Origin of the sequence: Arthrobacter globiformis (genome assembly GCF_046536215.2) — a bacterium.
GTDB lineage: Bacteria > Actinomycetota > Actinomycetes > Actinomycetales > Micrococcaceae > Arthrobacter > Arthrobacter globiformis_E.
In genome coordinates this window covers 745666-801133 of the sequence record NZ_CM143421.1, presented here as the reverse complement: position 1 = coordinate 801133, position 55468 = coordinate 745666, and the positions used below count along the sequence as shown (strand labels likewise).

General features: G+C 63.6%; 56 protein-coding genes and 2 pseudogenes (2 of these 58 running past the window's edge). 29 read left to right on the top strand and 29 right to left on the bottom strand.

Annotated elements, in window-relative coordinates:
* Positions 1-1495, top strand: the 3' portion of a protein-coding gene (locus R5O87_RS03730) for a DUF6531 domain-containing protein (protein ID WP_462836383.1). It extends 4151 nt beyond the left edge of the window; the window shows 1495 of its 5646 coding nt (coding positions 4152-5646); its start codon lies off the left edge, out of view; it ends in the stop codon at positions 1493-1495.
* 1157 nt (positions 1496-2652) lie between these two features.
* Here R5O87_RS03730 and R5O87_RS03725 read toward each other — a convergent pair.
* The 3 genes from R5O87_RS03725 to R5O87_RS03715 form a co-directional block, all read right to left on the bottom strand.
* Positions 2653-2871, bottom strand: a complete 219-nt coding sequence (locus R5O87_RS03725) for a hypothetical protein (RefSeq protein ID WP_410558216.1) — start codon at positions 2869-2871, stop codon at positions 2653-2655.
* Positions 2872-3119: 248 nt separating this feature from the next.
* Positions 3120-4532 (bottom strand): MFS transporter, encoded by a 1413-nt coding sequence (locus R5O87_RS03720; protein WP_410558217.1) that lies wholly within the window; start codon positions 4530-4532, stop codon positions 3120-3122.
* 678 nt (positions 4533-5210) lie between these two features.
* Positions 5211-5417, bottom strand: coding sequence for a cupredoxin domain-containing protein (locus tag R5O87_RS03715; RefSeq protein ID WP_462836382.1), 207 nt, complete (start codon positions 5415-5417; stop codon positions 5211-5213).
* A 1329-nt stretch (positions 5418-6746) separates the two neighbouring features.
* Between R5O87_RS03715 and R5O87_RS03710 the strand changes: the two genes are divergently transcribed.
* Positions 6747-7499: a polysaccharide deacetylase family protein gene (locus tag R5O87_RS03710; RefSeq protein WP_410558218.1), complete on the top strand. Its 753-nt coding sequence runs from the start codon at positions 6747-6749 to the stop codon at positions 7497-7499.
* A gap of 289 nt (positions 7500-7788) precedes the next feature.
* Here the strand turns inward: R5O87_RS03710 and R5O87_RS03705 are convergent, their stop codons facing one another.
* Positions 7789-8238 carry an MFS transporter gene (locus R5O87_RS03705; RefSeq protein ID WP_410558219.1) on the bottom strand — a complete coding sequence of 150 codons (450 nt, stop codon included), beginning with the start codon at positions 8236-8238 and terminating at the stop codon, positions 7789-7791.
* Positions 8163-8360, bottom strand: a complete 198-nt coding sequence (locus tag R5O87_RS03700; protein ID WP_410558220.1) for an MFS transporter — start codon at positions 8358-8360, stop codon at positions 8163-8165. The genes R5O87_RS03705 and R5O87_RS03700 overlap by 76 nt, the downstream gene beginning before the upstream one ends.
* Before the next feature lie 370 nt (positions 8361-8730).
* Between R5O87_RS03700 and R5O87_RS03695 the strand changes: the two genes are divergently transcribed.
* The 3 genes and pseudogenes from R5O87_RS03695 (at position 8731) to R5O87_RS03685 (ending at position 11641) form a co-directional block, all read left to right on the top strand.
* A complete protein-coding gene (locus R5O87_RS03695; protein WP_410558221.1) occupies positions 8731-10128 on the top strand; it encodes an MFS transporter in 1398 nt (465 codons plus the stop codon).
* 190 nt (positions 10129-10318) lie between these two features.
* Positions 10319-11006, top strand: a pseudogene (locus tag R5O87_RS03690) (SDR family oxidoreductase).
* Between the two features lie 476 nt (positions 11007-11482).
* A complete protein-coding gene (locus tag R5O87_RS03685) occupies positions 11483-11641 on the top strand; it encodes a hypothetical protein (RefSeq protein WP_410558222.1) in 159 nt (52 codons plus the stop codon).
* A gap of 402 nt (positions 11642-12043) precedes the next feature.
* Here the strand turns inward: R5O87_RS03685 and R5O87_RS03680 are convergent, their stop codons facing one another.
* The 7 genes from R5O87_RS03680 to R5O87_RS03650 all read right to left on the bottom strand — a co-directional run bounded on the left by R5O87_RS03680 (position 12044) and on the right by R5O87_RS03650 (position 18365).
* On the bottom strand, positions 12044-12442 hold the full coding sequence (locus R5O87_RS03680) for a DUF1622 domain-containing protein (RefSeq protein ID WP_410558223.1): 399 nt from the start codon (positions 12440-12442) through the stop codon (positions 12044-12046).
* Between the two features lie 465 nt (positions 12443-12907).
* The gene (locus tag R5O87_RS03675) at positions 12908-14833 is read right to left on the bottom strand and encodes a transketolase (protein ID WP_410558224.1); all 1926 of its coding nucleotides are present in this window, start codon (positions 14831-14833) and stop codon (positions 12908-12910) included.
* A 477-nt stretch (positions 14834-15310) separates the two neighbouring features.
* Complete coding sequence (locus tag R5O87_RS03670) at positions 15311-15736, bottom strand: DUF7793 family protein (RefSeq protein ID WP_410558225.1); 426 nt, start codon at positions 15734-15736, stop codon at positions 15311-15313.
* Between the two features lie 15 nt (positions 15737-15751).
* Positions 15752-16207 (bottom strand): DUF7793 family protein, encoded by a 456-nt coding sequence (locus tag R5O87_RS03665; RefSeq protein WP_410558226.1) that lies wholly within the window; start codon positions 16205-16207, stop codon positions 15752-15754.
* Positions 16208-16433: 226 nt separating this feature from the next.
* Positions 16434-16706, bottom strand: a complete 273-nt coding sequence (locus R5O87_RS03660; RefSeq protein ID WP_410558227.1) for a hypothetical protein — start codon at positions 16704-16706, stop codon at positions 16434-16436.
* A 208-nt stretch (positions 16707-16914) separates the two neighbouring features.
* Entirely contained in the window at positions 16915-17490 is a 576-nt protein-coding gene (locus tag R5O87_RS03655; protein WP_410558228.1) for a GAF and ANTAR domain-containing protein, read from the bottom strand.
* 350 nt (positions 17491-17840) lie between these two features.
* Complete coding sequence (locus R5O87_RS03650; protein ID WP_410558229.1) at positions 17841-18365, bottom strand: COG4315 family predicted lipoprotein; 525 nt, start codon at positions 18363-18365, stop codon at positions 17841-17843.
* A gap of 600 nt (positions 18366-18965) precedes the next feature.
* Here R5O87_RS03650 and R5O87_RS03645 point away from each other — a divergent pair.
* A pseudogene (locus R5O87_RS03645) lies at positions 18966-19364 on the top strand (right-handed parallel beta-helix repeat-containing protein); the annotation flags it as partial.
* Between the two features lie 63 nt (positions 19365-19427).
* Here the strand turns inward: R5O87_RS03645 and R5O87_RS03640 are convergent.
* The 4 genes from R5O87_RS03640 to R5O87_RS03625 form a co-directional block, all read right to left on the bottom strand.
* Complete coding sequence (locus R5O87_RS03640) at positions 19428-21191, bottom strand: thiamine pyrophosphate-dependent enzyme (protein WP_410558230.1); 1764 nt, start codon at positions 21189-21191, stop codon at positions 19428-19430.
* A 50-nt stretch (positions 21192-21241) separates the two neighbouring features.
* Positions 21242-22759 (bottom strand): amino acid permease, encoded by a 1518-nt coding sequence (locus R5O87_RS03635; protein ID WP_462836381.1) that lies wholly within the window; start codon positions 22757-22759, stop codon positions 21242-21244.
* 85 nt (positions 22760-22844) lie between these two features.
* A complete protein-coding gene (locus tag R5O87_RS03630; protein WP_410557634.1) occupies positions 22845-23777 on the bottom strand; it encodes a glutaminase in 933 nt (310 codons plus the stop codon).
* Positions 23774-25372: a PucR family transcriptional regulator gene (locus tag R5O87_RS03625; RefSeq protein WP_410557633.1), complete on the bottom strand. Its 1599-nt coding sequence runs from the start codon at positions 25370-25372 to the stop codon at positions 23774-23776. The genes R5O87_RS03630 and R5O87_RS03625 overlap by 4 nt, the downstream gene beginning before the upstream one ends.
* Positions 25373-25871: 499 nt before the next feature.
* Here R5O87_RS03625 and R5O87_RS03620 point away from each other — a divergent pair, with 499 nt between their 5' ends.
* The 5 genes from R5O87_RS03620 (at position 25872) to R5O87_RS03600 (ending at position 29721) form a co-directional block, all read left to right on the top strand.
* Positions 25872-27068: a hypothetical protein gene (locus tag R5O87_RS03620; RefSeq protein ID WP_462836380.1), complete on the top strand. Its 1197-nt coding sequence runs from the start codon at positions 25872-25874 to the stop codon at positions 27066-27068.
* Positions 27069-27227: 159 nt separating this feature from the next.
* Positions 27228-27620: a nuclear transport factor 2 family protein gene (locus R5O87_RS03615; RefSeq protein ID WP_410557631.1), complete on the top strand. Its 393-nt coding sequence runs from the start codon at positions 27228-27230 to the stop codon at positions 27618-27620.
* 163 nt (positions 27621-27783) lie between these two features.
* Positions 27784-28209, top strand: a complete 426-nt coding sequence (locus tag R5O87_RS03610) for a YncE family protein (RefSeq protein WP_410557630.1) — start codon at positions 27784-27786, stop codon at positions 28207-28209.
* Positions 28210-28601: 392 nt separating this feature from the next.
* Positions 28602-28988 carry a hypothetical protein gene (locus R5O87_RS03605; protein WP_410557629.1) on the top strand — a complete coding sequence of 129 codons (387 nt, stop codon included), beginning with the start codon at positions 28602-28604 and terminating at the stop codon, positions 28986-28988.
* Positions 28966-29721: a hypothetical protein gene (locus R5O87_RS03600; protein WP_410557628.1), complete on the top strand. Its 756-nt coding sequence runs from the start codon at positions 28966-28968 to the stop codon at positions 29719-29721. The genes R5O87_RS03605 and R5O87_RS03600 overlap by 23 nt, the downstream gene beginning before the upstream one ends.
* Positions 29722-30068: 347 nt before the next feature.
* Here the strand turns inward: R5O87_RS03600 and R5O87_RS03595 are convergent, their stop codons facing one another.
* On the bottom strand, positions 30069-30338 hold the full coding sequence (locus tag R5O87_RS03595; protein ID WP_410557627.1) for a hypothetical protein: 270 nt from the start codon (positions 30336-30338) through the stop codon (positions 30069-30071).
* 166 nt (positions 30339-30504) lie between these two features.
* Here R5O87_RS03595 and R5O87_RS03590 point away from each other — a divergent pair, with 166 nt between their 5' ends.
* The 5 genes from R5O87_RS03590 to R5O87_RS03570 all read left to right on the top strand — a co-directional run bounded on the left by R5O87_RS03590 (position 30505) and on the right by R5O87_RS03570 (position 33093).
* The gene (locus R5O87_RS03590; protein ID WP_462836379.1) at positions 30505-31341 is read left to right on the top strand and encodes a hypothetical protein; all 837 of its coding nucleotides are present in this window, start codon (positions 30505-30507) and stop codon (positions 31339-31341) included.
* Positions 31341-31472, top strand: a complete 132-nt coding sequence (locus R5O87_RS03585; RefSeq protein ID WP_462836378.1) for a hypothetical protein — start codon at positions 31341-31343, stop codon at positions 31470-31472. Before R5O87_RS03590 ends, R5O87_RS03585 begins: the two co-directional genes overlap by 1 nt.
* A 324-nt stretch (positions 31473-31796) precedes the next feature.
* Complete coding sequence (locus R5O87_RS03580) at positions 31797-32270, top strand: hypothetical protein (RefSeq protein WP_410557624.1); 474 nt, start codon at positions 31797-31799, stop codon at positions 32268-32270.
* Positions 32271-32367: 97 nt separating this feature from the next.
* Positions 32368-32535, top strand: a complete 168-nt coding sequence (locus R5O87_RS03575) for a hypothetical protein (protein ID WP_410557623.1) — start codon at positions 32368-32370, stop codon at positions 32533-32535.
* 171 nt (positions 32536-32706) lie between these two features.
* Positions 32707-33093, top strand: a complete 387-nt coding sequence (locus R5O87_RS03570; protein ID WP_410557622.1) for a hypothetical protein — start codon at positions 32707-32709, stop codon at positions 33091-33093.
* 115 nt (positions 33094-33208) lie between these two features.
* On the opposite strand, the gene R5O87_RS03565 is transcribed toward R5O87_RS03570, so the two are convergent.
* The gene (locus R5O87_RS03565; protein ID WP_410557621.1) at positions 33209-33631 is read right to left on the bottom strand and encodes a MarR family winged helix-turn-helix transcriptional regulator; all 423 of its coding nucleotides are present in this window, start codon (positions 33629-33631) and stop codon (positions 33209-33211) included.
* A gap of 989 nt (positions 33632-34620) precedes the next feature.
* Here R5O87_RS03565 and R5O87_RS03560 point away from each other — a divergent pair.
* A complete protein-coding gene (locus R5O87_RS03560) occupies positions 34621-35691 on the top strand; it encodes a hypothetical protein (protein ID WP_410557620.1) in 1071 nt (356 codons plus the stop codon).
* 89 nt (positions 35692-35780) lie between these two features.
* Here R5O87_RS03560 and R5O87_RS03555 read toward each other — a convergent pair whose 3' ends face one another.
* The 3 genes from R5O87_RS03555 to R5O87_RS03545 all read right to left on the bottom strand — a co-directional run bounded on the left by R5O87_RS03555 (position 35781) and on the right by R5O87_RS03545 (position 38102).
* Positions 35781-36200: a hypothetical protein gene (locus R5O87_RS03555; protein ID WP_410557619.1), complete on the bottom strand. Its 420-nt coding sequence runs from the start codon at positions 36198-36200 to the stop codon at positions 35781-35783.
* 397 nt (positions 36201-36597) lie between these two features.
* Positions 36598-37848, bottom strand: a complete 1251-nt coding sequence (locus R5O87_RS03550; RefSeq protein WP_410557618.1) for a type II toxin-antitoxin system HipA family toxin — start codon at positions 37846-37848, stop codon at positions 36598-36600.
* Positions 37845-38102: a helix-turn-helix transcriptional regulator gene (locus tag R5O87_RS03545; protein ID WP_410557617.1), complete on the bottom strand. Its 258-nt coding sequence runs from the start codon at positions 38100-38102 to the stop codon at positions 37845-37847. Before R5O87_RS03545 ends, R5O87_RS03550 begins: the two co-directional genes overlap by 4 nt.
* 476 nt (positions 38103-38578) lie before the next feature.
* Here R5O87_RS03545 and R5O87_RS03540 point away from each other — a divergent pair, with 476 nt between their 5' ends.
* The 4 genes from R5O87_RS03540 (at position 38579) to R5O87_RS03525 (ending at position 41135) form a co-directional block, all read left to right on the top strand.
* Positions 38579-39082 (top strand): FBP domain-containing protein, encoded by a 504-nt coding sequence (locus tag R5O87_RS03540; protein ID WP_410557616.1) that lies wholly within the window; start codon positions 38579-38581, stop codon positions 39080-39082.
* 138 nt (positions 39083-39220) lie between these two features.
* Positions 39221-40255, top strand: coding sequence for an AAA family ATPase (locus tag R5O87_RS03535; RefSeq protein ID WP_410557615.1), 1035 nt, complete (start codon positions 39221-39223; stop codon positions 40253-40255).
* Positions 40256-40553: 298 nt separating this feature from the next.
* Positions 40554-40697, top strand: coding sequence for a hypothetical protein (locus R5O87_RS03530; RefSeq protein WP_410557637.1), 144 nt, complete (start codon positions 40554-40556; stop codon positions 40695-40697).
* A 90-nt stretch (positions 40698-40787) separates the two neighbouring features.
* The gene (locus tag R5O87_RS03525; protein ID WP_410557614.1) at positions 40788-41135 is read left to right on the top strand and encodes a hypothetical protein; all 348 of its coding nucleotides are present in this window, start codon (positions 40788-40790) and stop codon (positions 41133-41135) included.
* Between the two features lie 197 nt (positions 41136-41332).
* Here R5O87_RS03525 and R5O87_RS03520 read toward each other — a convergent pair whose 3' ends face one another.
* Together R5O87_RS03520 and R5O87_RS03515 are read right to left on the bottom strand one after the other, a co-directional pair.
* Positions 41333-42082 carry a dienelactone hydrolase family protein gene (locus tag R5O87_RS03520; protein ID WP_410557613.1) on the bottom strand — a complete coding sequence of 250 codons (750 nt, stop codon included), beginning with the start codon at positions 42080-42082 and terminating at the stop codon, positions 41333-41335.
* Between the two features lie 663 nt (positions 42083-42745).
* A complete protein-coding gene (locus R5O87_RS03515) occupies positions 42746-43468 on the bottom strand; it encodes a hypothetical protein (RefSeq protein WP_410557612.1) in 723 nt (240 codons plus the stop codon).
* A 1017-nt stretch (positions 43469-44485) separates the two neighbouring features.
* Here R5O87_RS03515 and R5O87_RS03510 point away from each other — a divergent pair.
* Positions 44486-44770: a hypothetical protein gene (locus tag R5O87_RS03510; protein WP_410557611.1), complete on the top strand. Its 285-nt coding sequence runs from the start codon at positions 44486-44488 to the stop codon at positions 44768-44770.
* Positions 44771-45097: 327 nt separating this feature from the next.
* Positions 45098-45910 carry an SDR family NAD(P)-dependent oxidoreductase gene (locus tag R5O87_RS03505; RefSeq protein WP_410557610.1) on the top strand — a complete coding sequence of 271 codons (813 nt, stop codon included), beginning with the start codon at positions 45098-45100 and terminating at the stop codon, positions 45908-45910.
* Positions 45911-45986: 76 nt separating this feature from the next.
* On the opposite strand, the gene R5O87_RS03500 is transcribed toward R5O87_RS03505, so the two are convergent.
* Both R5O87_RS03500 and R5O87_RS03495 read right to left on the bottom strand, forming a co-directional pair.
* A complete protein-coding gene (locus R5O87_RS03500) occupies positions 45987-46574 on the bottom strand; it encodes a TMEM175 family protein (protein WP_410557609.1) in 588 nt (195 codons plus the stop codon).
* Positions 46575-46604: 30 nt separating this feature from the next.
* Positions 46605-48218, bottom strand: a complete 1614-nt coding sequence (locus R5O87_RS03495) for an ATP-dependent DNA ligase (protein WP_410557608.1) — start codon at positions 48216-48218, stop codon at positions 46605-46607.
* 63 nt (positions 48219-48281) lie between these two features.
* On the opposite strand from R5O87_RS03495, the gene R5O87_RS03490 reads away from it, so the two are divergent.
* Complete coding sequence (locus R5O87_RS03490; RefSeq protein WP_410557607.1) at positions 48282-48884, top strand: dihydrofolate reductase family protein; 603 nt, start codon at positions 48282-48284, stop codon at positions 48882-48884.
* A gap of 47 nt (positions 48885-48931) precedes the next feature.
* Positions 48932-49915 carry a pseudouridine-5'-phosphate glycosidase gene (locus R5O87_RS03485; RefSeq protein ID WP_410557606.1) on the top strand — a complete coding sequence of 328 codons (984 nt, stop codon included), beginning with the start codon at positions 48932-48934 and terminating at the stop codon, positions 49913-49915.
* Between the two features lie 400 nt (positions 49916-50315).
* Here R5O87_RS03485 and R5O87_RS03480 read toward each other — a convergent pair whose 3' ends face one another.
* Positions 50316-50495 carry a hypothetical protein gene (locus tag R5O87_RS03480; RefSeq protein ID WP_410557605.1) on the bottom strand — a complete coding sequence of 60 codons (180 nt, stop codon included), beginning with the start codon at positions 50493-50495 and terminating at the stop codon, positions 50316-50318.
* 327 nt (positions 50496-50822) lie between these two features.
* Between R5O87_RS03480 and R5O87_RS03475 the strand changes: the two genes are divergently transcribed.
* The 3 genes from R5O87_RS03475 to R5O87_RS03465 all read left to right on the top strand — a co-directional run bounded on the left by R5O87_RS03475 (position 50823) and on the right by R5O87_RS03465 (position 53435).
* On the top strand, positions 50823-51221 hold the full coding sequence (locus R5O87_RS03475) for a hypothetical protein (protein ID WP_410557604.1): 399 nt from the start codon (positions 50823-50825) through the stop codon (positions 51219-51221).
* A 206-nt stretch (positions 51222-51427) separates the two neighbouring features.
* Positions 51428-52555 (top strand): NAD(P)/FAD-dependent oxidoreductase, encoded by a 1128-nt coding sequence (locus R5O87_RS03470; protein ID WP_462836377.1) that lies wholly within the window; start codon positions 51428-51430, stop codon positions 52553-52555.
* A gap of 4 nt (positions 52556-52559) precedes the next feature.
* The gene (locus R5O87_RS03465) at positions 52560-53435 is read left to right on the top strand and encodes an RNA polymerase sigma-70 factor (protein WP_410557601.1); all 876 of its coding nucleotides are present in this window, start codon (positions 52560-52562) and stop codon (positions 53433-53435) included.
* 286 nt (positions 53436-53721) lie between these two features.
* On the opposite strand, the gene R5O87_RS03460 is transcribed toward R5O87_RS03465, so the two are convergent.
* Positions 53722-53916 carry a hypothetical protein gene (locus R5O87_RS03460; protein ID WP_410557599.1) on the bottom strand — a complete coding sequence of 65 codons (195 nt, stop codon included), beginning with the start codon at positions 53914-53916 and terminating at the stop codon, positions 53722-53724.
* A gap of 169 nt (positions 53917-54085) precedes the next feature.
* On the opposite strand from R5O87_RS03460, the gene R5O87_RS03455 reads away from it, so the two are divergent.
* Positions 54086-54562, top strand: coding sequence for a DUF4304 domain-containing protein (locus tag R5O87_RS03455; RefSeq protein WP_410557597.1), 477 nt, complete (start codon positions 54086-54088; stop codon positions 54560-54562).
* Between the two features lie 17 nt (positions 54563-54579).
* Here the strand turns inward: R5O87_RS03455 and R5O87_RS03450 are convergent, their stop codons facing one another.
* The gene (locus R5O87_RS03450; protein ID WP_410557595.1) at positions 54580-54975 is read right to left on the bottom strand and encodes a VOC family protein; all 396 of its coding nucleotides are present in this window, start codon (positions 54973-54975) and stop codon (positions 54580-54582) included.
* Between the two features lie 115 nt (positions 54976-55090).
* Positions 55091-55468: the 3' portion of a DUF429 domain-containing protein gene (locus R5O87_RS03445; RefSeq protein WP_410557594.1), read on the bottom strand. It continues 375 nt past the right edge of the window; only the last 378 of its 753 coding nucleotides appear in the window; the start codon falls outside the window, past its right edge; the stop codon is at positions 55091-55093.

Below are 55468 nucleotides of genomic sequence, written 5' to 3'. Positions count from 1 at the left end.
GCTGATCCACCCCGACGGGTCCTGGACCGAATACGCCTGGGGCCCGACCGGGCACCTCAGCGGCACCACCGAACGCACCGCCGACGGCGCCATCACGTCCCGGCACGGGCTGTGGGTGGACGCCCTGGACGAGCTCGCCGGCATCGACGGCGCGGAGCTCTGGTGGGACACCGCCAACCCCATCCCCACCCTGGCCGGCATCAGCGGCGGCCAGGTCCTCTCCCTGCCCGGTGGCGTCACCGGCATCGGCGACGCGTGGACGGCACCGGGCTGGCGCGCAGCCCGCCCCACCGACCAGACCGACCCCTGGGCCGTTCTCGGCACCCCCGCCGTCCCCGAACCGGGCCCCGGCGGCACGGCCGGTGCTGCCTCCGGGCTGGCCGGGATGCTGCCCGCCGGGATCACCCTGACGGGCAACGGCGGCGTCGACATCGCGGGCCTGGAATGGCTTGGGGCCAGGGCATACGACCCCGCTGCCCGCGGCTTCCTCTCCACCGACCCCCTCGCCCCCGTCCTCGGCGCCGGCTGGAACGGCAACCCCTACGCCTACGCCGGCAACAACCCCCTCAACACCACAGACCCCACCGGCCTGCGACCCCTCACCGACGGCGAGCTGAAAGCCTATGACGGCTCCACACGGGGAGCATTCGCGGCCGCGGGAGACTGGCTGGGAGACAACTGGGAATACCTCGCCGGCGGTGCGATGGTGATCGCAGGCGGCGTCCTCGTGGCTACCGGCGTCGGGGGACCAGTCGGGATGGTGCTCATCGGGGCTGGCGCTGACACCATCATTCAGAAGGCCACTACCGGCGAGGTCAACTGGGGTCAGGTCGCCCTTAGTGGGGCTCTCGGCGCCTTTGGCGGTGCGAGTATCGCTGCTCGTGCCGGGTTCACCGGAATGAAGGCAACCCTTGTGGCTGGGGCCAGTTCAGGCGGCATCTCGGGAGGCGTTCAGAGCACCTACGGCTACTACACGGGACCTGGCCCCCACACTATTTCGGGGGCCTTGGGAGCAACTGCGCAGGGTACGCTTTTCGGTGCGGCTACAGGTGGTCTCGGCGGCGCCGTTGGTCAGAAGATCGGTCAGAGAATGCTGGCGACGGTCACCGTCCGACCGGACGCGGGAACTGTGGCGATCGGCAGGTGGATGGACGGACGGGTCATTCCCTATGCAGATGCGCATGGGTACGCGTACTACACGGGTACACCCAGCTGGATCCGCGATCCAATGGAAAACATAAGGCTACGGGCAGATCCAGAGTCCCTGGTGCGGCGAGTGCTTACTCGCGCAGAGACATCCGTTGATGAGAATTTTAACAGGGCATGGATCAACACTCAGGTCAATTCTGGGAAGAAAATTGTGGACATCGGAGTAGACCTCGATTCACCCTTCTACCAACTCGAACGCAACGCGGTCGACGGATATCCTAGATATTCGCAAGACTTCCAACCTAATAGCGATTTGCGCGTCCTCGACCCTCTCGGTCGACCATGATGGGCAGATCTACAAAGGACAGCAGATGACAAAGCCCCTACCGATTCATGTAAGAGCGACGAGGGTAACCAGGAAGCGTCGTTCCCTGCTATTTGGCAGAACATATTTCACTTACGACGTCCGATTTCGGGATGGGGAAATTCAAAACAACGTAGATCCGAATGCAGTGCTGGAGGGCGCCCGTTATCCAGCTGATTATCATTCAGTCATGCGCGGTGCGGAGGCGGTGGCCGGCGACGGTGTCCCGGGTCAATGGGTGGACTATCCGTATGGAAGGCTGCTTGGTGACTGAGTCCCCGCAGACAGGAATCAGTGGCTTCGCGACGACGGGTGGCTACGTCTGAAGGCCAGTGGCCATAAACCGGTGAGCACGGTCCATCGCAGTGCGGAACAGAGGCTGTTCGAGGCGGTGGGAAGCCCTGTGACGGGCGCTGCCCTCGGACCGTGCGCACGTGCCCGGCCGGCTGGACTGCACGAGCCGGCTCTGAACTATGAGAAAGTCTGATGAAACTTCAGGCTGATTCGTCAATGAGCTCCGTGAATGAAGTTCGAGCGTGGGTATCGAGGCCCGCCCTCGAATACGGCCCCGGCAATGTACATGACCGATACGTTCCGACGCACGATGGGTCCGTTGATCGTGTACTAAATCCTGAATATAAAGACTGTTTCAAAACTGTGCGCCTTTGCTAATGGCAACTAAAAATGACTGCGGTAGAGGATTCCCAGTAAACCTTGGGGCCTGGAGGGGGCGACGCAGAAAGCAGGGGACAATAGGGGAGGGACTGAGCCCTCATGGGTTCAGTCCCTCGATGCAGTAGGGGCCCTCGGCGGGTATTCCCTGGTGGCAGGGGTAGCAGTCGCTAGCCCTTTGGGTCAGGTCTGTGACAGAGTTGCCGAGCCCTGGTCAGACTTGATGAGCGGGTTCTGCTCGGCGACGGCATGGACGCCGAGGAGTACACCGGGATCCATTCCTGACCCGATATGCCGTAGTCCACTCCCGCACGGTGGCGGTGCTGTTCGTGGACACCAGGCCGGTGGACGCGATGGTGTTCCATCATGACTTGCTCGTGCTGACGACCCGAAGAACGTGATCTGGCTGGCCCGGTAGCGTTTCGTCAGGTCGAAGAGGACCTGGACCTGGACCGCGACCTGGATGACTATGACGATTGACCGGGGCGCCTCAGCTGGGTCAGCAGAGCCAGTTCGGTCAGGTTTTCGCTCACGTCATCTCCGGCGCGGAACGCGCCCTCCAAGTCCAGGCCCTCCTGTTGCAAGCGCTCGGGCGCGGCTTTCGTTTCTGCAGGTTCCTGCTCGAGAGCCGCGACCTTCTTCTGATGCGCAGCTATGCTCTCCGGCACGTGCGCGATTTCGTTCAAAAGAAAGCACCAAGCCGGGGTCAGCTCCAACCAGGGTCTCAACCGTGGTTCCCAGTACTACGGCAAGATCTGGCCCCTTCGCGCAGCTTCAAAGGGCGTTCGCCTTTTTCAACGCTTCAGACGGTGGCCTGCGACCACTTCCAACCGAGCCGTCGCATCGCGGCGGCCACGGACTGCTGGGTCCCCTCCCCGCGCAGATCCGCCCGAGGGCCTTAGCTCTGACTCGAAGTCACTGTGTAGTCCCGGTGTCAGTGGGAGAAGTCTGCTGAGATCTCGGCGAGGGTGCGCCCCTTCGTTTCAGGTGCAAGCCATTGCGAGAGGCCTGCGCCGAGTAATGCGACGGCGGCGGCTACGACCATGCTTGGGCCCATGCCGATGTTGCTGATCGCCCATGGCAGTGCGAAGGTGCCGAGTGCGGCTCCGATGCGGCTGAAGGCCGCGGCGAAGCCCGTGCCGATGCCGCGCAGATGGCCGGGGAATACCTCGGACGGATAGACCTGGGTCATCGTGGTGTAGCCGGCATTGAAGAAGGAGAAGGCGAGGAACAGGACGAGCACGAGGATCGCTGGTGCGTTCGTCCAGAGCCCGATGATCAGCAGGATGCCTGCGCAGAGCCACTGCCCGGGCACGGTGAGGATTCGGCGGCCGAGCTTGTCAATCAGAAGCACGCTGATGACGACACCCGCGGTAGCAAGTGCGGACAGGCCGACTCCACCGGCCCAGCCGCCGCCGAAGCCGAAGTGGTTGAGCACGTCGTCGGCGAAGGTCGCGATCGCGAAGTACGGAGTGACCGCGCAGAACCAAAAACCTGCGGTAAAGAGGGTGGTGCGCCAGTACTGCCTCGAGAACAGCATCCCAAAGGAGGCGCCCTTGATTTTGGTCCTGCTCTGCGCGGCCTGAGCCTCCTGGATCATCCTCAGATCGATCTCTTCGGTGATGCTGTTGTGCATCTCGGGTGATTCGATGTATCTGCGTGCGATCGCGAGTGCTTCCTCACGCCGTCCCTTCGAAATGAGCCAGCTCGGCGATTCGGGGAGGCCGATGCGGGCGAGGAACAGGACAAATGCGAGTATCGTGCTCGTGCCGATTACGAGGCGCCATGGGGTGCCGGCGTCGTGCAGGAGCGTGCCGATGATGAATGCCATCATGAAACCGACGTACCAGGCGATCAGCGTCAGCCCGAGCAAACGCCCGCGGAGCTTCGGAGGAGAGAACTCGGATAGCAATGGCCCGCCGATTGAGTACTCGCCGCCGATCGCGACGCCCATGAAGAACCGGATGATGGCCAGCTGGATCACGGCCCCGTCTCCGGAGGTTACGAAGAACTGGGCTGCCGAGGCGATCAGGAACAGGCCCATGTCCACGAGGAACATGGGCTTGCGTCCGAACTTGTCAGTAGCCCAGCCGGCCAGCGGGGAGCCGACGAAGATACCAGCCAGGGGGCCGGCAGCGATCATGCCCAGAGATAGTGCGTCGAGCTGGAGATCTGACCGCATGAGCCCGGTGACGGGACCGATGATTCCGAGGATATAACCGTCGAGGAACATCCCGCCGATGAAGACAGCGACAAGCCGCACCATGAAGCGGCGTTTGAACTTGGAGCTGGTCTCTTCTGATATGGAGGTGTCGACGGAGGCCGTCGTCCTGGTCGGATGGGTCATTGAGATTTGTTCCCTTCTAGCTTCAGTGCAACGGCACCAGTGCGCCGTTTCCTGGACGCACGGACAGCCGCCGCCTTTGGCGACTGTTGGACGAGGCCGGCTGGCTCGATGCCAGCCGATACGGCCGCGCTGGACTCACGAGATGATTTCGGCGTGGTCATATATCACTGCTCTTCGAGGTGGAGTGGGCAAGGCCTTGGACTCCGGCACCCTCGTGCCGGCCCATCGAGATCAAAACCTCGAGTCCAGGGCCGGTCAAGATGTGACATATATTACTCATATATCAGGACTCTAAAGGTGGGGTCCGCTCCCGGTCAAGAGCTTGACAGGTTAATTGGTTGTATCCATGGCCTCTCACCGGGGTATGTCTGAACCGGCGCAGGTTGCGTGCCGCAGTCAAACGAGGTGCGGGGGCGAGTAGTGGACGGCCTCGAATCCGGTCGGCGTGGCCACTTGCGATGGCTGCCGTGGGGCCCGCAGGGGCGAAGCCCCCGCAACCCGCTGGCCAGGGCGGTGTTCCTTTAAGAAAGTGGACCCCTCCGCCGCTTTCAGGCATCCCGAGCACGAGCGGCTGCTTGTGGCTCTACGCAACGTGTAGGTCGTGCACCCACATGTAACTGGGGCGTGAACCTGAAGACGGTTGGCGCAGCTATCGATGTGCGCTCCCTAGCGCTTGGACTACTTGACCGTCAGCGTGCCGTGCATATTCGCATGGAAGGTGCAGTGGAAGGGGTAGCTTCCGGCCTTGGAGGGTGCGGTGAACGTGCCAGTTCCGCCGCTGCCCTGAACATGGACATCGAAGGCAGAGCCCTCGTCCGCCGTCACCGTATGGGCGGCAGAGTCCATGTTGGTCACCGTCACCTTCGCGCCCGGGGGAACGGACATGGGAGTTTGATACGAGAAATCCTGAATAGTGATCCCGGTCGCCGAAGCTGCCGGCCCGGAGACTGCTGGGCTGCCCGTTGCCGTCATGGACGACGACGGATGGACGAAGCAGACGCGGTCACCGTTCCCGTGGGTGTGCCGCCACCGGAACCACACGCTGACATTGCGGAAAGCATTCCCACCAGTAGAAGAACGCTGGCCGTCTTTGCTGTTTTCATGCCGCACGGTCCTCTACCGGAAATGTAATCTGTGTAGTCCATTGTGCCTCCGGCGAGGTTCAAAACACCATGCGGCATGGCCATGGTCTGGGTCCTTTGCACCCCAAACCAAACCGGCAGACCTGGCCCCGAACACCGGAAATTCAGGTTTCGGAGTGTGGACATACAGCCCGGGTTCGCCGCGCCCGAGCAGGGGGGAGGCGATTTTTCGTGCCTTGTCCATGGATGCCCGAGGGCCGCATTTGCCCCTATAACAAAGGAGCCTGTTCGCAATTAGGCTACGAAAACCGAGGCCACTCAGCGAGATGATTCCACTCGCCTAGGTCGTCTGTTGTCCGTCCGAAGGGCATTCACGCAGTAGCGCGGCCAGAAGACGGACAGCTGCCGAGTCCTGGCCCCACGGCACCCCCGAACGGGTGCATGCGGGGAAGTTCAAAACCTTGGAGCCTTGGGCGGCTGCGGTGAGTTCTGCCCAGGCCTCCTCCAGGTCCTCGGTTTGGGCCAGCGGGGGCATTCGCCTCGTACCCGCTGGTGGCTATTCCACATTTGAGCGCGAGTTCGTGAACGTCTGGGCGAGGCCAGAGACGCTGAGGACCACGTCGGCCTCGTTGCCGGTGCTGGGTGACGGTGCCCGAGGCAGAGCTGCCGTTCAGCTGGCCACGTTGCCTGGTGGGTCTGGTCGCCGTCGGCGGCCGTTGCCGTGGAGGGGGCAAAGACAGTTCGGAGCAGCGCCGGGCGGATAGGTAGAAGAATGGCCCGGCACTCTCCCTTCCTTCTCGGCGTCGGATCCGGCACCAGCGTGGGTCCAGACCTAACGACCAGCTCGAGCGGTCCCATCGGTGCGGTGGCACCAAATGTTTCCCTGAAAATCGGGCCGTTCCGGCTTTGCGCTTAAAGTTCTTGTGTGACCCCGACGCTGCGCTCCGACTCCACTCTGCGGGACGTCCCGTCATCGGGCCCCGAACCCGCGTTCTTGTCCTCCGTGCCCGGCCGGCGAGCCTTCCTCCTGACAGGCATGGCGTCCGTCCTTTCCGCCTGCGGAACCGCAGCTCCACCCAGAGCCACGGAGTCCGCACGGCCCTCGGACCCCCGGCCGGGGCCAGACGACCGCGTGCAGACCCGAACCGCCAAAGTCGCTTTGCTGGCCGAGCGCGCCCAGACCGTCAAAAAATACGGCACTGCGACGCCACGCTACTGGGGCTTGGAGGCGCCGGGGGTCCAGCTCCGAACGGCCGCCCGCAACGCCATCGCCCTGACGTTCGACTGCTGCGGCGGCCCTGGAGGAAGCCGCGTGGACAGGGACCTGCTGGATTTCCTGGAGCGCCATGACGTCGCGGCCACCTTCTTCCTCAACTACCGCTGGTTGCACGCGAACAAGAGGACCGCCCGGCGCCTCATCACCAATCCGCTGTTCGAAATCGCCAACCACGGGTCAGCCCACCGGCCGATGTCCGTGAACGGAAAGAGTGCCTACGGAATTGCCGGCACCCGCGACGTCGGCGCCTGCTTCGACGAAGTGAGCATCAACCAGGAATATCTGGCCGGCCTGCTGCCCAAGCCTCCACGGTATTTCCGCCCGGGCACGGCCTTCTTCGACGACGTCGCTGTGGAGGTCACCAGGTCGATGGGGTTGCTTGCGGCCGGCTTCAGCGTCAATGGCGACGGCGGTGCGACCTTTCCGGCGCCCACGGTCGCGGCCCAGGTATCCAAGGCAGTAGCGGGGGACATTGTTATCGCACACGCCAACCATCCCTCAGCTGGCACTGCCGACGGAATCAAAACCGCCGTTCCCGTGCTGCGCCGGCGCGGACTGGGCTTTATACGCCTGTCCGACGCGGCCCCGGCCCCGCCAAGCAATCTATAGAGGAATATGAGCTTATATAAAGAACTCCCTATGTCGCCAAATGACTTTTTATGGATACGGTTCGAACCGGTACTCAGGGGGACACGTTCCACCAGGGTCCGAACGCTACCTACATTTCCTCGTCCGCAGCCACCGTCAGGTGACCGAATCTCTCATTTAATGACAGCCTCGATGAACGCCGATAGTCGACCTTTCGTAAGGTTCAAAAGCAAAACGGTCCACGGCAGATAAAAGGGAAAATCCCCAGAGGGTGCACCTGTTTGAGGTGCACCCTCTATGGTTCATTTATTTACGGTCGGGCTCGAGAGTCCGGAGGCCCGGATTTCGGTGGGAACAGCCCAGGTGGATCGATGAATTCCAGGTTCGCGGCGGCCGCCAGGACGAGAGCGAAGGCAGCGAAGAGGATGATGGCAAGCAGTGTGCTCGAGGGGGAGAGGACCACGAGTGCTGTCAGGAGGGCGGCTCCGATGAAGAAGCTTCCGATGAGGAAGAGCCTCCGGGAGAGCCGGTCGACGATGATCATGCCGACGATGGCGCCGGTGAGCAGGAATACGTTGTAGGTGGCCCCGGCCGCGAGGCTGTTGGTGACGCCGAGGGCTGCCATGATTTGTGGCGAGAAGGTACCCAGGGCGAAGTACGGGATGACCTGGCAGACGTAGAAGACTACTCCGGTATGCCAACGCGGACGGCTAAGACGATGAGTTCGGGGATTGCGCTGGCGATCAGCATGAACCGCCAAGATTCCTTACCAAGACCGGATAGGAGGAATCCGGCGAGGTAGGCGAAAGCGGATCCTGCAGCCCATGCGACGGCCATCAGGCTGAGGAGCTTGCCCCGGAAGTGTCGCGGGGCGATAACCATCGGGGGGGTCGGTCCCCTTTTTGCCGTTGGTGGTGGGGCAGGCTAAGGTGCAGCCCTGCGGCGACCCTCGTGATGCAGCCCGAGTCCAGGATGCTCACGAAGTCATCGAGATTCCGGTTGTCCAAACGTGTCCTGCCTTTCGAAACCTTGCCATAACGAATCGCTATGTAGGAACACAAAAGCTGTCTTTGTGTGACCCACTCCTCAAACGCTAACTTGATCTCAGAGGCCAGTCCGCAAAGCCGTACGAGCTCGCGATAGTCATTCGAGAGTGCTCACACCACGAGCAACCGGACGTTCCCTTCGAGATCTCTCTCCGCAACCCACGTGTGCCGGAAGGCCGCTGTACCCCTTCGCCAATGGAGACGAAATGACTGAAACCATACTTCCCAGGAAGACTCCGGTCAGGGCCGCAGTCGCGGCCTGGATCGGCACGACCCTCGAGTACTACGACTTCGCGGTGTACGGCACCTCGTCGGCGTTGATTCTGAACGTCCTCTTCTTCTCGCCCGAACTACCCCAGGGCATCAGCGTGCTGCTCGCCATGATCACCTTCGCGGTCGGCTACGCGGTACGCCCCCTCGGCTCTCTCATCCTGGGACCGATGGGCGACCGCCGCGGCCGCAAGTTCGTCATGATGATCACGCTGTTCGGTATCGGCGGCTGTACCTTCCTGATCGGGTGCCTGCCGACATACGCTCAGATCGGTCCTCTTGGCCCGATCCTGCTCGTGCTGATCCGCGTCATCCAAGGACTGTGCCTTTCCGGCGAGCAGCCCAGCGCGATCACCATGAGCCTGGAGCATGCTTCCGAGGGCCGTCGCGGGTTCCTCGCGAGCTTCACGACGTTGGGCTCCTCCTCCGGCACCCTGCTCACGCTGCTGGTCTTCATCCCGATCGCCGCCATGCCCTCGGAGCAGCTGCTGAGCTGGGGTTGGCGGCTTCCGTTCTGGGCCTCCGCCGTCGTAGTCGTCGCCGCCTACCTGATCCGGCGCCACATCGAGGAGCCGCCCGAGTTCGTAAAGGTCCAGGCCGCCAAGGCGAACGTCGCCCCCCTCATGCATCTCCTGCGCTTCCACTGGCGCGCGGTGCTGCGGATCGTCTTCTGTGCGCTCATCGCGGGCACGAGCTACATGATGCAGACCTTCTCGGTGGCATTCGGAACCGCCGGATACAAGCTGGACAAGCCGACCATGCTCCTGACGACGACGGTCTCGGCAGTGATCGCCCTCGGAATCACGCCTCTGGCCGGCTTCCTTGTGGACAAGATCGGACGCAAGACAATGTTCCTCCTCGGAACGGTCGGCGTAGGCATCACGATGGTGCCTTACCTCTGGTCGATCACGACCGGCAACTGGGGGCTGATCTTTACATTCGGCATCATCAACTACTCCCTCTTCTACTCGATGGTGAACGCGTCCTGGCCGTCGTTCTTCGCAGAGATGTTCCCCGGCCGGTTGCGCGTCTCCGGGCTCGCCCTTGGCACCCAGATCGGCTTCGCCATCTCGGGTGTCGTCGGCCCCGTTCTCGCGACAGCACTCGCTGGCTCCGACCTCAAGGGATGGTTCGGCCCGTCCTTGGTCGCGCTCGGGTTCATGGCCTTCGCAGGGATCTCGGCGCTCACTGCCAAGGAGACCGGCAAGTACACGCTGAAGGAGCTCGACGAGGTGCAGCAGAGCGGGCGAGAGAAGGCCGCTGTCACCGCCGTGACCGCATTCCCAGGCAGGGCCACGCGCCATCTTGCCGCTAAGCCTGGCGCCGAAAAGTGACGGGTTGTCGTCCGCCTGAGCTGATCGGGCAGTAGCTCGACCGCGAGTGGAGCGGCCGCTGGTCAATGGGCCAGCCGGCCGCCCCACAGGGTGGATGCGGTGGCCAACACAATCCAGTCCACCACTGACCACACTAAACAACCCGGCCGTGCCGTTAGCGCACAGCCTCGTCCTTTCCCGGGAGAACTGAATGCCCTTCGCTGACTACAAGACCGCCCTCGTGACCGGAGCCTCGACCGGAATGGGGGCCGTGATCGCCGAACGCCTCGCCAAGCGGGGGCTCGCCGTCCACGCCGTAGCCCGCAACGAAGAGCGGCTCAAGGAGCTCGCGGATCGCCGCAGAGCTCGACGGCATTGAGGTCGACGTCCTCGTCAACTGCGCCGGGGTCTCCCGGCCGGGGAACATTCTCAGTTCCTCAGAGGAGGATCTCGACGAGATCATCGACGTCAACCTCCGGGGTCTCCTTCAACTGACACGCCTGATCCTGCCGGGAATGGTGGAGCGCGACCTCGGCCACATCGTGAACGTGAGCTCAATCGCGGGCCTCTACAACTTCTACGGGCACACCGCCTACCACGCCACGAAGGCGGCCGTCCACCAGATCTCCCGCCAGTTGCGGAACGACACCGTCGGAAAGCGCATCCGCGTCACCGAAATCTGCCCCGGCCGGGTCGAAACGGAAATCTTTGGCCGGAACATGGGCGGAAGCCCCGAGGCCATGGAAGAGGCGTGGAAGACCTACTATGAAGGCTACGAATCCCTCACCACCGACGACATCGTCAACGCCGTCGAAACCCCGCGACACGTCAACATCGGCATGATCGAGATCATGCCCACCTTCCAGGTCCCTGGCGGCCTCACCTTCGACCGCCGCTGAACATCGCGGATGACCGAGGGCGCCTTTCCCTACGGAGGCAGCCTGGGCCTCGCCCGCCGAAGACGTCGAGAACAGAAGGTCGGCAACATGCGCGAGAATAAGGCCAGGACTCCTTTTCCGCGTCGTTGGTCTTCACCGGGCTCCTGCGAATTGATTGACATGGCTGACGTGCGACCAGATGGGGCGCTTAGGCCCAGCCGGTGTAGCCCAAAGAGCACCACCCGCCGACCTCGAACTGGGGGCGGGCAAATGGGGCTATCGAGAGGGCAGTATTTGCATGAATTGCTTCCACGGGGGAGTAGCTGCGGTATTGCGCTGGAAGACCTTAAAACGCGACCGAAGCGGGACCCAGCGGCTAGAAAGTCCCTTGACAAGTTTGGTCTTGCGGGCTTATAAGCGGCAGCGAAAAACCGTATACTGACGCCGGTACGTGCACACGTATCACATCAGCACCACCACAAGGGGGGAACATCGCGATGAAAAAACTTGCCGCCACACTTCTCATGACCGGCATTCTCGCCGTAGCAGGGATTGCCGCTCCGGCTAACGCCGCGCCGAAGGACCAGGACAGCACCACGTCCTCCACTTCGAAGCCCTCGACCAACCATGCAACCATCGGGTGGTGGCCGAACTAAATCGACCGTAGCCAGCGTCAGCCGAAGGGCCGTCCCTGCCCCTTTTGGTTCGGGGCGGCTTTTTGGTGGCGCGGCGTCGCTCGGGGAGCCTCGCCACTTACGCCGATGAACAGAGGTTTGGGCTCATTGCCGGTCTGCCGGATGGGTGCATGACGGAAGACCGAAACACGCGAGGCACCCGCACCTCACCACGCCAGCAGGGCTGACAAGGGTCCTGCGCCGTTGATGGCCATTTAACGTAGACGTGCAGAAGGCCTTTTCATACTCAATCCCCCAGGCTTGAAACGTGCTGACAGATCTGTCGTACAGCACGGGCGTGGCCAACCGCCGAACAAAACTGGAGCCTGCATGCCAAGATTTGTCATGCCTGGACGCCTGAGCGGCCAAGCCAGTTCGCCGGATTTAGATGGACTTTGTTCCTGATGCTTCTGCCGAGGACGGATCGTCAGCCTTCTGCCACGGCCACCTTCCGGTGATCTCCAGTTCGAGTGAAAAGCTCAAGAAGGTCCTGATAACGACGATGACGGCCAATACGCCCACACTGGTAAATGTCGGCGTCACTGCCACGGTGCGGATGATGTCCGCAGCGACCAGAAGTTCCAGGCCAAGGAGTATGGAGCGGCCCAGGAGCTGCCGGTACTGCCGGTACGGGGACGACCCCTTCCGCCCCTCGCTGGTTCCGGGCAACCTCCGTCCCCGCACAGCCAGAGGCACCGAGATCACTGCACCGATGACCATGACGGCGACTCCCGCGAAGTCCAGATACTGCCCAGCAGATTCAATGATTTGCCTGAAGTCCATTCGGTTTCCGCTACTCCCATGCCGCGCGCCCAGTACGCAATTGACAGTACCCTTATCTTTCCGTCCGTCGACGCTGACGTGCAACCTGATCCACGCGCGTTCCTAAAGTTGGCAATCGCTGTGAACCATGCGCCGGGCCGCCAATGCAGGCATGGAAGTCGGCGGACGCGATTGGGAAGCCATGTCCCGGAGATTCGACCACCGGTCCACCGTTGCCGACCAGTTCCAGTGCCCACGGCCTCTGGGGAAGAACTGTGGACTCCCTTGGAATGACCGGACGTAGCCGGACCCGACGCGTGTTGGGGGAGTGGCGTCAGGCCCGGCTACGTGGGTCCGAGACGGACGTTGCAAGGACCCTTCGGGGGGCTTCAACGCTGTTGTCCGCCCCACTGAGAGTTAGCACCCGACTGGCACGGGCGGCATCGGTGGTGGGTACCCGGCAGTGGCTGGTTTGGTGCCGGTGGCCTAAGGCTTTTGGCCGGGAGGAACCGAACCATCGGGACCGACGAAAGTTCCTCCCGCGACCAGGTACCGGGCTGCTTCGGCGATATGTTGGGCGTCAATACCCGCCCAGGCGAGGAGTTCCTGCCCGGTTCCGGAGCCGGGCATGCCACGGACGGCCAGGTGGGCAATGGACAAATCACTTGGTGGTGCCATGAGGAGGGCGTCCTTGGCTGCTGATCCCAGGCCGCCTTCCGGGTGGTGGTCTTCGGTGATGACGACCCGGCCTTGTGTTTCGCCTGCGGCGGTGAGGAGTGTTTCTGTGTCTATGGGCTTGACGGAGTAGCAGTCGATGACGCGGGACTGGATTCCTTCAGCGGCCAGGATTTCTGCGGCCGTGAGTGCTTCATGAAGGGTGACCCCGGACGCGATGAGGGTGACGTCGTCGTTGTCGGAGGACCGGAGGAGTTTTGAACCGCCGACCGGGAACTGTTCTGCGGGACTGTACAGGACGGGGTAGGCGCCGCGGGTGGTGCGGAGGTAGCTGATGCCCGGGGTTTCAGCCATAGTTTGCACCAGGGCGGCGGTGCTTGTGGCGTCGGCAGGGTAGAGGACGGTGGAACCGTGCACGGCGCGCATCATTGCGAGGTCTTCCAGGGCCATCTGGGAGGGGCCGTCGGCGCCGATCTCGACGCCGGAGTGCGAGCCGGACAGGCGAAGATCGACGCCGGAGATGGAGCCCATGCGGATGAAGTCGTAGGCGCGGGTGAGGAATGCGGCGAAGGTGGAGGCGAAGGCTTTGTATCCCCGGGTGCTCAGGCCTGCTGCGGCGGCGATGAGCTGCTGCTCGGCGATATACATCTCGAAGAACCGGCCAGGGAAGGCCTTGGCGAATTCATCCGAATGGGTGGAATTGCCGACCTCACCGTCCAAGGCAACAACGGCGGGGTCGTTGGCGCCGAGTGCCGCCAGGGCGTCGCCGTAGGCTTTTCGGGTAGCGACTTTCTCGCCCACTGTGTAGCTGGGAAGGGCTGCGCCTGGCGCGTCGATGCCCGCCTTTTTCCCGCCTTCCGGGCGGGGTCCGCGCACGGTCAGACTTCTTTCGCCGCCGAGTTCGGCAATCGCCCTGTCAGCCATCTCGGGCGGGAAGGGTTTTCCATGCCAATCCGGGCTGTCTTCGACGTCGGCGAAGCCCTTTCCCTTGATGGTTTTAGCGAGGATGACAACGGGCTTGTTTTCGGGCGTTGCTGCCGCTGTCGAAAAGGCCTCGTCAATCATGGCGAGTTCGTGACCATCAATGACGATCGCCTGGGCTCCGAACGCCCGGACCCGACGGGCATAGGCTTCCATGTCCCAGCCGAGTTCGGTCTCGCCCCGCTGTCCCAGCCGGTTGACGTCGACGATGGTGATCAGGTTGGTGAGGCCGTAATGGGAGGCCTTGTCCAAGGCTTCCCAGATGGAGCCCTCCGCCATTTCGCTGTCGCCGCACAGGACCCAGACCCGGTAGGGGAGCCGGTCAAGGTATTTCCCCGCCAAGGCGACGCCGACGCCGTCGGGCAATCCCTGCCCGAGCGAGCCCGTCGCGACATCCACCCACGGGAGTTCCGGCGTCGGATGTCCCTGCAGGCGCTGGCCGAAGCGGCGGTAGCTTGTCATGAGCTCCTCGTCAGAGATGACGCCGACGGCTTTGAAGACTGAGTACAGCAGGGGAGAAGCGTGGCCTTTGGAGAAGATCAGGTGGTCATTGCCGTCCAGGTGCGGGGTATCCCAGTCGTAGCGCAGATGACGGCCCACGAGGACAGCCAGCAGGTCTGCGGCAGACATGCTCGACGTCGGATGGCCGGACCCCGCGGACGTGCTCGACCGGATGGAGTCCACCCGAAGCTGCGCCGCGAGTTCGGCGACCGTTGAAAGGTCATGACGGATGTTTTCCTGGCGTGCCGTGGTCATGGCGATGTCCTTCGTTGACGAAACTTGCCGGACCCCTGCAGCGTGCGCCCGTGACCGGGAGCGAGTCAAGGCTCTGTCGTCTCGGCCGCCGTCAGTCTTCTCCGTATTTGTTCTCGGCGGTGTCGATGGAGTCCTGGTCTTCTATTGGGCGGCGATTTGCATCACAAATGCCTCGCGGTGTCTGTGGCGTGGCTGGTGAGTCCGTCCAGCGCTCTAGTCTGATCCAGATGGCGTGGCCCAGGACGAAGGCAGCCGCGTTGCGCGAACTCCTGAGTTGTTTCGGAGAGTGTTAGACGCGATCCGTTACCGGACCTCCCGGTAGGACTTCTTGGCATACATGCCTGGTCGAGGAGGTTGACGCTTGGATCAAGCGGGGGCCACGTCGGCTCTCTCCGCTGGAGCAAGAGTCTCACGGCGTTGCCCGCCCGTCCCGACCGCGGACAACGCATCCTGCAAGTCGCTGTGGACATTGCAAACCTAGGCAGAGACGACGCTGCCGTTGGCGGGGTCAGCGGCCGCGGCCCAGGCCATGGCTTTACCGGGCGAGGTGAAGTATTTGACGGGGCAGGGGAGCCGGTAGAACTGGAAGAGGAAGAGCGCGACCACCTGGTCAACCGGCGACGATCCTAAAAGTGCTATTCGGGATACCCGTGAGGGCGGGGGCGAGACCTTGCGTGAGGCCTGGCTGAAATTGACTCCTGCGACGTGTATGAGCATCGGCAGGGCGGTGCCGTTGCTTAGGGCGTCCAGAGCATCGAGCAGGGTATGGGCGTCCTCGATCTCAACTGTCACGCCTTCGTTCCAGCGCAGTTGAAGAACGCCGCCGTCGAGGTGGAGTGTTCCCTTGTCGGCGATGTTGATGCCCGGCTCCGATGCGTGGCCAAAGTTTGATTCTTCTGTCATGGAGAGCTCCTCGGTCTATCCCTTAGTGTTCGGGCTATCGGTCCGGTGCGAGCGGAGCCATGCGAGTGCCTCATGTACGTCCGTGAAGTACCCGGTCGGGCATTGGGGGGATGTGATTCGCAAAATCCTGTTGGCCATGACGCGGTCCACCGGGGTGCTGCCCACCAGTGCCAGCGCGGTGACGGTCGCCGCCTTCCCGTAGCCGGTCACGGCGTTCCGGTCAATAGAGGCAACTCCATCGAGACGCAGGAGCAAGCCGCAGGGCTTTCCGTTGCAGACCGCAAGGAGTTGATCTTTGACGGTCGAGGTGTGGGCTGCTGTGAACTGCGCGCCATCAGGAAGAACTATGCCGACCAGTCCGTCTTCGATTCGATCAACCACAACGCCGGGACCGGTCTGGTCAGGATTACTGGATGCTTGCTGCCGGGAAGGCGCGGTGGCCAATGCGTTGGTGGCGCCCTGTTGCTCCATAAGTCTGATCCCCCCGGATGACGCACTATGGCGACGGTTCGCCCTTCCAAAGGGGTGTCCCTAGAGCCGGGGCTGAGCCGTCTTTATGTGCGCATCAGACTACCATCCGAGATGTGGAACGGATCACACTTTCAGGTTCATGAGGCTGGCGGGCCGGCGCCGGACTTAGTCCGGCATGCCTTGACCACCGGTGATGAGGGCCCGCGCGCGGAAGGCCAGGCCGAGGTCACGAGCAGGAGCGGGCGGATTCTGCCGCCCAGGCGATCTTTACGTCCAGGTCCAGGCCGGCTGCGTCACCGACCAGCCGCTGGAGCAGGTACGCCCGGAGTTCAGCGCTGCTGGTCGTGTGCGGGGCGGGAAGGGCTTCGCCGGTGAACAGGGCGTAAGAGTCGCTGATGTGAAATACGGACAGGATGCAATCCTGGACTTCGTCAGTGCGCAGGCCCAGGACGTCGTCGCGGAAGCTGCCCTGCGCACCGTTTGTGGGCATTGCTGTCATAGAAAATGTCACTGCCTTTGCCACGAATCCGGCCCTCCGCACGTTTCCTGCCCATGATCGTTGCCCCGGGCCACCATCGAACAGGTTAGTCTGCGCAGGAGGCGAACGTAACCCTTACCCGTCGGTAAGGTTGGCTGGACGCAGGCCGGATCCCGGCAACCTTCAGCGGAACCGGGCGGTAGCCTGAATAGCACGCTTTGTCGTGCGTTTAGTCGTCGAAGTTAGTAATCGATGTCCGTCCGCGGGTGTCGGTCTTCGCTTTGATGATGCCTTCGGCGACCTCGTGGAGCTTTTCGTTCCGGTTTTGGGAAGCCTGCAGCAGCATCGCGAAGGCCTCACCCCGGCTGCATTGGTTTTGTTCCATGATCACGCCCGATGCCAAGTCGATGGCACTGCGGTGTTCCATCGCGGCCTTCAGGTCCCTGACCAGCAGATCTAAGGTGGCAATACGGAGGGAGAGCCGGAGCGCCTGGGCGGCCGTTCCGGCAAAGACCACGGCTTCGTCAATGGCCGCGTCAGTGAACAGTCCGGTCGCAGGGGCAAAGAAGTTCAGGGCAGCTGAGGAATCCTTCCCCAGCTCGAGGGGGACTCCCAATACGCTGCAGGCGCCAGAGGCGGCGAGGTTCTTGGATAAGTGGGGCCAACGTTGATCAGTGGGGTCGTGGCAGCGTACCGGGTCATGCCATTCAGGAAGCCCTTGACGTCCTCGGCTCATCCTGCAAAGTACCGGCAACCGCCTCACCGCCGAGATCGACGCCAGCTTCGGCGGCTCCGCCTCGGTCAACCCCATCGTGAGCGAGATGGCGATGGACTACGACCTCGCCCCGGACTGGCTCAACGCCAACGCTGCGGCCTTCGTCCCGGATACCGCTGACTAGCTCTGCCCGCCCAGTTCGCCGGTTAAGCGGCAGGCCGACGTCGGCGAACTGTCGGTCCGCCTGACGCGGTTCTGAACGAGATCGGCCAGGCCACCAGCTTGGAAGCCATCTAGGACGTCGCCACCATCCAAATAGAACCGGCGCCCGGATGTTCAGTTCCCATCGTCCGGCTGCATGCTGGACGATTAACAGGGGTCGATCCGCGGCCGCTTACAACCGGCTGCAGAGCATCTACTCGGAAACCCGACGACAGGGGCTAGTAGCCGCCGCCGGCCGATTTCAGCATCTCGCCAGCCGGGCTGACCAGATACCAGGCGTTGTTGACTCCCTGCCCCAGGATGTCTCCGGCCTTCTTGTCCTTGGCGTAGTAGTACACCGGCATGCCATTGATGGTGATCTGCTTCGAGCCGTCGGCTGCGTTGATGCTTCCGATCTTGCCGCTGACGCCTTCAACGGTCGGCGAAGCGGCCTTGGTTGTCACTGCGGGCCACGCAGCGGCGCAGGCATCTGTGCAAGAGCTCTTACCCGAGTCCTTCACATCCTTGGTGAAGAAATAGACGCTCATCCCGTTTTTGTCCACCACGATCTGGCCAGCCGTCGAATTGGCGGTTTTGAGTTCGGTGTTGGCTGCAGGAGTCGTTGACATTCCCGGCTCCGGTGCGGTTGCTGTCGCCGGCGGCGTTCCCGTAGTGGGGCTCGGGGTTCCTTGGTTCCCACCACAGCTGGCCAGCGTTGCTGCAAGTGCCAGGGCGGCGATGCCGACGCCCAGTTGCTTTTTCATCACTGCTCCCTTGGTGTTGCCTTTCACGCCCTGACCGCGAATACTGCTTAGCCGATGCCCCAGCTACGGACCAGGACACAAATGGAGATCAGTGCGCTTATCCAATAAGACGTAGTCGGACGGCCAATGGTTCAGACAGGCAGATGGAACGTCACGCCACCCGTAGCTCTGACGCTGCAAGCTCCGTGTGTCACTGGTTCGCAGGAGCAGCATTGTCGCGGTGTTGAGGTATTCGTAATCAACCCGAACCTTGAAGGTTGTTCGGCAGTGTCGAATGGCGTCCGGTGAAATGACCCGAAACTGAGACCTAAAGTTCTCAGAATCGCTGACCTTGGTCTCACAGCATGATTTGGCCCTGGCGGCAGTGGCCCGGGCGCCTTTCTCAGCGTCGTGCGCCGCGTATGTACTTCGGCGTTGCAGCTGCATATCTGGTTCCAGGCAGTCAGCAAGTGGTTGGTGCATTCGAGGAATCAAATTGCCATGGGACATACCTTCCAGACAGGCTGAGAAGACGGGCCAGCAGTCTTGGCCCGCCCTGCTCTGCGGCAGGGCAGATGCCTCCCGACTTATCGCTCAATGAGAATTTTTGCTGGATGTTCTGACAATGGACTGGACGACCTCAACGGGCTTCTCCGCGTTAGCGGCAGCAGCAACTCTGTGATCGGCAACCACTTCTCCGAGGTCATCGACTCACAGAGCATTCGGCCCGCGGGAGCGACGCCTGTCTTCATCCGACTCATGGCAGGGGTTGGCAACTTCATCTCCAACAACCGCGTGGTGGCCAGGGACGTGCACGCCAAATCAAGTGATTCCTGCTTCGAGGCCCAAGTAGGCGCCCTGTTGACGACGGAGGCTTAGGACGGACTCGCCGTTACAGCCGTCATGGTCGATCCCGAATCAGCCCGGAATACGATCCTTGATTCCGGAAGTGACGCGCAGGTTATCGCAGACAGGGCCGATAACGCGTTCCGGGCAATGCCCACAATTGGGCGCGGGTAGATTTGTGGCTCGTACCGATAGCCGACGACGGCGGCGGGAGGACCGCCGTCGTCGGCTGTTCTCTCAACTGGTGGTCGAGTAGGCCTTTACGCGCTGCTCTACCACCAGGTGGATGAGTGCGAAGACGCCGTCTTCATCGATGGCGGCAAGGGCCGCGGCGAGGGCGGCTGGAATGTCCTTGTCCAGGGTGACTTTGACGCCGAAACCGCCAAAGGCCCTGGCCATCAGTCCGAAGTCGGGGTTCTTCAGTTGGGTGCCGGAAACCCGGTCCGGATAGTGGCGCTCCTGATGGGTGCGGATGGTGCCATACTCCTGGTTGTCCATGACGATGACCAGCGGGGTTGCGCCGTACTGGGCTGCGGTGGCCAGTTCCTGGCCGTTCATGAGGAATTCCCCGTCGCCGGCGATGGTCACCACCCGGCGCTGCGGTTCTGCCAGGGACGCCGCGATGGCCGACGGAATGGAGTAGCCCATGGAGCCGTTGCGGGCGCTGATCATGGAGGCATAGCGGCGGGTCGGGAAGTATCGGTGCGCCCAGTTGGTGTGTTCGCCGGCGCCGAACGTCACCAGCGCGTCCTTCGGCAGTCCGGGGACCAGGTTTGCCATCATCGTGTCCATCCTTGCCCTGCCTGCAGACGGAGCCGACGCCGGGAGCGCGGCAAAGGACTCCTGCTCAGCCCTCATCCGGCCCGTCCATGCCTTCCATTCCTCCTTTACCGGCAGGTCGATCTCCGCCAGGTCGCGGACGAACGCCTCCGGTTTCGCGAGGATCTGCCGGGAAACCGGACCCGAACGGCCGCGCAGTGCGGGGTCGCTGGTGACCAGGAAGTTCTGCTTGCTCCAGTCCTGCCGGCAGACGAATCCGTCCGTAATCACGTCTCCCGGTACCGTGCCAACAAATACCAGGAGGTCGGTTTCGTCAAGCAGGTCATAGGTGGGGCGCGGACGGCCGTACCCGATGGGGCCCACATAGGACGGGGAATCAAAGGAAACAGTACCCTGGGTGCGCCACTCCGCTGCAGCGGGTATCTGGTGCCGCTCGAGCCAAGCGGTCAGCTGGTCCGCCGCAAACTGGGTCCAGTCGTTGCCGCCAGTCACAAAAAGCGGCTTGCTGGACTCGGCAAGAGCAGCCTTGAGCGCCTCGGCATCCCGGCTGCTCATTCCGCCAGCTGCGACGGGGATAGGCGGGTGCAGTTCCGGCTCAATCTTTTGCTGGAGGATGTCCTCGGGCAGGCCCACGACTACTGGCCCGGGACGTCCGCTCATGGCGGCGAAGATCGCCTCGGCGACGATTTCGGATGCCCGCTCCGCGTGGTCAAGGACCATGACCCGTTTGGCGCCGGTGTCGAACCAGGCTTTGATGTCGAACTCCTGGAACGCTTCGCGGTCCCGGTGTGCGAATGGGATCAGGCCGACGAACAGGATCAACGGCGTCGAGTCCTGCCAGGCTGTGTGCAGCCCGACGTGCGCGTTCGCGGCGCCGGGCCCGCGGGTGACCATAGCGACTCCTGGCAGTTGGTTCATTTTGCCGTCTGTCTCGGCCATGTAGGCCGCCCCGCCCTCGTGCCGGCACACGATGGTCTCGATGTCGGAATTGTGCAGCCCGTCCAGCACGTCCAGGAAGCTCTCACCTGGAACGACAAAGGTGCGAGCCACGCCATGGGCCGCGAGCGAGTCGACGATCACGTGCCCGGCGGATTTCGGGGCCGGACGGTGTGGTTCGGCTTCGCCATCGGACGTGACCCGTTGGGGCTTTGGTTCTTGGGGCCGACCATCGTGGGAACGGTTGGCGGATGCGGTCAAGGTGGACTGGGGCTCTGTTGTCATGTGCTTTCTTTGTCTGGCTGGCGGTCTGGGTTTTTGTGATGATGCAGGTCTTACGTGATGGGAGTCGGGTTGGCGATGACGGGGGACATGCCGGTGAAGCCTTCGCGGGCCTCGGCGATCTCGTGGATCCGTTTGCGGCAGGCGTACCAGCCGGCGACCATGAGTGCGATGGCGATGAGCGTGACCACCAGGGTCAGGGGTGAGTCGATGAAGACCATGACCAGCACGCCGACGAGGAACAGCAGCGACAGGTAGCCGGTGTAGGGTGCGCCGAACATCCGGAACGAGGGGCGTTTGAGCCAGCCCTTGTCTGCCCAGCGCTTGAGCTGGATCTGGCAGAGGACGATGGTGGCCCAGGTGACGATGATGCCCACGGAGGCGATGTTCAGGACGATCTCGAACGCCTGTGAGGGGACCAGGTAGTTCAGTGGGACGCCGAGCAGGGAGACGCCGGCGGTGATGGCGATGCCGCCGTAGGGGATGCCGGCCTTGTTCATGCGCTGGGCGAATTTGGGGGCGGAGCCGGCCACGGACATGGAGCGCAGGATCCGGCCGGTGGAGTAGAGGCCGGCGTTGAGGGAGGACAGGGCGGCGGTGAGGACCACGAGGTTCATGATGACGTCCACGCCCTGGATGCCGATGGAGCCGAAGAAGGTCACGAAGGGGCTGACGCCCTTTTGGTAGGAGGTGAAGGGCAGGAGCAGGGCGAGCAGGATGACGGAGCCGACGTAGAACACGGCGATCCGGAAGACCACGGAGTTGATGGCCTTGGGCATGATCTTTTCGGGGTTTTCGGTTTCGCCGGCGGCGGTGCCGACGAGTTCGATGGAGGCGTAGGCGAAGAGGACGCCCTGCATGAGGATGATCATGGGCAGCAGGCCGTTGGGGAAGATGCCGCCGTTGTCGGTGATGAGGCTGAATCCGGTTTCCTGGCCGGGGACGGGGGTGCCGAAGATGACGAAGTAGGTGCCGATGATGAGGAACGCGACGAGGGCTGCGACCTTGATGATGGCGAACCAGAATTCCATTTCGCCGAAGACCTTGACCGACACGAGGTTCAGGCCCAGGACGACGACGAGGGCGGTTAGTGCCCAGACCCACTGTGGTACGTCGGCCATCCAGGGGACGTAGTTGCCGAAGAAGTTCATGTAGAGCGCGGCGGCGGTGATGTCCACGATGGTGGTGGTGGCCCAGTTGATCCAGTAGAACCAGCCGGAGACGAAGGCTGCCTTTTCGCCGAAGAATTCGCGGGCGTAGGAGACGAACGAGCCCGAGGATGGCCGGTGCAGCACCAGTTCGCCGAGGGCGCGCAGGATCAGGAAGGCGAAGAAGCCGCAGACGGCGTACGCGATGACCAGGGACGGGCCGGCGGCGTTGAGCCGGCCGCCGGCGCCGAGGAACAGGCCGGTGCCGATCGCGCCGCCGATCGCGATCATCTGGATCTGCCGCGGCTTCAGGCTCTTGTGGTAGCCCTTGTCCTCGGCATGCAATGCCGCTTCCGAAGCATGTGCCTGCCGCGGGACCGCCTGGTGCAAAGCAACCGCATCATTGGGGCTGTTGTGAGGCATGGTGTTCCTTTCGATCGGGGAAGATCTTGACTCGGGGGCTGTGGGGAGAATGAGCCGGTCCGGGGTTATCCGGGAAGGGCTGCAGTTAGAAAACCGACCAGCCGGTGCGGTCGGACAGGTCGGCGAGGGCCGCACTGCCGGCCAAGGAGTTGCCTTTGGCGTCCAGGCGAGGGCTCCAGACGCAGATGGCGCATTGGCCGGGGACGATGACCACGATCCCGCCGCCCACACCGCTCTTTCCGGGCAGTCCGACCCGGTACGCGAATTCGCCGGCGGCGTCGTACATACCGCAGGTCAGCATGATGGAACCGATGCGCTTCGCTTCACTCCGGGACAGCACCATGCCGGAGGCTCCGATACCGCCCCGTGCGAGGAACAGCGCGGCCTTGGCCACTTCCTCGCAGGTCATCATGATGGAACACTGGCGCACATAGTTTTCCACCACAGTCTCAGCGGACTGCCGAAGGTTGCCGAAGTCTTTGAGGAAGTGGGCCAGGGCCAGGTTTCGGCTGCTGTTGGAAAGCTCGGTTATCGCCGCTGCTTCGTCAATGGACGGCCCCGGGCCACCGGCCTCCTCAGTGAGAAAGCGCAGGAGCGCGGAGGCCGCGTCTGGAGTTTCCTCCATCAGGTGGTCGGTGACTACCAGGGCACCGGCATTAATGAATGGGTTCCTCGGGATGCCATGCTCAACCTCCAACTGCACCAGCGAATTGAAGGCGGTACCGGACGGTTCGCGTAACACCCGGGACCACACCGAAACAGCACCCTCCCGCTGCAGGGCCATGGCAAGGGTGAACACCTTGGAAATGCTCTGGATAGAGAAAGGAAAGTGAGCGTCCCCCGAAGTAAAGACCTTCCCGGACACGGTAGCCACTGCTATCCCAAACCTGTTGAAGGGGATCGCCGCCAGAGACGGGATGTGGGTCGGCACGGATCCGGATTCCCGCTGAGGCCTGTGGGTGCGGACGATGTCATCGAGGAGCGGGTCCAGGAGCGGGGCATCGAGTGTTGTGGTCATTTCCTGCCTTGATGTTCCTTATTGGTATTGTCCAGTGCCTGGATATGCAGGATGGCTACCAGCGCATCGCGGGGCTTGCCGAAGTCCAGCCCCGTGACACGGGTTGCCTTGCTGATCCGGTAGTAGACGGTGTTTTTGTGCAGCGCCATGCGCTTGGCGCATTCGGCAACGTCAAGCGAGACGTCGAAGTACACACGCAGGGTTTCCGCGAGCTCGGGGTCGTCCCGCAAAAGGGCGGACAGACTGCGGTGACGGAACGGAGACGTCCGGAAGCTCCGAACGGCGTCACGGAAGAGGATTTCGCCTTCGAAATCCGACACGGTGGCGACGGACGTTTCACCTGATGTCCCGACGCAGTCCAGCAGGGCCTCGGTGATCGGGGTAACGGAATGGAGGGCGAGCAGGTCAGGAGACACCGGGCTAACGGCGGCGTAGGGGCTGATGCCCAGGTGCTTGTCCGCGTCGCGGACGATGGATTCGGCTATGCTGCGCAGACCGGGTTCCGCTGTGGCTGACTGCAGGCCCGGGATGATCACGGCGGTGACGCCTTTAAACTGACCGACGACGGCTGACGCCTTGTAGGCCGCGGCGTGGATCGAGGCCAGGCTGGCGAGCTCGCCATGCTTCAATGCGGCATCATCAGCCTGTGAGTCGGTCTGGGACATTCCAATCAGGATCAGTGCCGCTGGCCGCTCCGCGGGGATCTTCCCGCTGCGGGCACTGGCGGCGGCCTCCGCCGGACCGGACAGAATCCGGGCAATGCGGTCCTCGCGCATATGAACGGACTGCTGGTTGCGGTAGCGGATAAGTTCGGCGGAGGCCCGGGCCGCCGATCCTGTGAGCACGTAGTCAACGTCGGCGGTGAATCCATCCCCGGTTTCCTGAAGCCAGATGTAGCCCATGATTCGGTCACCGGCGAACAGCGTGATGGCCACGCGCTCCCTGAGGCCGTCCTGCGGTCTGGCTGGCACACGCACTGGGAGTCGGGTTCTGTGCAGTTCCCGGTAGGCACCTAGGTCCTTTAGCAGCAGTTCGTATTTCCGCGGGCCGCGCCGGGCCAGGATGGACGCCTTCCGCAGTTCGTCGATGTCGTTTGAGACCGTGGAGTAGGCCAGGACCTTGTTGGCGGCATCCTCTATGACGACATGGCTCGAGGTCAGCCGTGCGGTGGTCTGGGCGATGGCAAACAGGTCTTCTTCCAGCAGCGTCAGCACTTCACTCTGGTAACTGCGCGGCTGGATCCGGTCCTTGGCGATGGATAGGAGCCGGTCCCAATCGGCAGCCGGGTCTACCAGCAGCAGCCCGGTGCCGGCTGCGCCCAACAGTTCTTCGGCGTCAGTCAACTCTTCGCGGTTTCCCTTGACCGCAACAACCGGCGGCGGGTTCTTCAGGAGCCGGCGGAGCGCCGGCAAAGCCGAGCGGCCACGGACGCCGATCAGCAGGACAAAGGCGGCGCCGGCGTCGGACGTTTCATCGTCCGCATCGACGATCAGGAACCTTTCGACCGCCGAACGCTCGGCGGCGGGCCGCAAAATGAGGGTGGCGAAGCCCAGGGGGAAGTCCGAAAGGATATCGTCCACCGTAACCGCGGTCATGGTTTCCTTCTGCGTCGATCCGCCCGGACGGCTCTGTCCGGTCACCTCATGGTAGCGAGTGAATTTCGCCCAAAATATGTGACGAGATCCAAATGGATCGGCGGGTTTTCGGTTGCCAGTCCAAGGTGATCGCTCGTGCACCACAGCAGGTGCGCGGCTCGGTGCCAAAGAGTCACTCCGGACGAATCCGATTCGGAAAAAGGACCATGGACAATCAACGGCGGCGGATCCTATGTCTCAACACCAGACTCTGGTGGGGCTCTGTCCCTTGCAGAACACCCCGACCGGAACCAGTCGTTCCTTTCCGCTGACGTAGGCTCAGTGCAGCGACCACCTGAAGGAGCGATTGTTGATAACCAGCGACATGGTGCGCCCGGACGCTCAGGCGTGGGCTGCACTTCCAAAACCGATGTCCACCCGGCGCCAGCGGCTGCTCGGTTGGCTCACCGGTTTACTCGGGACGGCTTCGGCATTCATTGCTGACCGTGGGTGGGAAGCGATGGACGATCCTTCCTGGTACGGAGCCTTCCGGCTTATCGACATGATCGGCAGCGCGAGCATTCTTCTCGCTTCGGCTTTCTGTCTCGCGGGCTGGATGCTGGGACGTTATGCGGTTGTGGCAGCTCCCTTGGTTCTGGCCTTCGCAGCCGTTCCGCACGCCTTGGACGGCTACACCTCCGCGCCGGTGTGGTGGTTGTGGGCTGCGGCGGGTGCGGTGCTGGCAGCAGTCGTGGCCGGTCAGTCATGGCGGGAAGTGCGGGCCGTCCGTGCAGTGGCGCGGTCGTCAGCCACAGGCCTCTCTATAACGGTGGGGCGCAACGCGGTGCTGGCCAGCAAACGGGTGGTCCGCCGAGGTCGAATCAAGGCCCTGGTCATGGTTGTGGCGGCGTGTGCTGGCTGGGTGGTTGCTTTCTCGGTGCTCCCGTCGGAACTCGGCCGGACCTATGAGGAGATGGGGCAGGAATCGTCGTCGGGCATGTTCGCGGCGGCGGCCGCCGCGTTCAGCATCCTGGCCGTGGCTGTGCTTGCCAGTCTCAGCTGGCAGGTGTTCGCGATGAGCCGGGCGGGCAGGAGCCGGGTATGGGAGATCCCAGCAGGAGTCGAGCTTGCACCGCCGTGGCCCTTCGAGGACAAAGCCACGGGACTCGTGTCCGTGCAGGAAACAACTTCCGCCGGATGCATCTGTCTGCCGGAGTTCCGCCGGTCCTTTCCGGATGCGGACTCGCACTTCCTGGACGAAGAGGGTGTGTACGCCTCGGACTACTGCCCGGGCCACGGGATAGACAGGATCAATGAATTCTCGGCGCACGAGTTCGCCGCGCGGGCAGGGACGTCCTGGCTGTGGGATGAGCGGTCCGACGCACCGGAACGGGCACGGCCGGATGCAAGGCGTCTGCTGCTGTACGGGTATGCCGGTCGCGCCTTCACCGGCATACCCGTGCGCGAACGGGCCGGACTCATTGACGCGAGCTTTCCCTGGGTCGGACCGGCACACGAAGCTGAAGCGGCAGATGCGGTCCCCGGCTGGGACTCAGCCCAGCGGCCGGCATCGGGCGTCCTGGACGTCATTGACCTCCGCCCGGCCGGATACGCCGGGTCCGCGTTCCGTTACCGCCACGGCCGGGCATGGTTCGAGGCGCCTCAGATCGGAGCGAGCGAAAGCGACCAGTACGACAGGCGTGGGTGCCCCTCGTAGCGCCTGTTACGGCCGCTGAAGTCGTCATGCTGCCGGGAGTGAAGATGGGCTTCACGTTTGGGGCTGCGCCCTACCAAATTGCCGTCGACAAGCACACCGGCTAGGACTACCCTTTGACCGTCCGAGAGTGTTCCGACAATGGAGACGGAGATACCGGAAATGGGAACCCAGGAAAATGTTGAGCTGATTCGGCGCGGCTACGAGGCCTTCGACGCCGGTGACATGGATACGCTGCGCGAACTGTTCGCCGAGGATGCAGTCTGGTACGGTCCCGGCACGGGCGCGCTATCGGGGACCAAACAGGGACGTGAGGCCATCCTCGCTTATTTCGGCGAGCTGGCGACGCGCTCGAACGGCACCTTCAAGGTGACACTTCAGGAGCTCATCGGAGGCGACAACCACGTTGTCGGGCTGCAGCACAATCACGCCGAGAACAACGGCAAGACCCTGGACACGGACGGTGCCCTGACGTTCCAGGTCCGCGACGGCAAGGTTGCCGAGGGCCGGGAGTATTACAACGACACCGCCCAGGGTGATGCATTCTGGGGGTAGCAAAGACCAGAACGCCCGGCCGGTCCTTGCACGGAGCAGCCGGGCTTTCCGCATACAGTCAGCCGGTGATGCGTAGCCGGTCGGGGAGTCCTGCGTTGCCGGCGGCGCCGCGGGCGAACACCAGCGGTAGCGTCGCCATACAATGACCGACAGGAGCTCCCCGATGCCTTTGCGTGAAATTTCGTCCCGGCTCGTCACAGTCACAGCCCTCCTAGTGGACGGGTGCGACAGCAACCATGGTCTCTACATGGACGGGGCCCAGCAGCTTGCCTTCATCGGCTGCGAAGGCAACGCCAGACCTGTAGTCCCTGACCTGCGCACCAGGCAAACCACCGCCCACTTCGACACCGGCAACACCCCGGACGTGCTGGCCTTCGACACCGGCCTGGACCGGCTCTACCTCGCAGCGGAAGACGGCACCGTCAGCATCTCCGACGAACACGGCCGCACCCGCACCCCCGTGGCATCAGCCCAACTCGCCGACCACGCCCACACCGTCTCCGTCGACCAGAGCACCCACCGCGTCTACTTCCCCCTCCAAGACGTCAACGGGCACCCCGTCCTGCGCATCATGGAACCCACTCAGTGACAGCACACCCCTTCCGCCCCAAGGCCGACCGGGGAATGACCGTCAGGATGCCCGCGGGGAGATTCGGTTCTCGCCGCAGCCGGGAATGCCGGCATGCTCACGACACCGTTCAGCGGTCGTTACGCCTTCCTCCCGGGTAATCCCGCCTTCCCGACAGATCCGTGCCGTGAGTTGATTAGCCCAGCGTCGACTACCAGCTGACGTCACGGAAGGCGGACGGATCACCGGCGCCACCGCCTCACCGCACACCACCTTCAGACCGGGGTCGGGTGGCCGTGGGCGGGTCCCCGCGCCGCCCGGTGATTGGTTTCCTGCAGGGTTCTGATAGGGCAGCAAAAATACGGTCCGGGCAGCCGGGGCGCAGTGGGCGCCCCAAAACGACGGAGAATTCTATGAACAGGACCATCAGGTCGCCCTTCGCTGCCGTCTTCACGGCTGTCACGCTCGCCAGCCTGGCCTTCGGAGGGGTCACGGCCCCCGCGTCAGCGTCCGGCACGACCTACTTCCTCAGCGCTGCGCGCAGCGACACGAACTCCGGGACGTCCAGCGCAACGCCCTGGAAAACCCTCACCAAGCTCAACTCCGCAGTCCTCCAGCCCGGGGACACCGTCAGCCTGCGCAAGGGTGACACCTTCACCGGCGGCTTCGTGACGACCCAGAGCGGGACCTCCATAGCACCGATCACGGTGAACGGCTACGGCACCGGCGCCGCACCTGTCATTACCGGTGGCAAGTCCGGTAACTGCATCAGGGTTAATGGCAACTTCACGGTCGTTTGACGGCCTCCGGGCCGTCTCCTGCGGCTACGCGGGATTCAGCATCACCGGCGACCGGAACACCGTGCAGAACTCGAGCGCCTCCAACAACGCCGCCGGCATCAAGATCGGCAACGGTTCCGACTTCGGCAAGTACACCGGCAACGACAACGAGGTCACCGCCAACACCATCTCCGGCTCGGCCGCCGCATCCTTCGACTTCGTCGTGGACGGCGGCGCCATCGAAATCTTCAACGGCAATCGGAACAACGTCCACCACAACATCGCCCTGGACGACAACAGCTTCTCCGAGCTCGGACGGTCCACCGGAACAGCCGACGGCAACACCTACCGCTACAACCTCGTCCGCTCGACGTGCGGCTCCCTCTGCGCGCAGGCCGTCGTCTGCCATGCCCAATGCCCCTCCTCGACAGTCATCAGGGGGAACGTCCTGGTCGGCGTCAAGATCTCGCTGTGGATCAACGGCTCCGGCTGGACCGAGAAAGAAAAAGTGTTCACCGGGCCGGTCAATGTCACCCCGAGCCCGACCTCGCGGCGGGTGCCTTCTGTCAGTTTCGTGACCACCGGAACCGACTTCCACCTCACCGCCAACAGCGCGGCCATTGACCTCACCACCTCGTCCAGCTCCTCACTGGATCTGGACGACCGGCCCGTGCCGCAGGACGGTAACTGCAACGGCACGGCCACAGCGACGCCGGAGCCTACGAATTCGACTCGCCCAACTGCTGAAAACTAACCCGGCGCGCGATTTGGGGGATGTTGGCGGCCCGGAGTCCGCGGAAGGCCCACCTGCAGCAAGGCCGCGGAGTCTTGCTGTGGGTGGGTGCGGCTGAGTCGGTCTGAGGCATTCCAAGGAAATGGATGCACATCTGAACCGGTCGACACCGGTGGGCCACCGATCCACCCTCCGGGACCTGGCTTCCTAACCCAGTCCGCCGTCGACTCCACAGTCTCGAGCGCGTCCTGACTCGTACGTGGGTCTTTCACGGTGGCTCAGCTGTGGGCTGATCCGCCTCCCAGCCCAAGCGCTATTGAAGAATTCCCCTGGAGGGTGCGGGCGGCGTTAGAGCGCTCGGGCCTGGATCAGTCTGAGCTGACACCCGAAAGCGTAGCGTCGAACCGGATCTGCCAGTCAGCCAAGTCGCGGGCCGCCTCATAGCGGCGTGCGGGCGTCCAGCGGACATAGATCCCGGGGCTGGGGGCTGGTGCGGACGGGAGGCCTTTTTTCGGCCGTTCGGTTCCTAAGACCTCGATGGCCGAGGATAGGAGTCTGAAAATGCCGCGGGCGATGGTGAAGATAAGCCAGAGAACGGCCGTTATCACGACGAGGGCGAAAACGACAAGGTAAACCATGCCCAATTTTAAAGCCAAGAGAGGCCAGATGAGAATCGGCAATTGGCCGGCCGGGACGAGACCTCTGAGGGTGCGGGAAGGGTCTAGTCTCGGACTTATGGACAGTGATCCTGTGCCGGGGAGAAGGTTCCCGGACGCTCCGTCTTACGATGTGCACCGCCGCGTCGTGGAGACGTATGCTCGCGACCTCCCGAGTGGCAATAACCTGCTGGACGCCCTCGGCAGGCGGACGGGCCGCGGGGGGCGCAAGGCCGAGTTCGAGTTCACGGCCACTCCCTACAACTTCTGCGAGGTCCTCTGCGTTGCGTCCCCGGAGACTGCCGTGGCTTTATTAGACGCGGGGATCACCACGGCGGATGAGGCCGTCGCGTTCCTTGAAGCGCAAGGGCTCGAGGATCTCGTGGAGGACAACCACGACGCCGCGGAGGCCGCGCTCCGCTGTGCGGCGATGCCTTCGGAGGTGCTCGACCGCTTCCAGCACTCCCCGCTGTCCTTCTATGAGGACCCGGAGGGCTTCGGGGAGAAGCTGGGGGAGGACCTGCTCGGCAAGCTCCGGAGGAACAAGACGGTCTGGGCCGCCGTGCAGGAGCGCAGGATTGATCTGCGAGACATCCTCCAGATAGGCATCTCGCGGTTTCTCGACGCCGAGGATGACGAAGGTACTTTGAGTGGGCTGCTGTCCAGCCTGAAGTTGGCCGCAGACCAGCTAGTCCGGGCCGAGGACATCAGCGGCTGGATCGAGCATTTCGGGATCGGCCCGGCGACCCCGAACGAAGTCAAAACAGGCGTGTACCGGCTCGCTGTACGGCACGGCGGCGAATTCGCCGCGCAGATCCCCCTGGATGCCAGCACTATGAGGCTTGCCAACAGCCTCTCGCATGCCGCCCACGGCGAAAGGCGCAGTCTCGACGTCGAGCGTCGCCTGATTCTGTTCGGGCGCAGGTCTTGGCCGGGGCCTCGCGGACGGCAAGGCTGTCAGCCTTGCCGGACGAGCACGACCTGATGAGGCTCCTCGACGCAGGGATCACCGCCGCGCAGGCAGGCGAGGGGTACCTCAGGGGGATGAGCGCCGCCCAGATGGTCGCGGTGCACCGGCACGGCTCAGCCCCGGGCGTCTCAGACGACTGGATCTGAAGCCATCCCCTCATGTGGCGGGCCCGAGCGGTGGGGGACAGGGGGCTCGGTCACCGCGCATTGCCAACGAGCGAATTTACCCCATACGGGCTCCCGGCCGATGGACGCCATCGCGATCCACCACCTGGTCGGCCCTGACGACCCGAAGTCCTTCTTCGGCGTTTCCTAGGTACGTCGGCAGGTGCGAGCAGGACTGCTTCCCCATCCGGGGAGCCCGCCTTACGATTGAGGTGCTGGGGCGACTGTGCCGTCGCAGGTCTGGCCGAATGAGGTGCCGCAAGCGGCCATGAACCTGTCATCTCGTCCCGAGCGGACGGCCCGCAAATGAGCACGACGAACCACGGCTGGAGACGGGCTGTCTTCGCCGTCGTCCTTGCTGTCACCGGCTGTACCTACACCACAGCCGAACCTGCACCGTCAGCAAGCTCGCCTAATCCCTTTGCTCCCTTGGAGAAGCAGGTCCAGCTGTTCATGGATGAGGGTGCTGTGGCCGCCGTCGTACAAATCAGGTGGCCCGACGGGGAATGGTCCAAGGCCTACGGCGGGCGCGACCTCGAGCACTCGGACGGATGCACGATCAAGTCGCGGCACCAGGCCCGGGGCATGTTCTGGGACTACCAAACGGTAACGGTCAGCAGCGCTGACGGGCGCTACCAAGCCGCAATGACCGCCACCACGCCACCCATACCCAGCGAGTCGGAGGACCCGTCGAACCAGAACAAGCGTGAGCTTCTCAACGGTCAGGTCGAGTCCTCCCTCAATGAGACCCTGGACAGGCTCTGTGCGCCCGCCGGCTGAGAAGCACAGTTCCAGGGCTGGCCACTTCACCCGGCCGAGGTACCAAGGCCATTATTAGATTGCCGGGGCTGGCGGCACACTCGGAGCGGAGAAAGTCATGATTCAGGCCCTGATGTGCAAGCTGAATATTCGCCACGAATGGCACGTCGAACACACAGAAGACGGAAGCCTCTACAAGCGCTGCCTGCGGTGCGGCAAAGATGACGACCGCGGCGGCCCTGGTGGCGGCAACTTCAGCGCGTGGGCCGGACCGGCCGCAGGGTGAAGCTGGGGCCTACTGCGGCTGTTCTGTTCGTGGACACCCGGAGCCGACAGCATGCTGGTTCCGGCTCTTGTTCGCCAGGACACCTTCCTGGTGCTTCGGCTTTGCATGCCCGTTTAGACTGCTCCTGTGAAGCGAACTAACCACTCAGGTTCCCCGGGACAGACTCCTGGCGTGCAGCGCAACAACGACCCTAACCGGCGACCCAGCAACAGAAGCCTCCAGTTCTGGGCCGGATTTTGGACCGTGTTTTGGACTCTCTTCTTTGGAGTGGCGTTTGCGGTTGGATACGTGTTCCTGAGCAACCTGATCCTCGGGCGACCATACGGCATCCTGTCGGTCCTGTTCTTCGTGCTTGGCTGCGGCCTCGGGCTTGCTTTTTACCTCCCCGGACACTTCAAAGTCGCCCGTAAGAAGCGTGCCGAGTTCGTGAGGGCCGGCGGTGATCCCACGGGCATTACTCCCTGGATGTTCGGTGCAATGAGCGGGAGCATCACCGAGGACGGCGTATGGGAGTGGTACACTTCGTCAGGCTCAAGCGGAGAGTCAAGCGCTATATAGCCTCGCGCATCCGGCCTGTCTGCGATGCGTGCCGGCACGGCGCGCGCACTTCGTCTCGATAAGTCGTGGAGAACCTTGTCCACCACTGTGGTTACGGAGGCAGGACTCTTCCCCGTCAGCGCGCGATGATGCGTCCTGCGTTGTTGCACATGCGCTCGAGGACGCTGACGGCGATGGCGTACTCATCGGCTCCAACACCTGCTGTGAGGTCTTCCCGCGCCGCCTCGACAAGCCGGTTTGCTTTCGCGTGCAATGCAGTGCCCGGCGCGGTCAGCGCAAGGAGACCGTCCTGCAGGAACACCAGCTGTCTTTGAACAAGCGACGCCATGTCCCGTTCATGTGCACCTGTGCCGTCTGCCAGGCTGAACGGGCGTAAGGCATCGCCCAGTTCTGTTGGCGTGGCCGGGCCAGTACTGAGCGTGTTAAGGACCTGCCACTGCCGCCTGGTGAGGCGGAGCTGGGCGAGAGTGGCATCCAGTAATGCCTCCAGCGCCCCATCCAGCCGCTTGACCCAATATCCGACAGGTCTGATCACCATGTCATCGTGGCAGGTGCCCCTCACGCCTGCAAGCAGCAGAGCGGAAGTTAGCGGTTGGCGATCCTTTACCCTCGCTACGCTGGAGACAAGCATCGTCGGCGGCCCCTAGCTGAGGAAGAGCTGTACGGCCCGGTGGCCCTGAACCGCACACCGGCAGTGCACATGATCATCCGAGGTGATTCACGGCAACGGGCGTTCACATCTGCGCCAAGGTTCCTGCCCTGCTATTGCTGGGCAGGATTAAGGCCTGGTCGTTGACATAACTGCGGAAGGACCTTGGGCAGGCATGACGTCTGTCCGTTGCTTCCCGTTGGTAGGCATACCTTCTCTCCAAGGAGCAGGCTCATGTCCACTCCGGTCTCTCGCCGCAACTTCCTGGGGGCCGGCGCCAGCGTCGCTGCCCTCGGCTTCGCCGGCGCCGGTAGCCTGCTAGTCCACCGCGGGACGGGTCAGCGACCTTGCCCAGGGTGACCTTTTGGATTATGGGCGAACTTCGCGGTGGTCGACGCCTCTTGTCTCGTGTCTCTGCCTTTGTAGGACTCCAAAGCGCCCGTCCCAGGCGACATTGCGTGTGACGGGCACGCGGCGAGTTTACCCACCCATCCGTCCGATGAGCATGGTCCGGACAAAATACTTTCACCCAGGCACCGGCGGACCAGTCTCCTCGGGCTGCCGATCCAAGGCATTCCAAAGTTCTTCCAAGGAACCGGATGCATACTTGAACTGGTCGACGGCGGCGGACCATCCGTCCGCCCTCCGGGACCTGGCTTCCTAACCCAGTCCGCCGTCGACTCCACACTCTCGAGCACGCCATGACTGATACGCGGGCTTTTCACGGCGGGCGAATCCGCACCCTGGCCTCAGGCATATTGACGAATGCCCTTGGCGGGTGCATCTTGACGGTGCTGGATTCCTGCGGGACCTTTTCGCAGGCATAGCCAGCGGGAGGCGGTATAGATATGAAAGTCCGGTTGCCAGGTGCGCTAACAGTGTCAGGCCGTGTTCAGGTCGCCGCACGAGCGATTCCGGTTTCGCTGCCGCACGAGGATCTGGTGTCCTCACTTTTGGCGTGGGTGATCGTGACGGCTCTCTATTTTGACGGCCGGGCCCATGTCCTGGGCCTGCCGGACTCGTTCTTCACGCCCTGGCACGCCTTTCTCTACGGGGGATTGCTTCTGCTCGTGGGATGGCTGGCTGTGCTGTCCAGGATGACGGCACGGCGGCAGGGAGCGGGTCGCTTTGCCGTGGTTCCTACAGGCTACGGGCCGGCGGTGGCAGGCGCAGTGATTTTCGGCGTCGGCGGGGTCGCCGATATGGTCTGGCACGAGGTGTTTGGCATCGAATCCGGCCTTGATGCGCTCCTCAGTCCGACCCATCTTGTGCTGTTTGCCGGCGGGTCGCTGCTCTTCTCGGGACCGGTCCGCGCCGTCCGGGGCCGTGCCGGTTCGCCCGGGCCGTTGGCAGCCGTCGCCTCCGCGTTGTCCGTGACGGCCATCGCCGGCATCGTGGCGTTTGCCCTGAGCTACATTTCCGGGTTCCTTGCCGACCAGCCAGCGTACCCTTTGAGCAACGCGGCCGAAGGCAGTGCCGAGCATATCGCGTCTGACGCCATGGCATCGGCCGGTTTGGCCAGCTACGTGGTGACGTCGTTGGTCATCGTTGTGCCGCTGACGTTCATGCTCCGCCTCGGCATCGTGCCGCCCGGGGCGGTGTTTTTCCTGGTCACGTCACTGGCCGTACTGGGCGAGGTGCTGTATGACTTCACAAATCCCTGGGTGATGGGGGCCGGTGCCGTCGCGGGTGCGGTGGCTGAGCTCGTCCTGGCTGGCCTGCGGCGGCGGGGCGCACGGCTGCGGCTTCAGGAGTTAATCCTGGCCGCGCTGCTGCCGTTGTTGCTGTGGCCCGGTCAGCTTCTCGCGATAGAAGTCCTCTGGCATGTTCAGTGGTCGCCCGAGTTGATCAACGGCGTCGTGATCGTCTCCTCCGTTCTGTCTTTCATGACCGTTCTGGTCCTTGGTGTGCCTGCACGGCAGGACCGCGGAACAAGCCTCCACCGCTAGTTCGCAACGACGGCGTCAGCTCACCGGGCGCATCAGGGCGTCGCCCGACGCTGATGCTGATCGCGATAAGCGGTGAATTATCCAGGGGATCAGGAGGCCATGGCGGTCTGGAGCGTCCTCGGCCGCCGGGTGCCGCGTGCAAGGTGCGGGACGTCCCCGAGGGCTTTCTGCAGGTGCGGAAGGTGGAGCTCGATGTCCCGTGCGACGGCGGTTGCAGCGTCCCAGTCAGCCAGCGCCAGGGCCAGTTCGAGTTCGCTGCACAGCTGGTTCATTCTTAGCGCCCCGGCCAGCCACGATTTCGTCTTCAGGCTCCGTGAGGCATCCAGCACCAGATCGTTGTCCTGGGCGCCGACGGTGCGCACGATTCGTTTCACGTAGCGGGGGAGGAGTGTCAGGTACTCCGCGGTGTAGGAGTCTGCCGCCTCCGGGGATGCCTCGTCCGCTAGTTTCTGGAGGTGCTGTGCATCCAGCGTCCTTGCTCTCTCATCCAGCCGTTTCCCCCTGCGCATTGCGCGACTCCCTCCCTGCACCCGCCGGGTGCTCCACGGCCCGAACCGCCGGACGGCCGTGCCATGTCGGCTGCTGTCGGCTCGATGATCTGCTTCCTTGCAGGCCAGAATGGACCGTCGCCATCAAGGGTGGCACAGCAAATGCGCAGTATGGGATCAAGAAAGTGCAGGCCCCGGCGGCAGCTGCATACATGCCCGCAGCCAATGCGCTCTGGGGCTTGCTTGGCGCCCTTGGATGATTTTGTCGCTGCACCATTGGAAATTCCCGAAGCCTGGCCAGGGTGACCACTTACTTGAGGGGTCAAATCGCCGGCGGCTGAAGGGATGTCGCCATCACAGGGGAGAGCGGCTTGCCTTTGGTCCAGTTACGACTCCGGGAGACGCCGCGCCTCGATGGCTACGGCAGTGCCCGCCGGGCGGTACCGCCGTTGAGTAGGTCGCTGACCCGTGCAGGCATGAGCTCGCGGAGGAAGTCCAGCTGTTCCGGGGCGCCGGAGCCAGCGGCGGCCGCAGCAACAGCTTCCAACGCCGACACCGCGGTTTGCCGTGCGTCGTCCTCGTCCATGCCCCAGGCTGCCCCTTCCCGTACGAGATGTTCCAGCGTGATGTAGCCGAGCCGGACCTGGCCGGAGATGGCGTGGCCGGCGTTGTTGCTGGGTGCGTAAAGGAGCAGGGTTGGTGCCACGTCATAGAGCGGGGCGAGAAGCACCTCGCCGCCGTCCCGCAGGATGAGCGAGTAGTTCTTGGAGTGCGCGTCTCCGTTGCCGATGACCAGATTGAAGGTGACAGCCCGCAGCAGGTCCCTGCGGAACGCGGCGTCGTCGCGGGTGTGCGGGGCGGCTGCGGTGACGAGCCGGGTCAGCCGGGACGGAGGGGCCGAGGTGCCTTCGTATTTCGCTTCGCTTGCTAGGGCGAGTGCCTGGGTGAAGTCCTCCTGATGGAGCCGGCTGCCGTCCGGGCTCCGATCGAAGCGGTCGACGACGATGGCCTGCCGGCTACCGAACATCTGCAGGTGTGCCGTGGCGGCGGGTATTCCGGCGGCCGCTGCAGTCCGCATCGCCCAGTCTTCGGAGGCCACGAGGTCCGGGATGGTGGCGTCCAGGGGTTCCGGTTTGATGATGTGGGTGGACACGGCCCCGCGGCCAGGCCATGCCCAGCCGTCGCCGTGGCGGGTCAGCAACACCTTGGACTGCACTCCGCCGAGGGATGCGGTGATGAGGAAGTCATCGGGCAGGTCCCAGGTTGGCAGGGACTCCACTGCCGTCGTGACCTCTTCGCCGGTCATGGGTATGGCGGCCCCGGGTACGTCGGGCGACTCGCCGGGCGGCAGGATTTGGACCGCGCCGGCGCAGTCGGCGCCGAGTACGCGCAACAGGCCGAAGGCGTCCGGGGTGGACAGCCCATTTTCCTTGGCGATATGGGACCGCACCTGGCCTTCAGGTAGGAGCCCGTCGAAGAAGTCGTACACTTCCGGGCCGTCAATCCGGTTTCTGGTCACAGGTAAGGAGAGTGAGAGCAGGATGGAGCCGGCACCGTACTCGGCCAGCACCGAGCGGGCGTACTGAAAGGACAGGCGAAGTCCGCTGCCTTTCAGCTCACCGATCCGCTCTCCACGGAGGAAGACGTCCAAGCTCTTCCGGGCACTCACGGCCGGACCTGAAGCTTCGAGAACCGCGGCACCAGGGCGACATCACGGCCCAGGGTCCTGATGGCCTGCATGGCAACGACCATGGACACCGCATCTCCCCGCTCCAGCCTGACAATGGTTCCGCGGGTGACCTTGAGCCGGACGGCCAGGTCCTGCTGGGTCAGGCCGGCTTCTTTGCGCGCGTCGCTGATGGCCCGGCCCAGCGAGGGTGCGTCCACAGCCCTGTAGAACGGTGTCGCCTCTTCATGTTCCATATATCGATCATATGGCCTTCTTGAGTAAATGTTCAAAATATCGCACTTTCCCGCGATGGCTCAGAATGTTCGATATTCCGGACATTTGCCCCTTCGATTAGCGGCCTGAGCTTCAGTGTGCACGGCCCTTCCGAGCTTCACAGCCGTCACCTTTTCTGCCGGCGGCCGTCTGCTGGACAGTTGCAGGAGAAGTTTGGGATAATTGGCAGCGGACTCCCACTTTCGGCAGGGTCCGTTCCAAGAAAACGACGAGGGATGAGCATGCGCACCGCTTCAGTTGCCGCTGCCATGGTTGGCGAGGTGGCCGCTTTGGCCTGCTTGGCACGCCCCCGCGCGTCGGCACGTTCCTAGGCACCACACGTTCAACCCTCCTGTGTGGGGTTAAAATGTGGTGCCCATCGCCCTTTCGGCCGACGCTCCGAGCCATTCCGCGCGCCTTAGCCGCGCGCTCCGTCACTTCCGAAAGAAGCTTTGCCATGCAGAAAGTCACTGCTCAACAAATTCGCTCATCCTTTATCAACGCCAGCCGCTCGGAGGCCGCGAAACTCAATCTCCCCCGCAACTTCGAGTCGATTGAGTGGGATTCGCTTGAGTTCCTGGGCTGGCGCGACGAGAAGATGCCCCAGCGGGGTTATCTCGTGCTGCCCCAAAACGGAAAGCCTATGGGCATCATGCTCCGGGCGCCCGAAGGAGCCTCGGGGAAGAAGCGCGCTGTCCTCTGTGAACTGTGTCGGGACGTCTTCTCCAAGGATGACGTCTACCTCTGGGTCGCCAAGAGGGCAGGGCAATCCGGCAAAGACGGCAATACCGTCGGCACGCTGATTTGCGCCGAGTTTGGTTGCAGCGTCAATGTGCGCAAGGAGCCGCCCGTCAACGAGATCAATCCGGACCCTGCCGCCGTCGTTCTCCAACAAATCGCTGGCCTTGAGGTGAGGACGGCAAGGTTCGTACAGCGCGTCCGGAACGGTTCCAAACGGTAGTACACCCAGGTATGCCACTGATCGCATCGTTGTGAACGCTCGAAATGACGCGATGGGCCGGCCCGTTGGGTTTGCCTACGCCAAGCACCGAAAGCACGGCCCCACCCCAGCAGGGAAATCGAGTACTACAGTGGATGCATGGCTTCCAGCCGCCATCCGCTCGACGACCTGCGTGAAACCATCGGCCATCTGGCCGATCAGCTCAGGCTGCCCGGTTCGGAGCGGGTCGACGACCTGGTAGGGGATCTCATCGGCGCGAGGCCCGCGCCGGCCCGGCCGCTGTCCGAGGTGCAGGCCGAGCTCGACGCGCTGGTCGGACTGGAGACCGTAAAGGAACAGGTGCGGGCCCTCGTCGCACTGCTCCAGGTCCAGGCCCGCCGTAAGGCGCACGGCCTGCCGGAGGTGGCCACATCACAGCATCTGGTGTTCCTCGGAAACCCGGGCACGGGAAAGACCACCGTGGCGCGACTCCTGGCGGAGATGTACCGCGCGGTCGGTCTGCTGCAGAAAGGCCACCTGGTCGAGGTCGACCGTTCGGGCCTGGTGGGGCAGTACGTCGGCTCGACCGCCATCAAGACGGACCGGGTGATCCGGCGTGCGCTGGACGGCGTCCTGTTCATCGACGAGGCCTACGCGCTGGCCCCGGAGGACGGCCGGACGGACTTCGGCCCCGAGGCGATCGAGGTCCTGCTCAAGCGGATGGAGGACCACCGGCACCGCCTGGTCGTGATCGTGGCCGGATACCCGCGGTTGATGGAGTCCTTCTTGCTCTCGAACCCCGGACTGCGTTCCCGCTTCGCCCGCGAGATCACGTTCCCCGACTACTCCGTCGACGCACTCCAGACGATCTTCCACCAGATGCTGGCCCAGCACGAGTACACGCTGGAGCCGGGTGCGGACCAGATGCTGCGCCGTATTCTCACCGGGCTACACACGGGCGAGGACTCCGGCAACGCACGGTTCGCCCGCACGCTTTTCGAGCAGGCGCTCAACCGCCAGGCGCTGCGGCTGTCGCTCAACGGGGAACAAAGTCTCGATGCGCTCGATCGTGAGGCCGTCATGACGCTCACCGCGGACGACATCGCCGAGGCCGCGCGGGCATTGGGCGAGGAGCCGGAGCCGGAACCAGCGCCGGAACCGGAGCAGCCACGCTGGTGGCGCTGGCTGGTCTGATCTGCGGCGGCTGTCACCGTCTGGTGGGCTTGCGGGAACTTTGGAACCCCGAGACTAAAAAGGCAGTACCTTGCGATTCAGCCTGACCTTGTTGCATTAAGTTTTGCGATAACAAGCTTTAGCCGAAAGAAACTCGAAAAGGTTCATCGCCCAAAACCCTGAAAAGACTGCTTAACGGAGCTGGTCAACCTCCTCAGCCTTTGCTGCCGCGGCGTGGCCCGCCGAGACGGCGTTTCTGCTGGACTGGCTAAAAAAATAAAAGTAGGTATGGTATCGGGTAACGCAAGCAGAGAAAGGCGTGATTCCGATGTCCGGAAAATCTCCCAAAAGCGGCACCGCTAAAAAGGTCGGCAAATCCATTCTGGAGAAGCGGGCCGAAAAAAGAGCCAAAACTGAAAATAGCGAATTGAATTTTGTAAAACCGCGCAAAAACCAGCGCTGACCTGCCAGCGGGCGGCCAGCTCCGGGACTCCTAGCCCGGCCCGCCGGCCGCCCGCTCCACACCGCGAACCGACGTTTCAAGGACTGGACCATGAATACCCCCTGCACCGCCCTCGTTATCCCGGCCCGCCTCGCCCACCCGGTGCACATCAGATCTGTTGAACTGGACACCACAGCACTTCGGCGGGTGGCCACCGGGGAGGTCGGCGTCATCGCCGGCCCTGACTGGCACGTCTACCTGGACAGCGAAACGAACCGGATCGCCGCCCAGAACCTCCGTGCCGAAGTTCTCATCCGCGAAGCCGGCATCAATGTCGAGGAGACCCTCCACGGCACCGCTCTGTTCCTGGGCGACGGACAACCGGGTGAAGATGCCGACGTGCCCCGCCACCTGATCAGGCTTGCTGAGCAACTGTTCGACCTGCCGCTCGCCGCCTAAGCCGAGTGGCACACGCAGGGGCGCGATGGAGGGCCCTGTAAAGGCAGCGGACGACGGCGGGTAGTCCCGCCGTCGTCCGCTTGCTTGGTGGTCCGGTGGCCCCTTATTTGACTCGCTGATCGACCGGTTGTCGTTCCTGGCTGTCCACGGGCCAGCGATTCGAATTGGCAATTCGGCTGCGGGCGGCGCCGGGGAGTTCAGCCCTTCAGCGTTGCGTCCAGTAGAGCCCGCAGCTCCTGGAAGTGCCGTTCGGTGGCTTCGGGGTGGAAGGCGGAGGTGTCGGCCATGGTGTAGCCGTGGGGCGCCCCCCTATAGATTTCGTTGGACCCCTCAAGCCCGGCGGCCTGGAGGGCGTCGCCGAGCCGGGCGACGGCGTCGGGTGCCATGCTGCGGTCATGGTCCGCGTGGCCGAATACGAACCGGGCCCGTGCGTCGCTCAGTTTGAGATGCGGGCTGTCCGGCTCGTCCGTGGCCAGGCCGCCGCCGTGGAAGCCGCCGCACGCTGCCACCGCGTCCGGGTGTGCGGTTGCGGTGCGGACAGCCAGCCGGGCGCCCATACAGTAACCGGTCGTCCCGATAGGACCGGGAGCTACGCGGTCGAGCCCGGCCAGCGCGGACACCCATGCATCGATGTCCGGCAGGGCCTTGTCCGGGGTCAGGCGGCCAACCCGGGGGAAGGCGGCCTTGCCTGCAGCCTCCCTGCCTTCCTGGGTGGACATGTCCCCGGGTGGCACGAGCTCGGCCACAGACCCTTCACGGTAGAAAACGTTCGGCGCCAGAACCACGTAACCCCAGTCGGCGATGCGCTGGGCCATCTCCTGGATCCGGGGACGCAGGCCGAAGGCGTCCATGTAGAGGATGACGCCCGGAACAGGGCCGGTTGCGGTCGATGGCCGGGCCACGAGGGCCTCCGCGGTGCCTTCTGCGGCAGGGATTTCGATGGGCATGGGCCCACACTACCGGAGCTCAGGAGTGCGGAAGTCGTGATCGGGGTTGGAGAGTTCACGGTGCAGTGTTTGGACCCGGGAGCGGTCGCTGCCTCCATGTCAGCGACCAGGTACAGCGGGCCTTTGATGGTGGCCAGCAGTACGGCGGACCCGTCAGGATCACGATTGGTGTCCCGGGATTCCTCCTGGGAGGCGGAGCCCTTTAGAACCGCGGCTCCCAAGGCGCTGGGGATGCTGATGGTCACATGTTCGGTTCCGGGTGGTGACGAAGCAGTTCACCGTTCACCGGAGTGCCTGCACCGTGGCCGCCCCGTGCGGAGCAACCGGAACAATCCCACGCCGGGCCATAGCCGGCACTTCAAACGCTGACCGAAGTCTGCACCGACAACGGTCCCTGCGTCGACGTGGCTGAGCCGACAGGCCGCCGGCGCGGCACCGATTTCTCCGGCCCTAATACTGGAGGATTGACAGCCGCGTACCTCCACGCCGCCACGATCAAACCGCCGACTCACAGCCACCATGTGCGCTTGGTGGACGCGCGAGCATCGGGGCCGGCGCAAGAGCAAGCCTCTCCATCGGATTGGTCAAAGCAAAGGGCAGGTGCTTTTCCAGTTTCCAGGAGAAGCACCTGCCCCCTGTGATGCGACGTTACTTGCCTGGAGCCTAGGCCTTGGCTTCAGCATCCTTGGCGCGGCGGCGAACCACCGCTGCGGATGCTGCACTGGCGGCCAGAGCGCCTGCGCCGACCAGCGACCACAGGACCAGGTTGGAATCGGCACCGGTGTTGGCATGACCGGTTGCGGTAACGCTGGAAACAGCAGCGAAATCGGAATTTCCCTTGCCGTTGCGGTTGCCGTGGTTGCCGCCGCCGTTGTTGTTGCCGCCGCCGTTGCCGGCATTGACAACCACGGCTGCCGAGCGCGTTGTGCCGGACGTGGCGCCGACGGCGCTGATCATGTAGTTTCCACTGTCAGGGAAGGTAATGGTGGTCGAGAAAGCGCCGGTGCGGCCAGCGGTGACGCTGAAGTTGGACGGGGCGGGCCGCTGGCCTTCCGAATTCTTCTGGCCGCCGGTCCGCCGGAACGTAATGTTGATGGTTTCACCGGCGATGTAGCCGCTGCCGGAGAAAGTGATGGATTCGCCGCGGGCTATGGTGCCGTCGGAAACGATTCCGTTCTCATCGCCCGGCGCCGGGTAGGTGGCTGCCACGGCCGGAGCGGTGCCAGTCAGTGCGATTATTCCTGCAAATGCAAGCGCTGCAATATACTTCTTCATTTGTCCCCCCTGAGACGAATTATGAAATTCGCGTGACGATCGTGATACCAGATCCCACGCGATGACTGCTGAAATCCCCAATGTCCAACCAAGGACGACGGTATCACTCACAGTTTGCTCCCAGCTAAGTGAGCCCAAGTAGTTACAAAGGGTTAACCTGCGGTCTATCTGGTCAGTCGAATCCCAGGTGCAACCCAGAACGGCAGGGCCTCGAAACTGCCCACAAAGATTCATGCGATTGGCGCCATCCGAATGTTTGATCCTGCATCTAACACGTTCGGTTCTTCGCCCCTTCGGGGCAGGCAAAGACTTTCTCCAAACCCACTCCGCAGTTATGTCCCTATTCATCGGTGGAAGCGGCGCCGGCCTCAAAGCAGGAACCCTTGCTGGCTACGCCGCACGGTTGACTGGGGGAGCAGTGGTCCCGTCACACGGACTCCGCCCACTGCCCCTGTCCATGGCGTATCACCCGGGCGGGGCAGCAGCAGGTGAGCGAAAAGGTATCCCTGCTGAACTGCAATGATCTGTGAACTGGTCCCGGCGCAATCCAGAGCGAGCTCCATCGGCCGAAAGGGGGCGCCGGGATGCTCCTGTCCAATGGCGACCTTTGCGCCGGAAGCACCAACACACGCTGCAGTGACGGTGTACAGCGCGGCTGCTGGCACGTTCGCCGTCGTTCCAAAGCCCCTGAGCGGGCCATCAAGTGGCCCCTCCTCAAAAAGAAGGACGGGCCCCGGCACTGCAGTTAGCAGCCGGTCGAGCTCAGCGTAGTTTTTGGCCTCCCGTTCCAGGACCTGAGGATCGGTGTAGGGCTTACGCAGCGCCGCTGCCGGCGTTCGGTCAGGGGCTGGGGTGTGCACGGGTTTGGGGACAGATGTTTGGGTGTTTCCGGGCTCCGGGTATTCATAGACGCACCCCGCAGTCCCGCTTAGAAGGATCAACAGGCACAGGGCAAGTCCGATCCGGTGCCGCCTGTCCAGCATTCCCACGATTCCATGGTGGACAGGCCCGCAGTTCAAAACAACCCCGCAGTTCAAAACACCTACCGTGCCGATCAAGTTGGATCACCTGCAAGACACACCGCGCCGTACGCGCAATCCTGGCGGTACCCGGGAGGACGATAGAGCCATGACAGCTCCAACGGTTGAGGCGGCCATCCACGAACTGATGGATCTCGCCTGGAATCTTGTCTACGGCCTGCTCGAGGAGCGGGACCTGCTCGGTGACGGGTTCAACGTCGAGGAGTACACCGGGATCCATTCCTGGGTGGAGGAGCTTACCCGGTATACCGTGGTCCACTCCCGCGAGGCGGCGATCCTGTTCTCCGGCACCCGGCCGGTGGATGCCATCGTTTTCCATCACGACCTGCTCGGTGCTGACGACCCGAAGGCCTTTTTCACTCTTCCTGGGTGAGCAGTGCCCAGGGTCCAAGATGCGACCGTGGCTGGAACTCAGCTCGTGGTCCAGCCGGAGCAACCAGGATCGCAAGCTTTTCCTAGGCTTCCGCCGCCATGATTGTTGTGCCTCGGCGGTGGAGGAATGGATTTCCTAGGCCCGCACGGGCAAAAGCAGCCGGACCTGAAGGCTGACCCCCGCAGGTCCGGCTGCTTCTTGATCACTGGTGCCGGGACCAGTCTCCGTGGTCATGCAGGTGGGCTGAAATGAAAGATTCTTCGTGCTGGTTCCAGGAGCCGTGCCCGGCCTATCATGCCGAATGAGAGGTAAGCGGGGCAACCAGGCATGACCAACCATCTACCCTACGAAGAAGCGTCGACGGGGAACGTGGCGCTGGTGACCGGTGCTAGCCGGGGCGTGGGCCGCGGCGTCGCCCTTAGCTTGCTGGCCTCGGGGTTTCGCGTTTACGGTTCCGCTCGCACGATCGACGAGGCTGATCTGCCGCGAGAGATACGGCGTCTGCGCTGCGACCATCTCAACGACGACGCGACGGCGGAAGCCTTCGGCGTGATCAGGTCGGAGAATCGCGGCCTGGACCTCCTCGTCAACTGCGCCTGGGGCGGGTACGAGAAGATGGTCGAAGACGGGACGTTCACGTGGGCTGCGCCGTTCTGGGAGCAGCCAGCCCACCGCTGGACAGGGATGATGGACGCTGGCGTGCGTACTGCCTTTATGTGTTCGGCGCATGCGGCTCGCATGATGACCCCGCGGCGCCGCGGCCTGATCGTCAACATCAGCTTCTGGGCGGCGCAGCGCCACCTCGGCAACACGATCTATGGCATCGCCAAGGCGGCGACGGACAAGATGACCTCCGACATGGCCGTGGAGCTGAAACCCTTCGGTATTCCGGTTGTCTCGCTCTACCCCGGCCTGGTTCGGACCGAATCGGTCCTCGCAGCGGCGAAAAGCGGCGTGTTCGACATCTCGACCAGTGAAAGCCCTGAGTTCATCGGCCGCGTGATCAACGCGCTGTTCCACGATCCGAACCTCATGGCGCGGACCGGCCAGGTGCTCGTTGCTGCCGCTGTCGCGAAGGAGTTCGGTGTCGTGGACGTCGACGGGAGCTCACCGCCGGCGCTGACACTTGCTGACATCTGAGGGCTTGTTCAGGCGGGGAGGGGATAGGTCAGGTCACGCTCCTTCAGGTACCGGAGCATGGGCAGCCCCGGGCGGGTCAGTCCCGGTGGGCCCGGGTGACGAAGTGCTCAACCCGGCGGTCAGGAATTAGCCAGAGCAGGGCCACGATGGTGTAGGCCGCAACCCCAAGCAGCGGTTGGACTGCGGTCAGGCCAAGGCCTGCGAGGTAAATCAGTGGCGACGTTTTGCCTTTCCAGTCCCGGCCAAGTGCCTGCGCGAGGGGGCCATCGTGGCCCTGTTGGCGGATCAGTGCCTGTTCCAGGATGAAGTATGCGATCGCGGCACACAGCAAGTTGATCCCGTACGTCAGCACCGGGACCTGCACGAAGCCGGACTCATCCATCCAGCGGGTGGTGAACGGGATGAGTGAAAGCCAGAACAACAAGTGCAGATTGGCCCAGAGGATCGCGCCGTTGACCCGGCTTGCCAGATGGATCATGTGGTGGTGATTGTTCCAGTAAATTCCGACGTAGACGAAGCTGAGCAGGTAGCTGAGGAACGTGGGCAGGACGGACCCCAAACCACGCCAGGTCGGTTCGTCCGGGACGTGGAGTTCCAGCACCATGATTGTGATGATGATGGCGAGCACACCATCACTGAACGCCTCCAGACGGTTCTTGTTCACCGGCTTCCCTCCATCCAGGCAACATCCTAGTTAAGGATCCTCAGCCAGGCCCGGAGAGCTCGGCACGTCAAGATCGTCGGCTTCTGGCTCCGCCGGCGGTTGCGATACCTTTTTGCCCCGTGGAGTGGGGAGCAGAGCGCGCAAGGTCTGGATGGTGTCGGCCTCCGCCGCCGTCTTGTCATCACGGTAGCGCTTGACGCGTGCGAACCGAAGGGCGATTCCACCCGGATACCGGGGAGAGTACTGGACGCCGTCGATGGCGATCTCGACGACGGTGACCGGCTCGGTCCACACCGTACCCGCCGTGCGCCGCACCTCCAATTCCTGGAACCTGTCAGTCTGCCATTGCAGCAGCGCGTCGGTGAGGCCCTTGAAAGTCTTGCCCACCATCACGTAACTGCCGGGTTCGCCGAACTCGCCAACAGGGTCCAGGGCTCCGAGGTGCAGGTTCGACAGCAGCCCGGTGCGCCGTCCTGACCCCCATTCACAGGCGAGCACCACCAGGTCGTAGGTGAGCACCGGCTTCACCTTTATCCAGTTGGACCCCCGCCGCCCGGCGGCGTAGGCAGAGCCCACCGCCTTCACGACCACACCCTCATGGCCGGCGGCCAGCGCATCGCGTGACACTCCCTCGGCAACAGCCGCGTCCGCAGTGATTTTCCCCGGGATGCGGTGACCGGGGGCGATGCGCTCGAGCACGCCGATGCGTGTGGACAGCGGCTCGTCGAGCAGGTCACGCCCGTCGATGTGCAGCACGTCGAAGAACCACGGATGCAGCAGCGTGGTGCGCGCCGTGTTCGCCCCGAACCGGGACATCGTCTCCTGGAACGGCCGGGGCCCGCCGTCCTCGTCAAGGGCCAGGGTCTCGCCGTCGAGGATCACATCGTGTACGGGCAGTCCGCGCACCACCTCCACCACCTCAGGCAGCCGATGGGTCACTTCGGCCAAGGTGCGGGTGTAGATGCGCACGTCGTCGCCGGCACGGTGCACCTGGATGCGTGCGCCGTCGAGCTTGTATTCCACCGACGCTTCCCCCGTCGCCTCCAGCGCCTCGGCGGCACTGGCCGCGGTTGCGGCGAGCATGGGCTGCACGGGACGCCCGACGACGAGGCCGACCGCGTCAAGCTGCGCCGCGGTGCCCGTAATCGCCAGTAGGGCGGTCCCGCCGAGATCGCCGGAGAGCATCGCTGCGCGCCGTACGGCCTCGACCGGCCGGCCGGCGGCGCGGGCAACGGCATCCGTCAGGACGCCTTCGAGTGCACCGGTGCGAAGTTCTCCGAGCAGCACGCCGGCGATGAAGGCCTGCTCCCGCCCGGTGGCTTCCGCCATCAGAGTCCGTAGGGTGGCGGCGCGTTCCACGGTCGAGCCAGCGCCTCCGGCTGCCAGGAGCCGTTCCAACGCAGCGTCGAGGTGGGCGATAGTGAGGTTCGGCTCAGGAGCGGGCACGCCCCTGGCCGCCCTCATGCCGCTCCAGCCGATCCCGACTCGGCCCTGGCGAGGCTTGGCAGTGAGCAAGCCGACCGCCGTCGGGATGTCCCCGGGGTCGAGCCGGAGCAGCAGGCCTGCCAGTTCGTTGACTTTGGCGAGCCGGGAGCGGGTGGCCGCGACGGCTTCCAAGGTCGTCACGAGCTCGTCGAGCAGCATGGGACCAGTCTGTCACGGCTGCTGGCTATGGACAGCGGTTTGGCCCTGTTCCAGAATGGGCGCGTGGGAATCATCGTCGCGAACCTGTTTGTCACCCTCGACGGCGTCTACCAGGCGCCGGGCGGCAGCGAAGAAGATACCGCGGGCGGATTCGCCTTCGGTGGCTGGCAGGCGCCGGTGTCCGATGACGAGGCCGGCGCTGCCATCGGCGAGGAGATTGGCCGCATCGACGCCCTGCTCCTCGGCCGGAAGACTTACGACATTTTCGCGGCCTATTGGCCGCACCAGTCCGACGAGATCGGCGGCACGCTCAACCGGGTGCCCAAGTTCGTCGTCTCCAATTCACTGGTTGCTCCGGCGTGGGCGGGCACCAAGGTGCTGCCAAATGCAGAGGCAGCGGGCCGGCTCCGTGAAGAGTTCGACGAGGTGCACATGTTCGGCAGCGGCGTCCTCATCCGGTCGCTACTGGCGGCTGACATGCTCGACCGCCTCCACCTCTGGCTCTATCCGATCACCCTCGGGCAGGGCAAGCGCATCTTCGACGCCGGGACTGTCCCCGCCTCCTTCCGGCTCGCCGAGCCTGCGCGCACCTTCCCCAAGGGGGCAGTGTCGCTGGTCTACGAACGAGCGGGCAGTGTGGCGACGCAGAACATGCCGGGCGTCTGACCAATAGTCCCGGGCCGACCGCCCGCGATGTCTTGTTGTTGGTTCTCGTGTGCGGGAGCCTTGGGGAGTCAGAACAGATCACGTTCAACGGGGAGACCACCGTGTCATCCACGAGTACCAGCGCCGCGTTTCATGTCTCGGAGCAAGTGGCCGCGGCCGTTGCTGGAGGACGCCCTGTCGTCGCTTTGGAATCGACCATTTTCACTCACGGTCTTCCGCGTCCGCGCAATCTTGAAGCTGCCGTGGAAGCCGAGGAACTCCTCCGCGGCCATGGTGTTGTTCCTGCAACGGTCGGTGTTTTCGCCGGGGTTCCGACGGTGGGACTCAGCCGTGAGCAGATCGTCTCGCTGTCCAGTGGCGGGGGAGTGAAGAAAGTTAGCCTCCGCGACCTTCCCGTAGCGGCTGCTCTTCGGTTCCACGGCGGTACGACCGTGGCAGCGACGGCGTTCCTGGCACACCGGGCCGGCATCAAAGTGTTTGCCACAGGCGGCTTGGGTGGAGTTCACCACGGTGCGGCAACCTCCTTCGATGAATCTGCCGATATGACGACCCTGGCCACTACCCCGATCATCGTCGTCAGCGCCGGCGTGAAGTCCATCCTGGACGTCGCGGCCACCCTCGAACGGTTCGAAACGCTCAACATCCCGGTCGTCGGTTACAAGACCACGAAGTACCCTGGCTTCTACGTTTCCGACTCGGGGTTCGCGATCGAGCACGCGGCCAGCACTCCGGAGGAAGTCGCGGCAATCTGCAGTGCACGCGATGACCTGCACATCGAATCGGCCATCCTGCTGGCAAACCCGATCGCAGAGGACAAGCAGTTCCCTCCGGCCGAGCTCGATCACATTCTCTCCCGGGCGTGGGCGCAGGCAGAGAAGAACGGGATCACGGGCAAGGACACCACACCGTTCCTTTTGGACTTCATCCAGCGCGAGACGAACGGCCGCAGCGTGAATATAAATGTCGAGGTGTACCGCAATAACGTGTCCCTCGGTGGCGAAGTCGCCATCGCGCTGACCCGCCAGCCCTGAGGAATGACGATGATGGGTGCGGTCAGGCGGACCATGCGGGCCACTCATGGTGGTCCGGCCGACCGGGCCCGCGTCGTCCTCCTCTGATTCATCGTGTCTTCTACGTGGTTCCCTCGGGTCTCTTCTGTATTAATTCATTGCCTGCGTGTTGACTGGGGCACGAGATTCCGCTGAAGGGGCCTGGGGATCGGCCAGCAGCTCGGTTGGCTCATGGCACCTCTGGCAAAGAACCCTTCCTGCGCAACCGGGTAGCTGTGGTGCTCCGGAAACGGGTACGGAGTACTCGTGTGCGCTGTGCCGATTCAGCGGAGACTGTAGTCAGGCCGGCGGCGACGAGTGCCTTTGAGACCAGGGCACCTCCCCCCAGCCGCCGCCGGCCCCACTTAGCAATGGCAGCGGTTCAGAGGAACGGGTAGACGGGAAAGATGTCCGGAAGGTTCAGTTCTTTCCGGGGCGTCATGGGAGCTTCGTCTGGCTTGGTTTGCGGGGTTGCCATGTCGCGCTCGTGCAGCGCGGAAGGCTTAGCCCCTGCTGCCGACTGGGCTTCGGCGTCGGTGTCCCTGGCTGACTGGAACGGCATTGCTGGTCTCCCTTCACCTTTGCGGAAGCCCCTTTTTCGGGACTATCAAGCTCATCGCTAGGGTCCAGTATGGTTGTGACCGCTCAAAAGCCGCGCGGGCTTTCCTCAAGACTTAGTCAAGAACCGAAGCTGGAGAGGGGCGCCGGATACTGTGGGTGTCTGCCACTCTCTGGGCTGCGATGCGGCTGGCCAGATCTACAACTACATGTGGAAGACTGATGCCAGCTGGGCCGGCAGTTTGCCGGACATTCGACTTGACTCTGAACGATGCCACCTCGTACAAGGCACCGTTCGGCTTCGTCCTGTGAGGCGGGAAAGGGGGCGGCAATGGGCCAGCCCCGCGCTGCAGTCCGCCGCCGTGGATGGCCCGGTGTTCTCCTCTGGGCGCTTCTTGTCGTAGCCTCCATTTTCATGATGGTCATTGGCCTGTGGAGGTCAATGTTCTTCGGATTCATCCCGGAGCCGGGTCTCGTGGAGGATGCACGCGTCGGCAGCCTGTACCTGCTGGGCGGCTCCGCGGCGTCGTTGGCCGCCGCGGCCTGGTCGATCCTGCGCGGTCACCCGCTCTGGGTTACGGTATCCGTGGGAGCGCCGGCCTTTGTGGTCGGGGGCATTTCCCTTCTCCTGCCGTATAGCCTCGTGCGCCACCTCGTTGCCCTTGTCGCCCTTCCCGGCGCGTTCGCCGGAGTAATTGGCGGTCTCGCGGACCGGGGATATCGCCGATAGGCGGCCCGGTTCCGTGGTCGGAACGATCCTGCTCGGCTTGATTCCGATTGCGGGCGGAATCATCCAGCTCGTAACCGCGGTCCTGGGAACGCTGTTGTCACATTCCGCGGTGTGGCGGTGTCCTATGTTCAACAGCGAATCAATCGATGGGAGCGGAAATGTCAGCGCGTCGCGTAGTCATCATCGGAGCAGGGTATGCCGGAGTCATGGCGGCGAACAGGCTCGCCGGAAGCAACCATGATCTAAGGGTTTCCGTGATCAATCCTGCGACCGACTTTGTCGAGCGGATACGGCTGCATGAGGTCGCTGCCGGGAGCAGGGCAACAGCGGCAGTGCCAATGGGGTCGGTTCTGGCCGGGCATGTGGATTTCATTGAGGACAGCGCATCGCGGATCGACCCGGACAACCGCCGCGTGCATTTCTCCAGCGGCCGCGCACCGATCGGTTATGACGCGCTGCTTTACGCCGTCGGCAGTGGCCAGGCGTCCTCAGGCGTACCGGAGGGGGTGTATGGATTTGGCGACGCAGAATCTGCGGCCCGGCTCCGGACGGGGCTTACGCGGCTGGACCACGGTGCCACCGTTAGTATCGTCGGTGCCGGCCTGACCGGCGTCGAGCTGGCTGCCGAAGTAGCCCAACAGTATCCGCAGCTGCGGGTCCGCCTTATTTCCCGCGGGCTCATAGCCGGCGGCCTGTCCGATTCTGGCAGCCAAGCCGTGCGGACCCGGCTTGCAGCGCTGGGCGTCGATATGGTGGAAAATGCCGACGTGCAACGGAGCGGGGGCTCGACGCTCATATCATCAGGTGGGCTTACGATGCCGTCTGATTGCACGGTCTGGGCTGCCGGGTTCAGGGTGCCGCGTCTGGCACGGGACAGCGGGCTGCCAACCGATGCAGAGGACAGGCTCATCGTCGACGAGTCGTTGTCCTGCCCGGGCTACCCGGACATTTTCGGGGCGGGCGATGCCGTCCGCGTTCCGGACTCGGTCGGCCGCCATCTGCGCATGAGTTGCGCGTCGGCCCTGCCGCTGGGCGCACACGCGGCGGACAGCATCATCGCCCGCCTGGAGAACCGGCCCCTGGCCCCGCTGTCGGCCGGATACCTGATCCAGTGCATCAGCCTGGGCCGCAGGTCGGGTCTCATCCAGACCGTCACCCCTGGCGACCGGCCACGACGGTTTGTCGTTCGGGGCAGTCTTGCCGGGCTGGCGAAAGAGCAGATATGCCGAATGACACTGTCTTGGCTCAGGGGCGAGCTGCGCCGCAGCGGTTCGTTCAAGTGGCCCAAGGGCCCGCTGCCGGTGGACGCTTCCCTGCCAGTGGAGGCAAGGTAACAGCATGGGATCGGCCAGCGTCTTCGAAGAACACCGTTCCCTCCTGTTCACGATTGCCTACGAAATCACCGGAACCGTCACGGATGCCGAAGACGTCCTCCAGGAAAGCTATCTGAGATGGTCGGCAGTGGACACAGGCCCCATCGAAAACCAGCGGGCCTACCTGGCCAAAACAGTGACCCGACAGGCACTGAACTCCCTTCGGACAACGCAGCGGCGTCGGGAAGACTACATCGGCCCCTGGCTGCCAGAGCCGGTAGTGACCCTGCCTGATGTGGCCGAGGACGCCGTGCTGGCTGACTCGGTGTCCTTTGCGATGCTGGTCGTCCTCGAGAGCCTTTCCCCGGATGAGCGGGCGGTATTCGTCCTCCGCGAGGTCTTCGATTTCCCGTACTCCGAAATCGCCGAGGCGACCGGCAAGTCACCGGCGGCCGTCCGCCAGCTGGCAAGCAGGGCCAAGGCCCACGTACAGGCACGGCAACCGCGCTTCGAAGTGGACGCACAACGGCAAAAAGCCGTTACCGACCGGTTCATCGCAGCCACACTTGGCGGCGATGTCCAGGCGCTCATGGACGTTCTCGCGCCCGGGGCCGTCCTACTCTCGGACGGCGGCGGCAAGGTCTCGGCTGCCCGCAGGCCCGTTGTCGGCGCGGACCACGTCGCCCGCTTCCTGCTCGGCATCGCCAAGAAACACATTCCCGACATGCGGGTAGAGATGTCGTCGCTAAATGGAATGCCCGCCATCCTGATTTACAGCGGAGACGGGATCGACCTCGCCGTCGTCGTGGAGTCCAACAACGACCACGTAACCGGCATATACCTGGTCCGGAACCCAGACAAGCTCGGTGCGGCCAACACGGCCCGGCAGCTCAGCCGCTAATGCACTAGCGGCTGACCGATCCTGCCGGTCCTACTGCCCTTCACTGCGTGGTTGAACGTGTTCGTGCACCTGGCCCTAGCCCCGGTGGGAATCAAGCAGTCGCAGCCCGGCTTCCTCGGCGGCGCGACCGTGCGCCCGGGCAGCAAGCCTCGGGTTCAACGCTTCTTGCCTCCAACACCTGGCACGGACGTGACTTGTTTCATCCAGGCGGCGATCTGCTGTTCGTCGAAGTCGTCTGTGGATTCGAGCTCCACTCCACGCGTCGACTTGCCCATCCCCACCGGCGTCACCGGCGGAACAGGGTCGAGCGCTGCACCAGGCTGGCGATATATGCGAAGACCGGTTTGTCGCCGACCGCCGCTTTCGCGGGGCTTGCCCTGCCGGTCACGGCTTCCGGCAGCGTGGTGGCGACGTCAACATGTGCCTCCCTGCTCATGTTCGACGTCGGGGCTCCCATCCCGCCTGTCTCCTTGTGGGTCATGGAGGTAATTATTCCCTGCGAGTCGCGTGAAGGAGCCGGAACGTAATCGCCCCCGGGTAACAACCCATATCGTTGCCGCCGAGTCGCCCGGTGAGCGCAGAAGAAATGAGAAACTCAAACGAGAACCAGCCTGAGACCCGTTGACCCGAAAAATGGTGACATATTGCCGATGAGCATTCGCAACGTCATCCAACAGACTTTCGACGAATTCGGAACGACTCACAAAGGCCGTAAGAAATCCGGATCGTGGTACCTGTCCGGCTCGGACACGCTCATCGTCCTGAATCTGCAGAAGTCCAATTACAGCCCGCGTTACTACATCAACTTTGGCATCTGGTTTCTCGCGGTCGGACCATCGAACTATCCGAAAACGACCCACTGCCACCTCCAAACCCGCCTTGAGGCCCTAGTAGCCGACGACGACCGGCCGCGGCTCGAGGGGCTACTCAATCTGGAGGAAATCATGCCCGACCACGTTCGTCACGATGAACTCCACGCCGCCCTGGATGACTGGCTCCTGCCCTTCGTCCAAACGGCGAGTTCGCTGTCAAGCATCGTGACTGCAGCGGGGCACCGCCTCCTCGCCAACTCGTTACTCGACCGAGACGGCCAGCGGATCCTTGCTAGGCTCCGACGGATGCCTTAGCAGACCAAGAAGAAGATTCAGGGCTCATATCCCACGAGCCAGTGGAGTCCGTGGCGGTCGATTACCTGGCCATCGGACGCGCCCCAGGGCTTCGGTGCAAGGGGATCAACGACCGTTCCGCCAACAGAAAGTTTGTCGAACCACTCGTGGAGAACTGCCGGCTCAGCAGTGCCCAGCAAAGAGAGCATGAGCCCCTCGACCCGGATCGCTTGCTCGCCCGCCGCTGCATCTGCTCCGGCCAAGCCGACTTCGCCCCGGAGCATACCGTGAGCAATGGCGGCCGGCGGCCCGTCGCTCCTGCCGAAGTCCTCGTAGGTATGCAAGGCGAGCTCACCGCCGAAAACATCCCTGTAGAAGGCAAGCGCAACCCGCGCCGTTCCGGGAAAAATAACATAGAGTTGAGGCGCTGCCATGCCCCCACTCTATACATCACCCGCCGTACCGAGGCTTCACGCCGTAAGCGGCCAAACGCTCGTCACTGTGGGTTAATCCGGGCGTTTGGAGATCGAGAAAATAGAGAACCGAGCGCTACGTGTTCAGCCCGGTAAGCGGACGGGTTGGCAGGTGGATCCAGCCCTCCTCACGCGCTGCGAGGCGCTGGTCCGGGCCGGGTAGCACGGTGCCTCGGCGGGCGGTGGCGCGGACTGTCAGGGATGCGATGACGGAATCGAGCAGATCGTCCGAGGCGGCCAGTTGGTTGCGGTAGGCTTCCAGGTCCAGCCAGGGTGCCGCGGCGGTGAGCTGGCCCAGCATGTCACCGCGGACTTCGGACTCAGGGATCCCGCGGCCCTTGTACCGGCGGGCTGAGATGCCCCATATCTTCAAGGAGCCTGCGGGGTAGACCTCGACAAGACGTCCCGTGCCGTCCCTGGGTTGAACGCCCCAGGCCTGCGCTATTTTGGCCTG

Bases quoted from the DNA above. Each gene is read 5' to 3' on its own strand.
- R5O87_RS03720 (WP_410558217.1), bottom strand. From the start codon at position 4,532: ATGACCCATCCGACCAGGACGACGGCCTCCGTCGACACCTCCATATCA.
- R5O87_RS03715 (WP_462836382.1), bottom strand. From the start codon at position 5,417: ATGTCCGTTCCCCCGGGCGCGAAGGTGACGGTGACCAACATGGACTCT.
- R5O87_RS03700 (WP_410558220.1), bottom strand. From the start codon at position 8,360: ATGGTTATCGCCCCGCGACACTTCCGGGGCAAGCTCCTCAGCCTGATG.
- R5O87_RS03695 (WP_410558221.1), top strand. From the start codon at position 8,731: ATGACTGAAACCATACTTCCCAGGAAGACTCCGGTCAGGGCCGCAGTC.
- R5O87_RS03685 (WP_410558222.1), top strand. From the start codon at position 11,483: ATGAAAAAACTTGCCGCCACACTTCTCATGACCGGCATTCTCGCCGTA.
- R5O87_RS03680 (WP_410558223.1), bottom strand. From the start codon at position 12,442: ATGGACTTCAGGCAAATCATTGAATCTGCTGGGCAGTATCTGGACTTC.
- R5O87_RS03675 (WP_410558224.1), bottom strand. From the start codon at position 14,833: ATGACCACGGCACGCCAGGAAAACATCCGTCATGACCTTTCAACGGTC.
- R5O87_RS03670 (WP_410558225.1), bottom strand. From the start codon at position 15,736: ATGACAGAAGAATCAAACTTTGGCCACGCATCGGAGCCGGGCATCAAC.
- R5O87_RS03665 (WP_410558226.1), bottom strand. From the start codon at position 16,207: ATGGAGCAACAGGGCGCCACCAACGCATTGGCCACCGCGCCTTCCCGG.
- R5O87_RS03660 (WP_410558227.1), bottom strand. From the start codon at position 16,706: ATGACAGCAATGCCCACAAACGGTGCGCAGGGCAGCTTCCGCGACGAC.
- R5O87_RS03650 (WP_410558229.1), bottom strand. From the start codon at position 18,365: ATGAAAAAGCAACTGGGCGTCGGCATCGCCGCCCTGGCACTTGCAGCA.
- R5O87_RS03640 (WP_410558230.1), bottom strand. From the start codon at position 21,191: ATGACAACAGAGCCCCAGTCCACCTTGACCGCATCCGCCAACCGTTCC.
- R5O87_RS03635 (WP_462836381.1), bottom strand. From the start codon at position 22,759: ATGCCTCACAACAGCCCCAATGATGCGGTTGCTTTGCACCAGGCGGTC.
- R5O87_RS03630 (WP_410557634.1), bottom strand. From the start codon at position 23,777: ATGACCACAACACTCGATGCCCCGCTCCTGGACCCGCTCCTCGATGAC.
- R5O87_RS03625 (WP_410557633.1), bottom strand. From the start codon at position 25,372: ATGACCGCGGTTACGGTGGACGATATCCTTTCGGACTTCCCCCTGGGC.
- R5O87_RS03620 (WP_462836380.1), top strand. From the start codon at position 25,872: ATGGACGATCCTTCCTGGTACGGAGCCTTCCGGCTTATCGACATGATC.
- R5O87_RS03615 (WP_410557631.1), top strand. From the start codon at position 27,228: ATGGGAACCCAGGAAAATGTTGAGCTGATTCGGCGCGGCTACGAGGCC.
- R5O87_RS03610 (WP_410557630.1), top strand. From the start codon at position 27,784: ATGCCTTTGCGTGAAATTTCGTCCCGGCTCGTCACAGTCACAGCCCTC.
- R5O87_RS03605 (WP_410557629.1), top strand. From the start codon at position 28,602: ATGAACAGGACCATCAGGTCGCCCTTCGCTGCCGTCTTCACGGCTGTC.
- R5O87_RS03600 (WP_410557628.1), top strand. From the start codon at position 28,966: ATGGCAACTTCACGGTCGTTTGACGGCCTCCGGGCCGTCTCCTGCGGC.
- R5O87_RS03595 (WP_410557627.1), bottom strand. From the start codon at position 30,338: ATGGTTTACCTTGTCGTTTTCGCCCTCGTCGTGATAACGGCCGTTCTC.
- R5O87_RS03585 (WP_462836378.1), top strand. From the start codon at position 31,341: ATGAGGCTCCTCGACGCAGGGATCACCGCCGCGCAGGCAGGCGAGGGG.
- R5O87_RS03580 (WP_410557624.1), top strand. From the start codon at position 31,797: ATGAGCACGACGAACCACGGCTGGAGACGGGCTGTCTTCGCCGTCGTC.
- R5O87_RS03575 (WP_410557623.1), top strand. From the start codon at position 32,368: ATGATTCAGGCCCTGATGTGCAAGCTGAATATTCGCCACGAATGGCAC.
- R5O87_RS03565 (WP_410557621.1), bottom strand. From the start codon at position 33,631: ATGGTGATCAGACCTGTCGGATATTGGGTCAAGCGGCTGGATGGGGCG.
- R5O87_RS03555 (WP_410557619.1), bottom strand. From the start codon at position 36,200: ATGCGCAGGGGGAAACGGCTGGATGAGAGAGCAAGGACGCTGGATGCA.
- R5O87_RS03545 (WP_410557617.1), bottom strand. From the start codon at position 38,102: ATGGAACATGAAGAGGCGACACCGTTCTACAGGGCTGTGGACGCACCC.
- R5O87_RS03540 (WP_410557616.1), top strand. From the start codon at position 38,579: ATGCAGAAAGTCACTGCTCAACAAATTCGCTCATCCTTTATCAACGCC.
- R5O87_RS03535 (WP_410557615.1), top strand. From the start codon at position 39,221: ATGGCTTCCAGCCGCCATCCGCTCGACGACCTGCGTGAAACCATCGGC.
- R5O87_RS03525 (WP_410557614.1), top strand. From the start codon at position 40,788: ATGAATACCCCCTGCACCGCCCTCGTTATCCCGGCCCGCCTCGCCCAC.
- R5O87_RS03520 (WP_410557613.1), bottom strand. From the start codon at position 42,082: ATGCCCATCGAAATCCCTGCCGCAGAAGGCACCGCGGAGGCCCTCGTG.
- R5O87_RS03510 (WP_410557611.1), top strand. From the start codon at position 44,486: ATGACAGCTCCAACGGTTGAGGCGGCCATCCACGAACTGATGGATCTC.
- R5O87_RS03505 (WP_410557610.1), top strand. From the start codon at position 45,098: ATGACCAACCATCTACCCTACGAAGAAGCGTCGACGGGGAACGTGGCG.
- R5O87_RS03495 (WP_410557608.1), bottom strand. From the start codon at position 48,218: ATGCTGCTCGACGAGCTCGTGACGACCTTGGAAGCCGTCGCGGCCACC.
- R5O87_RS03480 (WP_410557605.1), bottom strand. From the start codon at position 50,495: ATGCCGTTCCAGTCAGCCAGGGACACCGACGCCGAAGCCCAGTCGGCA.
- R5O87_RS03475 (WP_410557604.1), top strand. From the start codon at position 50,823: ATGGGCCAGCCCCGCGCTGCAGTCCGCCGCCGTGGATGGCCCGGTGTT.
- R5O87_RS03470 (WP_462836377.1), top strand. From the start codon at position 51,428: ATGGCGGCGAACAGGCTCGCCGGAAGCAACCATGATCTAAGGGTTTCC.
- R5O87_RS03465 (WP_410557601.1), top strand. From the start codon at position 52,560: ATGGGATCGGCCAGCGTCTTCGAAGAACACCGTTCCCTCCTGTTCACG.
- R5O87_RS03460 (WP_410557599.1), bottom strand. From the start codon at position 53,916: ATGACCCACAAGGAGACAGGCGGGATGGGAGCCCCGACGTCGAACATG.
- R5O87_RS03455 (WP_410557597.1), top strand. From the start codon at position 54,086: ATGAGCATTCGCAACGTCATCCAACAGACTTTCGACGAATTCGGAACG.
- R5O87_RS03450 (WP_410557595.1), bottom strand. From the start codon at position 54,975: ATGGCAGCGCCTCAACTCTATGTTATTTTTCCCGGAACGGCGCGGGTT.